Annotated in this window: 57 protein-coding genes (1 of these 57 running past the window's edge); 32 read left to right on the forward strand and 25 right to left on the reverse strand. The window is 39.5% G+C overall.

Translation table 11 applies throughout. The features are described 5' to 3' along the window. Window positions 1-387 precede the first annotated feature (387 nt). A complete protein-coding gene (locus I6E72_RS17425) occupies window positions 388-933 on the forward strand; it encodes a gamma carbonic anhydrase family protein (RefSeq protein ID WP_197113400.1) in 546 nt (181 codons plus the stop codon). Here the strand turns inward: I6E72_RS17425 and I6E72_RS17430 are convergent. Next, window positions 925-1,179: a DUF1488 family protein gene (locus I6E72_RS17430; RefSeq protein WP_007584142.1), complete on the reverse strand. Its 255-nt coding sequence runs from the start codon at window positions 1,177-1,179 to the stop codon at window positions 925-927. The genes I6E72_RS17425 and I6E72_RS17430 overlap by 9 nt on opposite strands. Next, the gene (gene aroE, locus I6E72_RS17435) at window positions 1,176-2,000 is read right to left on the reverse strand and encodes a shikimate dehydrogenase (protein ID WP_197113402.1); all 825 of its coding nucleotides are present in this window, start codon (window positions 1,998-2,000) and stop codon (window positions 1,176-1,178) included. Before aroE ends, I6E72_RS17430 begins: the two co-directional genes overlap by 4 nt. Window positions 2,001-2,053: 53 nt before the next feature. Here aroE and I6E72_RS17440 point away from each other — a divergent pair, with 53 nt between their 5' ends. Beyond that, entirely contained in the window at window positions 2,054-2,491 is a 438-nt protein-coding gene (locus I6E72_RS17440; RefSeq protein ID WP_197113405.1) for a group II truncated hemoglobin, read from the forward strand. A gap of 63 nt (window positions 2,492-2,554) precedes the next feature. Here I6E72_RS17440 and hemF read toward each other — a convergent pair whose 3' ends face one another. From hemF to I6E72_RS17470, 6 genes are all read right to left on the reverse strand, one after another. Then, on the reverse strand, window positions 2,555-3,505 hold the full coding sequence (gene hemF, locus I6E72_RS17445; RefSeq protein WP_007584146.1) for an oxygen-dependent coproporphyrinogen oxidase: 951 nt from the start codon (window positions 3,503-3,505) through the stop codon (window positions 2,555-2,557). Window position 3,506: 1 nt separating this feature from the next. Then, window positions 3,507-4,070 (reverse strand): L-threonylcarbamoyladenylate synthase, encoded by a 564-nt coding sequence (locus tag I6E72_RS17450; protein ID WP_010555163.1) that lies wholly within the window; start codon window positions 4,068-4,070, stop codon window positions 3,507-3,509. Between the two features lie 25 nt (window positions 4,071-4,095). Further along, a complete protein-coding gene (locus I6E72_RS17455; RefSeq protein WP_010555162.1) occupies window positions 4,096-4,671 on the reverse strand; it encodes a DNA topoisomerase family protein in 576 nt (191 codons plus the stop codon). 114 nt (window positions 4,672-4,785) lie between these two features. Next, window positions 4,786-5,259 (reverse strand): DUF494 family protein, encoded by a 474-nt coding sequence (locus I6E72_RS17460; protein ID WP_010555161.1) that lies wholly within the window; start codon window positions 5,257-5,259, stop codon window positions 4,786-4,788. A gap of 1 nt (window position 5,260) precedes the next feature. Next, on the reverse strand, window positions 5,261-6,352 hold the full coding sequence (gene dprA / locus I6E72_RS17465; protein WP_197113427.1) for a DNA-processing protein DprA: 1,092 nt from the start codon (window positions 6,350-6,352) through the stop codon (window positions 5,261-5,263). Window positions 6,353-6,383: 31 nt separating this feature from the next. Further along, the gene (locus I6E72_RS17470; RefSeq protein ID WP_197113430.1) at window positions 6,384-7,502 is read right to left on the reverse strand and encodes a LysM peptidoglycan-binding domain-containing protein; all 1,119 of its coding nucleotides are present in this window, start codon (window positions 7,500-7,502) and stop codon (window positions 6,384-6,386) included. 118 nt (window positions 7,503-7,620) lie between these two features. Here I6E72_RS17470 and def point away from each other — a divergent pair, with 118 nt between their 5' ends. The 4 genes from def (at window position 7,621) to trkA (ending at window position 11,853) form a co-directional block, all read left to right on the forward strand. Beyond that, complete coding sequence (def, locus tag I6E72_RS17475; protein WP_197113433.1) at window positions 7,621-8,124, forward strand: peptide deformylase; 504 nt, start codon at window positions 7,621-7,623, stop codon at window positions 8,122-8,124. A 24-nt stretch (window positions 8,125-8,148) separates the two neighbouring features. Then, window positions 8,149-9,102 carry a methionyl-tRNA formyltransferase gene (gene fmt, locus I6E72_RS17480; RefSeq protein ID WP_007584170.1) on the forward strand — a complete coding sequence of 318 codons (954 nt, stop codon included), beginning with the start codon at window positions 8,149-8,151 and terminating at the stop codon, window positions 9,100-9,102. Then, window positions 9,095-10,390, forward strand: a complete 1,296-nt coding sequence (rsmB, locus tag I6E72_RS17485; RefSeq protein WP_007584175.1) for a 16S rRNA (cytosine(967)-C(5))-methyltransferase RsmB — start codon at window positions 9,095-9,097, stop codon at window positions 10,388-10,390. Before fmt ends, rsmB begins: the two co-directional genes overlap by 8 nt. Before the next feature lie 86 nt (window positions 10,391-10,476). Further along, entirely contained in the window at window positions 10,477-11,853 is a 1,377-nt protein-coding gene (gene trkA / locus I6E72_RS17490) for a Trk system potassium transporter TrkA (RefSeq protein WP_004335170.1), read from the forward strand. An 81-nt stretch (window positions 11,854-11,934) separates the two neighbouring features. On the opposite strand, the gene I6E72_RS17495 is transcribed toward trkA, so the two are convergent. The 8 genes from I6E72_RS17495 to I6E72_RS17530 form a co-directional block, all read right to left on the reverse strand. Then, entirely contained in the window at window positions 11,935-12,150 is a 216-nt protein-coding gene (locus I6E72_RS17495; protein ID WP_007584177.1) for an EF-hand domain-containing protein, read from the reverse strand. Window positions 12,151-12,227: 77 nt separating this feature from the next. Next, window positions 12,228-12,440, reverse strand: a complete 213-nt coding sequence (locus I6E72_RS17500; RefSeq protein ID WP_004335174.1) for a calmodulin — start codon at window positions 12,438-12,440, stop codon at window positions 12,228-12,230. 139 nt (window positions 12,441-12,579) lie between these two features. After that, window positions 12,580-12,792 carry an EF-hand domain-containing protein gene (locus I6E72_RS17505; RefSeq protein WP_004335175.1) on the reverse strand — a complete coding sequence of 71 codons (213 nt, stop codon included), beginning with the start codon at window positions 12,790-12,792 and terminating at the stop codon, window positions 12,580-12,582. 465 nt (window positions 12,793-13,257) lie between these two features. Beyond that, window positions 13,258-13,917 (reverse strand): flagellar brake domain-containing protein, encoded by a 660-nt coding sequence (locus tag I6E72_RS17510; RefSeq protein ID WP_007584185.1) that lies wholly within the window; start codon window positions 13,915-13,917, stop codon window positions 13,258-13,260. A gap of 44 nt (window positions 13,918-13,961) precedes the next feature. Beyond that, window positions 13,962-15,413 carry a TrkH family potassium uptake protein gene (locus I6E72_RS17515; protein WP_121953916.1) on the reverse strand — a complete coding sequence of 484 codons (1,452 nt, stop codon included), beginning with the start codon at window positions 15,411-15,413 and terminating at the stop codon, window positions 13,962-13,964. Between the two features lie 96 nt (window positions 15,414-15,509). Next, the gene (locus I6E72_RS17520; RefSeq protein ID WP_008171987.1) at window positions 15,510-16,124 is read right to left on the reverse strand and encodes a YigZ family protein; all 615 of its coding nucleotides are present in this window, start codon (window positions 16,122-16,124) and stop codon (window positions 15,510-15,512) included. Between the two features lie 88 nt (window positions 16,125-16,212). Continuing rightward, the gene (gene pepQ, locus I6E72_RS17525) at window positions 16,213-17,535 is read right to left on the reverse strand and encodes a Xaa-Pro dipeptidase (protein ID WP_024592280.1); all 1,323 of its coding nucleotides are present in this window, start codon (window positions 17,533-17,535) and stop codon (window positions 16,213-16,215) included. A gap of 159 nt (window positions 17,536-17,694) precedes the next feature. Continuing rightward, a complete protein-coding gene (locus I6E72_RS17530; protein WP_101216557.1) occupies window positions 17,695-19,581 on the reverse strand; it encodes a transglycosylase SLT domain-containing protein in 1,887 nt (628 codons plus the stop codon). A gap of 192 nt (window positions 19,582-19,773) precedes the next feature. Here I6E72_RS17530 and fadB point away from each other — a divergent pair, with 192 nt between their 5' ends. From fadB to tusA, 3 genes are all read left to right on the forward strand, one after another. Continuing rightward, window positions 19,774-21,933, forward strand: coding sequence for a fatty acid oxidation complex subunit alpha FadB (gene fadB / locus I6E72_RS17535; RefSeq protein ID WP_165736325.1), 2,160 nt, complete (start codon window positions 19,774-19,776; stop codon window positions 21,931-21,933). 4 nt (window positions 21,934-21,937) lie between these two features. Beyond that, window positions 21,938-23,107 (forward strand): acetyl-CoA C-acyltransferase FadA, encoded by a 1,170-nt coding sequence (gene fadA, locus I6E72_RS17540; protein WP_007584192.1) that lies wholly within the window; start codon window positions 21,938-21,940, stop codon window positions 23,105-23,107. A 316-nt stretch (window positions 23,108-23,423) separates the two neighbouring features. Then, the gene (gene tusA, locus I6E72_RS17545; protein ID WP_007377644.1) at window positions 23,424-23,663 is read left to right on the forward strand and encodes a sulfurtransferase TusA; all 240 of its coding nucleotides are present in this window, start codon (window positions 23,424-23,426) and stop codon (window positions 23,661-23,663) included. 101 nt (window positions 23,664-23,764) lie between these two features. Here tusA and I6E72_RS17550 read toward each other — a convergent pair whose 3' ends face one another. From I6E72_RS17550 to dnaA, 8 genes are all read right to left on the reverse strand, one after another. After that, window positions 23,765-24,250: an REP-associated tyrosine transposase gene (locus I6E72_RS17550; RefSeq protein WP_101163030.1), complete on the reverse strand. Its 486-nt coding sequence runs from the start codon at window positions 24,248-24,250 to the stop codon at window positions 23,765-23,767. Between the two features lie 301 nt (window positions 24,251-24,551). After that, window positions 24,552-25,001 (reverse strand): hypothetical protein, encoded by a 450-nt coding sequence (locus tag I6E72_RS17555; protein WP_165736326.1) that lies wholly within the window; start codon window positions 24,999-25,001, stop codon window positions 24,552-24,554. Between the two features lie 75 nt (window positions 25,002-25,076). Next, window positions 25,077-27,146, reverse strand: a complete 2,070-nt coding sequence (glyS, locus tag I6E72_RS17560) for a glycine--tRNA ligase subunit beta (protein ID WP_165736327.1) — start codon at window positions 27,144-27,146, stop codon at window positions 25,077-25,079. Between the two features lie 2 nt (window positions 27,147-27,148). Beyond that, entirely contained in the window at window positions 27,149-28,051 is a 903-nt protein-coding gene (gene glyQ, locus I6E72_RS17565; RefSeq protein ID WP_007584197.1) for a glycine--tRNA ligase subunit alpha, read from the reverse strand. Window positions 28,052-28,193: 142 nt separating this feature from the next. Beyond that, entirely contained in the window at window positions 28,194-30,620 is a 2,427-nt protein-coding gene (gyrB, locus tag I6E72_RS17570; RefSeq protein ID WP_008172005.1) for a DNA topoisomerase (ATP-hydrolyzing) subunit B, read from the reverse strand. A 12-nt stretch (window positions 30,621-30,632) separates the two neighbouring features. Then, the gene (gene recF / locus I6E72_RS17575) at window positions 30,633-31,727 is read right to left on the reverse strand and encodes a DNA replication/repair protein RecF (protein WP_008138030.1); all 1,095 of its coding nucleotides are present in this window, start codon (window positions 31,725-31,727) and stop codon (window positions 30,633-30,635) included. Between the two features lie 15 nt (window positions 31,728-31,742). Continuing rightward, on the reverse strand, window positions 31,743-32,846 hold the full coding sequence (dnaN, locus tag I6E72_RS17580) for a DNA polymerase III subunit beta (RefSeq protein ID WP_010555149.1): 1,104 nt from the start codon (window positions 32,844-32,846) through the stop codon (window positions 31,743-31,745). A gap of 13 nt (window positions 32,847-32,859) precedes the next feature. Then, on the reverse strand, window positions 32,860-34,248 hold the full coding sequence (gene dnaA, locus I6E72_RS17585; protein WP_010555148.1) for a chromosomal replication initiator protein DnaA: 1,389 nt from the start codon (window positions 34,246-34,248) through the stop codon (window positions 32,860-32,862). Between the two features lie 518 nt (window positions 34,249-34,766). On the opposite strand from dnaA, the gene rpmH reads away from it, so the two are divergent. From rpmH to glmU, 22 genes are all read left to right on the forward strand, one after another. Further along, window positions 34,767-34,901 carry a 50S ribosomal protein L34 gene (rpmH, locus tag I6E72_RS17590; RefSeq protein ID WP_004335215.1) on the forward strand — a complete coding sequence of 45 codons (135 nt, stop codon included), beginning with the start codon at window positions 34,767-34,769 and terminating at the stop codon, window positions 34,899-34,901. Between the two features lie 7 nt (window positions 34,902-34,908). Next, on the forward strand, window positions 34,909-35,331 hold the full coding sequence (gene rnpA, locus I6E72_RS17595; RefSeq protein WP_007584204.1) for a ribonuclease P protein component: 423 nt from the start codon (window positions 34,909-34,911) through the stop codon (window positions 35,329-35,331). A 129-nt stretch (window positions 35,332-35,460) separates the two neighbouring features. Beyond that, on the forward strand, window positions 35,461-35,736 hold the full coding sequence (gene yidD / locus I6E72_RS17600; RefSeq protein WP_182696213.1) for a membrane protein insertion efficiency factor YidD: 276 nt from the start codon (window positions 35,461-35,463) through the stop codon (window positions 35,734-35,736). Window positions 35,737-35,744: 8 nt separating this feature from the next. Then, window positions 35,745-37,382 (forward strand): membrane protein insertase YidC, encoded by a 1,638-nt coding sequence (yidC, locus tag I6E72_RS17605; RefSeq protein WP_165722847.1) that lies wholly within the window; start codon window positions 35,745-35,747, stop codon window positions 37,380-37,382. Between the two features lie 135 nt (window positions 37,383-37,517). Next, complete coding sequence (gene mnmE, locus I6E72_RS17610) at window positions 37,518-38,882, forward strand: tRNA uridine-5-carboxymethylaminomethyl(34) synthesis GTPase MnmE (protein WP_007584209.1); 1,365 nt, start codon at window positions 37,518-37,520, stop codon at window positions 38,880-38,882. A 245-nt stretch (window positions 38,883-39,127) separates the two neighbouring features. Then, window positions 39,128-39,298, forward strand: a complete 171-nt coding sequence (locus I6E72_RS17615; protein WP_197113436.1) for a hypothetical protein — start codon at window positions 39,128-39,130, stop codon at window positions 39,296-39,298. Window positions 39,299-39,988: 690 nt separating this feature from the next. Next, window positions 39,989-40,438 carry an FMN-binding protein MioC gene (gene mioC, locus I6E72_RS17620; RefSeq protein ID WP_024591277.1) on the forward strand — a complete coding sequence of 150 codons (450 nt, stop codon included), beginning with the start codon at window positions 39,989-39,991 and terminating at the stop codon, window positions 40,436-40,438. Between the two features lie 428 nt (window positions 40,439-40,866). After that, window positions 40,867-42,756 (forward strand): tRNA uridine-5-carboxymethylaminomethyl(34) synthesis enzyme MnmG, encoded by a 1,890-nt coding sequence (gene mnmG, locus I6E72_RS17625; RefSeq protein ID WP_010555145.1) that lies wholly within the window; start codon window positions 40,867-40,869, stop codon window positions 42,754-42,756. 15 nt (window positions 42,757-42,771) lie between these two features. Continuing rightward, window positions 42,772-43,392, forward strand: a complete 621-nt coding sequence (rsmG, locus tag I6E72_RS17630; protein WP_007585988.1) for a 16S rRNA (guanine(527)-N(7))-methyltransferase RsmG — start codon at window positions 42,772-42,774, stop codon at window positions 43,390-43,392. Between the two features lie 14 nt (window positions 43,393-43,406). Continuing rightward, on the forward strand, window positions 43,407-44,192 hold the full coding sequence (locus tag I6E72_RS17635; RefSeq protein WP_004335235.1) for a ParA family protein: 786 nt from the start codon (window positions 43,407-43,409) through the stop codon (window positions 44,190-44,192). Between the two features lie 20 nt (window positions 44,193-44,212). Then, the gene (locus I6E72_RS17640) at window positions 44,213-45,136 is read left to right on the forward strand and encodes a ParB/RepB/Spo0J family partition protein (protein ID WP_197113439.1); all 924 of its coding nucleotides are present in this window, start codon (window positions 44,213-44,215) and stop codon (window positions 45,134-45,136) included. Between the two features lie 142 nt (window positions 45,137-45,278). Beyond that, window positions 45,279-45,659, forward strand: a complete 381-nt coding sequence (locus I6E72_RS17645; protein WP_007585983.1) for an ATP synthase subunit I — start codon at window positions 45,279-45,281, stop codon at window positions 45,657-45,659. Window positions 45,660-45,674: 15 nt separating this feature from the next. Beyond that, complete coding sequence (gene atpB, locus I6E72_RS17650; RefSeq protein ID WP_024592268.1) at window positions 45,675-46,532, forward strand: F0F1 ATP synthase subunit A; 858 nt, start codon at window positions 45,675-45,677, stop codon at window positions 46,530-46,532. A 61-nt stretch (window positions 46,533-46,593) separates the two neighbouring features. Beyond that, on the forward strand, window positions 46,594-46,836 hold the full coding sequence (gene atpE / locus I6E72_RS17655) for a F0F1 ATP synthase subunit C (protein WP_007585980.1): 243 nt from the start codon (window positions 46,594-46,596) through the stop codon (window positions 46,834-46,836). A 41-nt stretch (window positions 46,837-46,877) separates the two neighbouring features. Next, the gene (gene atpF / locus I6E72_RS17660; protein WP_004335264.1) at window positions 46,878-47,348 is read left to right on the forward strand and encodes a F0F1 ATP synthase subunit B; all 471 of its coding nucleotides are present in this window, start codon (window positions 46,878-46,880) and stop codon (window positions 47,346-47,348) included. 16 nt (window positions 47,349-47,364) lie between these two features. Further along, window positions 47,365-47,898 (forward strand): F0F1 ATP synthase subunit delta, encoded by a 534-nt coding sequence (gene atpH / locus I6E72_RS17665; protein WP_007585978.1) that lies wholly within the window; start codon window positions 47,365-47,367, stop codon window positions 47,896-47,898. A 14-nt stretch (window positions 47,899-47,912) separates the two neighbouring features. Continuing rightward, window positions 47,913-49,454 (forward strand): F0F1 ATP synthase subunit alpha, encoded by a 1,542-nt coding sequence (atpA, locus tag I6E72_RS17670; RefSeq protein ID WP_007585976.1) that lies wholly within the window; start codon window positions 47,913-47,915, stop codon window positions 49,452-49,454. A gap of 60 nt (window positions 49,455-49,514) precedes the next feature. After that, on the forward strand, window positions 49,515-50,375 hold the full coding sequence (gene atpG / locus I6E72_RS17675; RefSeq protein WP_197113442.1) for a F0F1 ATP synthase subunit gamma: 861 nt from the start codon (window positions 49,515-49,517) through the stop codon (window positions 50,373-50,375). 33 nt (window positions 50,376-50,408) lie between these two features. Next, window positions 50,409-51,794 (forward strand): F0F1 ATP synthase subunit beta, encoded by a 1,386-nt coding sequence (gene atpD, locus I6E72_RS17680; protein ID WP_007585971.1) that lies wholly within the window; start codon window positions 50,409-50,411, stop codon window positions 51,792-51,794. A 13-nt stretch (window positions 51,795-51,807) separates the two neighbouring features. Then, window positions 51,808-52,230 carry a F0F1 ATP synthase subunit epsilon gene (locus I6E72_RS17685; RefSeq protein WP_007377666.1) on the forward strand — a complete coding sequence of 141 codons (423 nt, stop codon included), beginning with the start codon at window positions 51,808-51,810 and terminating at the stop codon, window positions 52,228-52,230. Window positions 52,231-52,393: 163 nt separating this feature from the next. Further along, window positions 52,394-54,496 carry a winged helix-turn-helix domain-containing protein gene (locus I6E72_RS17690; protein WP_197113445.1) on the forward strand — a complete coding sequence of 701 codons (2,103 nt, stop codon included), beginning with the start codon at window positions 52,394-52,396 and terminating at the stop codon, window positions 54,494-54,496. Window positions 54,497-54,739: 243 nt separating this feature from the next. Continuing rightward, a complete protein-coding gene (glmU, locus tag I6E72_RS17695; protein ID WP_197113447.1) occupies window positions 54,740-56,098 on the forward strand; it encodes a bifunctional UDP-N-acetylglucosamine diphosphorylase/glucosamine-1-phosphate N-acetyltransferase GlmU in 1,359 nt (452 codons plus the stop codon). A 27-nt stretch (window positions 56,099-56,125) separates the two neighbouring features. On the opposite strand, the gene I6E72_RS17700 is transcribed toward glmU, so the two are convergent. Further along, on the reverse strand, window positions 56,126-56,968 hold the full coding sequence (locus I6E72_RS17700) for a LytR/AlgR family response regulator transcription factor (RefSeq protein WP_007585965.1): 843 nt from the start codon (window positions 56,966-56,968) through the stop codon (window positions 56,126-56,128). 144 nt (window positions 56,969-57,112) lie between these two features. Between I6E72_RS17700 and I6E72_RS17705 the strand changes: the two genes are divergently transcribed. Then, window positions 57,113-57,671, forward strand: the beginning of a protein-coding gene (locus I6E72_RS17705; protein ID WP_197113449.1) for an acyltransferase family protein. Its footprint extends 671 nt past the window's final position; only the first 559 of its 1,230 coding nucleotides appear in the window; the start codon lies at window positions 57,113-57,115; the stop codon falls past the right edge of the window.

Genomic DNA, 57,671 nt, shown 5'->3' on the forward strand with positions numbered 1-57,671 from the left:
ATTGCTTTATATTGTTAAAGAACGTTTTGAGTCGCTTTAGCGTCTCAAGGGATGCGAATAATACACCCTTTATTTTTCGAGTCAACACTTAGTTTTAAACTTTCTTTTGGAAGATTTAAAACCGAAGTTTTATTTAACTCTCTGAGTAGTTCGCTCCTCGCTATGCGTTGGCGTTTCCCGTCTCAGTGGGGTCGCATTATAGGGAGATCATATTTTTACGCAAGCACTTTTTTAAAGAAAAAGTAAAAAAAGATACTGTTCGGTTAGTATCTGAACTAAACCCCCTAAAACTGATAGTTTTGTAACCAAACAGTGCACTGTATGGTACAAAAATCACCTTGCTGATACACTCAAAGACTAATAATTATGATCTAAAAGGTACTAACTATGGCAATTCGTTCTTATAAAGGTGTTACTCCTTCATTTAATTCGTCTGTTTATATTGATGAGTCATCGGTTTTGGTTGGTAACATTACTTTAGGTGATAATAGTAGTGTGTGGCCGTTAGTAGCTGCACGTGGTGATGTTAACTATATACGTATTGGTGAGCGTACAAATATACAAGATGGCAGTGTTTTGCATTTATCTCGTGCAACTAAAAGCAATCCTGATGGTTACCCACTTATTATAGGTGACGATGTAACTGTTGGTCATAAGGTAATGTTGCATGGATGCGTACTAGGAGATCGTATACTTGTGGGTATGGGCGCTATCATTATGGATAACGTGGTTGTTGAAGATGATGTAATTATAGGCGGCGGCTCTTTGGTGCCTCCAAACAAGCGTTTAGAGTCTGGTTACTTATATGTAGGAAGTCCAGCTAAGCAAGCCCGCCCTCTTACAGAGCAAGAACTTGCCTTCTTAAAAATATCTGCCGATAACTATGTATCACTTAAAGATGAATACTTAGCTGAAATCGATAACTTAAGTTAATAAGCTTACTTCAATTTGGCCTGCCGAGTTATAGCTCTCTTCTTCGATAAGCTCCTCGGCACGTTCTTCGTAATCAAAACGATACTTTTCAAAATACTCTGTTGCGTGACTTTCGTCTGTTAATTTAAGTGTATTTACTTCTATTATACATTCCACCAGCATGCCACTAACTTGTGCAAAAAAAACTAACTGATGATCGGGCTCTCTAAACTCTAGCCTATCTATAAACTGTATTGCCTGATTCATTTAAGCGTTCCTTGTTTGAGTGCATCAACGACGGGAAGTATTTTTGGCATTTTGTTACGCCATACATAATATGCTTGAGCAGCTTGACCAACTAACATTCCACTGCCATCTAAAAGCTTAGCGTTAATATTATGCTGTGCAACCCAATTCATAAAAATGGTATTTTGCAATGAATAAAACATGTCATAAGCGACTTCACAGTTAGTTATGTGTTTTTCATCAAGAGCTGGAAGCTCATTATTCATACTGCTAGATGTAGAGTTTATAATTAGTGAGTAATCGCTTACTGGTAAATCATCAAAGCCAAAGCCAGATACTGGTCCATATTGAGTAAACAGCTCTGCGAGTTCTTTAGCTTTTTGTGCTGTGCGATTAACTATTATTATTTCCTGAGGGTTATGCTCTAACAAAGGTAAAATAACCCCTCGAGCAGCACCGCCCGCACCTATGATTAAAATGCGTTTATTAGTTATGGCTACTTCATTAGCGACTAAATCATTTACAAAGCCCACACCATCGGTGTTATCACCGAGTAATGTGCCATCATCTCGTTTTTTTAATGTATTAACAGCCCCTACAATTTTAGCTAATGGCGTAAGCTCATCGGCCATTGCATAGGCTTGCTCTTTAAATGGCATTGTAACGTTAGCACCAACACCACCTTGCTCAAAAAAAGACAATACTGTTTTTTCAAAGTTATCGATAGGTGCTAATATTGCGCGATAGTCGATTTGCTCACCCAGTGATACAGCAAATTGTTTATGTATCGCGGGGGATTTTGAATGTTTAATTGGATTTCCAAAAACCGCATATTTGTCCATTTTAAAGCAACCTCTTTGCAGCTATATACTGCCTATTAACGATGATAAGTAATATGATTAAACGACTTTTTTCTAAATCTAAGCCAGCTCCTGAGCAACAGGCTCCTACTCCTGAAAAAACACCGTATGAAATAATAGGTGGAGAAAAAGGGGCGCGTGCTATCTCCAATCGATTCTACGACATAATGGAGTCAGATGAATACGCTAAACCGTTATATGATATGCATCCTCTGCCATTAGATCGAATTCGCCAAGTATTTTTTGAATTTTTATCTGGTTGGTTAGGCGGGCCAAACCTATTTACTGAAAAACATGGCCAGCCAATGCTACGTAAAAGGCATATGCCTTTTACTGTAGATAAAGCATTGCGCGATCAGTGGGTGCACTGCATGAATAAAACGCTGGATATAGAAATAGACAATCCGTTGTTACGTGAAGGCTTAAAACAATCATTCTCTCAACTAGCAACGCATATGATCAATCAGCATTAAATTTGTATTTAGCTACAATGTAAAAAGGCGCTTATTAGCGCCTTTTTGATTACTGTGTAATTGTTATAATTGCCATTCTCTGGCTATCAGCTCACTTGGTTGACTCGTTAGCCACTCTTGCGGGCGTAAGTAATACTGATATAGGTTAGCTTCTGGGCTACTTGGCTCTGGTTTATAGTTATATTCCCAGCGTGCAAGTGGTGGCATAGACATTAATATAGACTCAGTGCGCCCGCCACTTTGCAGTCCAAACAACGTGCCTCTATCCCATACTAAATTAAACTCTACATAACGTCCGCGACGATAAAGCTGAAAATCACGTTGTTGTTCTGTGTATTCGTCATTTTTGCGACGTTCAATAATAGGTAAATAGGCATCTAAAAATCCATTACCCACCGATTGCATAAACGCAAAACTCTTTTCAAAACCAAGTTCGTTTAAATCGTCAAAAAACAAACCGCCTACTCCGCGCGTCTCGTCTCTGTGCTTTAAATAAAAATACTCGTCGCACCATGTTTTATATTTTGGATAAACTTCACTACCAAATGGCGCACAAATGTCGTGAGCAACTTGATGCCAATGCTGTACGTCTTCTAATACTGGATAAAAAGGAGTGAGATCAAATCCGCCACCAAACCACCATATTGGCTCTTCGCCTTCTTTTTCGGCTATAAAAAAGCGCACATTGGCATGACTTGTTGGTACATGAGGGTTTTTAGGGTGAATAACTAACGACACACCACATGCGTGAAAGCTTCGCCCTGCAAGCTCTGGTCTATGTGCTGTTGCAGAACCTGGCATTGAAGCGCCAAATACATGAGAGTAATTTACTCCACCTTGCTCTATTACAGTGCCATTTGTGGTTACACGTGTACGACCACCACCGCCTTCTGCTCGCTGCCAGTTATCCTCTATAAATTTAGCACTGCCATCTGCAGCCTCCAAACCTTTGCAAATAGTGTCTTGCAAAGCCATAAAGTATGCTTTTACTTGATCTAATAATTCGCTTTGCATATTAACCTCTAAATATTTTTCCAGTCATGGCATCTTTTATTGTGCTTGGTTGAGTATTACCACCTAACGCCTCATCAACGTAAAAGCCAACTTGTTCTGCAAATTGCGCTTTAGCTTGCTCAATACTAATTACCGTTTCTTGACCGGTTAAGTTTGCACTGGTTGATACTAGTGGCTTACCAAACTCTTGGCACAAACGTTTTACTGTAGGATGGTTTGTTACTCTTACTGCAATGGTATCAAACTGCCCTGTGAGCCATTTAGGCGTATTTTTAGATGCAGGCATAACCCATGTAATTGCAGCAGGCCAACTCGAAAAAATATCAGCTCGTTTATCCATTGGTATTTTTGCATCATCTACGTATTTTAATAATTGTCCGTAGTTATCAGCAATTAAAATAAGTCCTTTTTCAACCGGGCGCTGCTTAATAGCTAATAGTGCCTCAACGGCTTGTTGATTATCTGGATCACACCCTAAACCATATACAGCTTCTGTTGGGTATAAAATAACTTCGCCTTGCGTTAAGCATGTTATTGCAGTGGGCGTATTTGAAAGGTCTGACAAAGTAGTCTCCAGATATAATTAAACGTTATTCAGTTGGGGTGAGCTTATGCATGCAGCTTTTTTGTGGGCATTGCAATAATGTGCCGTTTGCCATATTTCTCTCTATGACGATAGGCCAGTTACATTCAGGACACGGGTGTTCAACCGGTTTATTATTAAGTGTGTATTTACAACTTGGATAGCAATCACAAGAATAAAATACTTTACCAAATTTATTACTGCGCGCAACTAAATGACCTTTTTTGCATTTAGGGCAACTTGGCAAAGTGTCTTCGCTTTGTTTTTCTTCATTTTCGTTAGCAATGTAATGACACTCTGGATATCCCGTACACCCAATAAACATACCGTAGCGGCCATTTTTAACCACCAGCGGTTTACTGCACTGCGGGCATGCTGAATCTTCAAGAACTTTAATTTCATTACTATCGTGATGTGCCAACGGCCTAATAAAGTCGCATTTGGGATAACTTGCGCATCCTAAAAAAGGGCCTGATTTACTATTGCGGATCACTAACTCTGAACCACACTGTGGGCATATCTCGTATTCTTTTTCGAGGGCGTGCTTGTTCGCCGAGAAAAGCGAATGGTCGATTTTACTCATGGTGATCCTAATAGGTTGGTGAATTTTCGCCTAATATACCCAAACCACTTAAAGATACAAGCAATGCCGTGCTTATCCGTTTAAGTAATTTGAGTACAATTAAGATAATTATCTCTAATGAAGAAGTTCGCTAGGTTCATCAAAAATCAAATCTTCCATTTGCTCATATGCCTCTTCAGAGCCAGGAACATTAAACAAAATCATAAGTACAATCCATTTTAAATCTTCTAGGCTTATGGTTGGTTTATCTAGTGAGGCTAAACAGTCCATTACCATCTCACGAGTTACATTGTTAATTACGCCTATTTGCTCAATAAACATTAAAAAGCCACGACACTCAGCACTGAGCCTTTGGCATTCACTATCGGTAAATATACGCACAGCATCTTTAGGGTTAGTAATAAGATAAGGAGACTCGTCACTGTGTTGTAAATCGGCGAGTTGCTCTAACCAATCGAGTGCTTTAAATATCTCAGGCTTATTAAAGCCCGCCCGCAGTAGCTCATCGGTTAATTCATTTTGCTCTGCAAATATATCCGCTTCGCTATGAATGTAATTTTCAAAAAGATATAAAAGAATATCAAACATATTACCTCCCTGCGCTCAACTTAATATAACCATCTAACACTCGCTCAATCTGATCGTCTAATTCTAAATCGAGCAACCTAGCGAGCACTTTGTCTATTGGCCACTGTGCGCGACGTACAATGTCGTCTACGCTGGTGACTTCAAAGCCAATACTATTTAAAACCTCGCATTGAGAATTTGCCTGAATAGGCTGCTCTTTGTTACATACATTATTGTCGTAAGTAAAACTCACCTCATCAAGAATGTCAGCCACGTTTTCTACCAGCTTAGCACCTTGCTTTATTAAAAAGTGACTTGCCTGCGCTAACGGGTTTTTAATAGAACCCGGTACTGCAAATACCTCTTTATTTTGTTCAAGCGCATAGCGTACTGTAATTAACGAACCACTTTTAATTTCAGCCTCAACAATAAGTACTCCTAACGATAACCCAGAAATAATACGATTACGGCGCGGAAAGTTATGCGCATGAGCAGCTGCCCCTGGTAAAAACTCACTCACCAACAGGCCGCTTTCTAAAACTTGGTCTGTTAATAGTTTATGGCGTTTAGGATAGTAAATATCAACCCCAGTACCAAGCACCGCTATGGTTTTACCCGTACCAGCAAGAGAGCCCTTATGTGCTGCTCCATCTATTCCCCGTGCCATACCTGAGGTAACTGTAATACCCGCTAAAGTTAACTCGTATGCAAATTCTGATGCTATTTCAAGCCCGGTAGGTGTGGCATTACGACTTCCTACAATTGCAATTTGTGGAGTAGATAATAACGAGACATCTCCCCTACAAAATAGTAATAAAGGCGCACTGGCAATCTGTCGGAGATCTTCTGGATAAAGCGCATCAAAAATACAGACAACCGTAATATCGTGCAGCGTAATTAATTGCTCATAATGGCTGACTTGTTGCCAATTGGTGTTGAGTAAATTACTAGCTTGGTTAGCGGTTAATCCAAGCTGTAAAAGCTTGTCATGAGATAAGTCGAATAACGACCCAAGGGAATAGTTTGTAGATAGTGCTAAAAGGGTTTTGATACCCAACCCTTTACACATATAAAAGGCAAGCCAGTGGGCTAGCTTGCCAGATGACTGATCCATGCTCTCTCCTAAAGCACCGACTCGCTACTTCTTAATGAATAACTGCAATATCTCCAATGCGAATTGGGTGCTGGTTTTTAGTTATTAATGCATAACTTATTTTGTCATACACTTTAAAGACAATTAGCTCGCCAACTTTTTCTTTAGGCATAGTCCACGTTGTGCTCTCTTCGTCAGACTCATCACCAAATAATTGGCTCACATCAGATAAAAGCTTCTCGTATTTACTAGAATCTTCGGGGTAACGAGGGCCACGAGGACCATCAATAACCGTTGGCGATTGACGTTCTAGATCTAATACATGACCCGCTTCTATGTTTTGTTCACTGCCTAAGTTTAGCACTACAACATCCATTGTGCTGAATTCTCTAACTTGTCGTGGGGAAGCAATAATATTCCCTGTTACAGGCTCAGAAGGACGGTGAATATTAAAGTACGCAGGAAGCATTTGACCTTCCATTGCCGGCATTAAAAAATCGCCTTGCTGAATTTCTCGTTTAACAGACTCAACACGTAATGACGAAGGCACGCCATTGTGTTCATCACCCGCTCTAAACGCACGTGCGATACCCACGTAAGATGCACGCGTTGCTAACACCTCACCGGTTAAATCGGTGTAAGGGTCACCTTTATGGTAAATGGCATATGCTTTATGTACTTGTAAGTCGCCTTTAACATATAAAATATGGCCTAACGTTTGTGTTTTAGTATTTTCGTTAGCACCTAAAATATAAGGTTTGTCTTTAATATCGTCACTGTTCATTGCTTGCTCGTAACTGATATACGGTTTGATCATTTCAAGCGGCAAAGTAGTAATAGCATTACGCCCTTTTGGTGTAATACGACCCTGAGGAGATAGCTTTCTATATCCTTTATTAATCACTAAACGTGGGTTTCCATCTGCATCGTATATCAGCGCTAATGCATCACCGGGGTAAATTAGGTGCGGGTTGTCAATTTGTGGATTCATTTGCCAAAGTTCAGGCCATAGCCAAGGCTCATCTAAATAGATGCCAGAAATATCCCAAAGTGTATCGCCTTTTTTTACAACATACTGTTTTGGTGCATCTTTTTTTATTTTAAGCACGTCAGCAATTGCGGGAAACGCAGCACTTAACGTAAGCATGATTGCAAGTAATGGAGATTTCATTGAGCTTCCTTGTATTGTTTTTTCATTATTATTGCCCAAAACCTGTTAAAGGTGAACGCGAATGGCTAAAATAAGAGCATACAATACCCTAAATTAAGCACAAGTGAAAAAGGTAACTATGGCTAGGTTAGAAGTTTTAAGATTTCCAGATGAACGTTTACGTACTATAGCAAAAGATGTTGCACAAGTTGACGACACAGTACGCCAAATTGTAAAAGACATGCTAGGGACAATGTACGATGAAAATGGCATTGGACTTGCGGCCACGCAAGTAGATATTCATCAACGAATCGTTGTTATTGATGTATCAGAAGAGCGCGATGAGCCACTGGTATTAATTAATCCACAAATCATTAAAAAAGACGGCTCTACCGTTAGCGAAGAAGGCTGTTTATCAGTACCTAACTCGTATGCAAAAGTAGACCGCGCTGAAACAGTAACAGTCGCTGCACTTAACGAAAACGGTGAAGAGTTTGTACTAGATGCAGATGAATTACTGGCTATTTGTATTCAACACGAACTAGATCACCTTCAAGGTAAGCTGTTTATTGATTACTTATCTCCATTAAAGCGCCAACGTATTCGTAAAAAGCTTGAAAAAGAAGCTAAATTTGCAGATTAGTAATAAGTACCTTAGGAAAACTCAGTGACTCAACCATTACGCATTATATTTGCCGGTACGCCGGACTTTGCAGCACGTCATTTACAAGCGCTGATACAAAGCGAACACCAAATAGTGGGTGTATATAGCCAGCCAGATCGCCCTGCAGGTCGTGGTAAAAAATTAAAAGCCAGTGAAGTGAAAGAGCTAGCGCTTGAGCACAACTTACCTGTTTTTCAGCCACAGTCATTAAAAAATGATGAAGCACTAGCAGAGCTAACAAGCTTAAATGCCGACATTATGATTGTTGTAGCGTATGGCTTAATCTTACCTAAAGCTATATTAGAAGCCCCACGTTTGGGTTGTTTAAATGTGCATGGCTCTATATTACCGCGCTGGCGCGGCGCTGCACCTATTCAACGCGCAATTTGGGCAGGTGATGAGCAAACCGGCGTAACAATAATGCAAATGGATGAAGGGCTAGATACCGGCGATATGTTACATATAAGTCGCTGCCCTATTAGCACGACAGAAACTAGCGCTAGTTTATATACAAAGCTTGCTGAGCTAGGTCCAGACGCGTTAATTGAAACCATTAATAAATTAGCTAATGGCGAGATCACCCCTGAACCTCAAAATGATGAACTTGCTAACTACGCTAAAAAGCTTTCTAAAGAGGAAGCTAATATCGATTGGTCAATGAGTGCACTGCAAATTGAGCGAAACATTCGCTCTTTTAATCCATGGCCAGTGTGCTTTACCCAAATGGGTGGGCAAACAGTAAAGATTTATCAAGCGCAGGTTGTGCTGCAATCAGGTGATCCTGGGCAAATTTTATCAAGCGACAAAAATGGCGTAGTAGTGGCGTGTGGCGAACACGCTTTATGTATTACGCAATTACAGCCGCAAGGTAAAAAACCAATGGCAATTAACGACTTTTTAAATGGTCGTAGTGACTGGGTTACCCCTGGCACAATATTAGGCGAAAACAATGAGTAATGTTCCAAACGTACGAGCGCTGGCCGCTGAAACTTTATATAACGTAGTTGATAAAGGCGCATCGCTTAATCAAGAACTTCCATTTGCAAGCCAAGGCTTGCCGCCTAAAGATAAAGCGTTGCTACAGCAAATTTGTTATGGCGTTTTACGCTACTTACCTAGCCTTGAAAATTACTGCCAACACTTAGTAGAGCAGCCATTAAAAGGTAAACGTAGAATATTTCAGTTTTTATTATACGTAGGTATTTATCAACTGCAGCATATGCGCGTACCACCACATGCTGCAATTTCAGAAACTGTAAACGCACTGGCTCAACTGCGCGCTTTAGGATTAAAAGGGCTGATAAACGCCATTTTACGTAGTTTTCAGCGCCAACAAGCAGAGCTTGAAGAAAAAGCGAAGCTTATTCCGGTATGTTTATACAACCATCCAAATTGGTTTATTAAACAGGTGCAAACAGCCTACCCAGATAGCTGGGAAGCACTACTTGAAGAAAACCAGCAACAAGCACCAATGTGGCTTCGTGTAAATCAAGCACAATTTAGCACGCAAGAGTACAGCGAAATGCTTAGCGCTAACGATATTGAACACACCTTAAACCCTGACTTTATTGATGGGATTAAGCTTGCCAAACCACGTGATGTATTTTCGTTGCCTGAGTTTGATACAGGTGCATGTTCAGTACAAGATGCTGCAGCACAGTTGGCAGCCCGCTTTTTAGAACCTAAAGCAGATGACTATATTTTAGATGCCTGTGCAGCACCTGGCGGAAAAACGTGTCATATATTAGAGCTTGCTGATGCTGATGTACTTGCACTTGATAGCGACTCAACTCGCCTTGAACGCGTTAAGCAAAACTTAACTCGTATTGGCTTAGGTGCAGACCTACAATGTGGCGATGCCTCACAACCACATACTTGGTGGGACGAAAAATTATTTGATCGTATTTTGCTTGATGTGCCTTGTTCAGCCACTGGCGTAATTCGCCGTCACCCTGATATAAAATGGTTACGTCGCGCATCAGATATCGAAGACTTATCTAAGTTACAAAACGATATTCTTGATAGCATTTGGCCACTGTTAAAACCAGGTGGCACATTGGTATATGCTACGTGTTCGGTTCTTCCACAAGAAAACCAACAGCAAGTTGCTAAGTTTTTAGCTAATAACGATGATGTAGAACATATACCTCTACACGAAAATGATACCGTAACAACTCCAGGTTTGCAGTTACTGCCCGGTGAAAGTGATGGATTTTATTACGCTAAGCTAGTTAAAAAAGCCTAATAGCCGTACACTAAATAGTTAGCCATTTATGAAACATTAAATGGCTATTTTTTTAATTAAATTATGATCAATACCACGGGTAAATAATGAAAATAATTATACTCGGTGCCGGGCAAGTTGGTGCTACGCTTGCTGAAAACTTAGTTGGCGAACAAAACGAAATTACCGTTGTTGATATAGACGGTAACCGATTACGTGAACTTCAAGATAAGTACGACTTACAAGGGGTTATGGGCCACAGTGCGCATCCTGATGTATTACGCCGTGCAGGTGCTGAAGATGCCGATATGATTATAGCGGTAACCAGTTCAGATGAAGTGAACATGGTTGCATGCCAAGTGGCGTACAGTATTTTTAAAACGCCCACTAAAATTGCCCGCATTCGCTCAGAGCAATATTTAAAATACCGCGAAAAACTATTTCAAAACGATGATTTACCAATCGATCATTACATTGCTCCCGAAGCACTGGTCACTAAGTATATTCGCCGTCTAATTGACTACCCTGGTGCTCTGCAAGTATTGCAGTTTGCTGATGGCATGCTCTCGTTAGTAGCCGTAAAAGCTTACTATGGGGGTTTATTAGTAGGTTATGCGTTATCTGCACTTAAAGAACATATTCCTAATGTAGAAACTCGTGTTGCCGCTATTTATCGTCAAGGTAAAGCAATCAAACCACTGGGTACCACCGTTATTGAAGCCGATGACGAAGTATTCTTTATTGCCGCTACAAAACATATACGCGCAGTAATGAACGAGCTACAAAAACTTGAGCGTTCGTACAAAAAAATTATGATAGCTGGTGGCGGTAACATTGGGGCAGGCCTTGCCCGCTCACTTGAAAAAAACCACACCGTTAAACTAATTGAACGCAGTAAAGAACGTGCCGAGCAACTCTCAGAAATGCTCGATAACACGGTCGTTTTTTGTGGTGACGCATCTGATCAAGAACTGCTCTCAGAAGAGCATATTGAACAAGTCGATGTATTTATTGCCGTAACCAACGACGATGAAGCAAACATTATGTCGGCCATGCTTGCAAAACGTATGGGCGCACAAAAAACCATGGTACTTATTCAACGTGGAGCTTACGTTGATTTGGTACAAGGCGGCGAAATAGATATTGCCATATCGCCACAACAAGCAACTATATCAGCGTTATTAACGCACGTACGCCGTGGTGATATTGTTAACGTGTATTCACTGCGTAAAGGCGCAGCAGAAGCCATTGAAGCGGTTGCTCATGGTGATGAAAACACATCTAAAGTGGTTGGGCGTGCGATTGCCGACATAAAACTTCCTGCAGGTACAACCATTGGGGCAATAGTACGTAATGACGATGTGTTGATAGCTCACGATGATACAATTATTATGTCGGGCGATCATGTCATCATGTTTTTAATCGACAAAAAACACATTACCGTTGTAGAAAAACTATTCCAAGTAAGTGCTATATTCCTTTAACTAGTTACTCTAATTAGTTAATTTAATACACAAAAAAGCCGCTGACTAAGGCGGCTTTAATGGAGTATGCTTAAATATTGATTACTGTACTTTTGAAAACTCTTCTTTAGAGATTTCACCATTACCATCAGTATCCAAATCATCAAAAATCTTTACAAGCTGAGGGTTAACCTTTGCTTCTTCCATTGTAATAGCACCGTTACCATCTGCATCAAAAGAGGCAAAATCTACTGCGGCATATGCTGCTGATGAAGATGCTAAAACGATAACTGCAAGTGTTGTATTTAATGTTTTCATAATAATATTCCTAGTAATATGGGAAGTCCTTTTCAAAGATCCCTGACTGTGAAAAATGTTTAATCTGAAAAGATTAATTAGTAATTAGCGAATTCTTCTTTAGAAAGCTCGCCGCTACCGTCGGTATCTAGCTCAATAAATTCAGCCATTAAATCTGTATCGACTGCCGCTTCGCTTGGGCTAATTGTGCCGCTACCATCGATATCAAGGCTGTCAAAATCTGATGCTGCAAATGCAGCGGAAGAAGATGCTAGTACTATAAGTGCTAATGCTTTATTTAAATGTTTCATAACTTAATCCTTCAATGTTCTATCAAAAAAATTGCTTCGTTTAACTTAAAACGTAATTTTCCACTTCCTTGTTATCCTCTTTCGTAAGCTCCCTTGCCTACTTAGGTGTCTTTGGCAACTCAGGATAAATACTTTTTAATTAAGCTTCTGAAAATTCTTCTTTTGATAACTCACCATTTTGGTCAGTATCAAGCTCAGAAAACATGCTCATTAGCTTTGCATCTACTGATGCTTCTGCTTGGCTAATTGTGCCACTGCCGTCTACATCCAGTGTGTCAAAATCTGTTGCAGCAAAAGCGGCTGAAGAAGATGCAATAGCGATAAGTGCTAAAGTTTTATTAATACTTTTCATAATATGTATCCTTCAAATTTATGTGTGTGCGATTAAGTATTTCACTTTGAATCACGATTTCGTTCAGTACACTTAGACTATTACAACTTAGATGCCAACATTTAAAAGCTATTAATTTTCAATAAGTTAAATATAAAACGTACAACAAGAAGGCGTTTTTAGAATAGTTATTGTTGCCCTTTAGCAACACGTTTTAAAGAGATGATATTAAAGTCATTAAAAACATATAGTTATGTTTATATAAAAAGATACATTTTTAAATGTACGGTTTTAAAAGGAGGGATTTAAAATAATAATTGAGATAAATTTTAACGAGGTAGCTTTAATAACAAAAAACAAGCTGTAAAAAACAAAACGTAATCAATTGTTTTATTTAAATAATAATTTTAATTATGAAAGAGAGAAAAAACATTTTATAAATACTGACATAAAATGCCTTTTTGTTGCAAATAAGCGAAAACCTATTTATTCAACGGTAGGCTCAAGCGCAGAAGGGTCTATAAAATGCTCTTTCATAAAGGCTTTCATTTCATCCTCGCTTGCTAGTAGCTTAATTCCACAGTGCACACCGGCGGCATGCTCTTTAACACTGCAAATTTCACCTTCAAAATCTTTATCACTGCTATTAAGTACGACAGTGCATTGCATATCTTTAATACTTTCAACTTGCTGATCGCCTCTAATATCAAACATTACACCAGTGAGTGAAATGTCTTTAATAAGGCCTTCAAGTACCCTATCGTCACTTAGCTTTAGCTTTGCAGGTAATAAGGTAGGTATGCGTGTTTGTGAGCGTAGCGCAAATAACTGCACTTGCTTTGGAAAGTTTATAAACACGAGTTTAGCGGGATGAGAGGCTACCGACATAATTTGCTGGCGAAACGCAATAACTTGCCCACCACTACCTTCAATAAGCGCTCTTACAACAACCATTACGCCATCACGTAAATAGTCACTCGCCGCAGGTAAACGCTTTGCATTGGGATAATTTAAAATAATAAACTGTTTATCGAGTAAACCAACTAATTCAGTTTTAACACGCTTACTGCTTGTAGGTGTTAATATTTCTAGGTCGACTAAGCTGCCTACACTTATATGCTTTAGCTTTTCTAAATTTGTTGGCATATCCCTTTCCCAATAGTTCGTAATTTAAAACTTAAGCCGCTCGTTTATCCACGCCAAAAAGTAGGCGTAAATAGCACTAATAAAGTAAATATTTCTAAACGACCAAACACCATTGCAATGGTAAGCAACCATTTAGCACCATCGGTTATAGCGCCATAATGCGATGCTACATCACCCAGACCTGGACCTAAGTTATTTAAACAAGCCGCAGTGGCTGAGAACGCAGTTATGTTATCCATACCCGTGCCCATAAGCGCTAACATAATAATAATAAACACCAATGCATACGCAGAGAAAAATCCCCACACGGCTTCTACTACTTTGTCTGGCAACGCCTTTCGACCCAGCTTGATTGAATATATAGCCCGAGGGTGCACCAAACGATTAAGCTCACGCACACCCTGCAAGTAAAGTAAGAACACGCGCACTACTTTCATACCACCACCGGTAGAGCCTGCACAACCACCAATAAAGCTCGAAAATATAAGTAAAATAGGTAAAAACAAAGGCCATGTTGAAAAGTTATCAGTAGCAAAGCCTGCTGTTGTACTCATAGAAACAGCTTGAAATAATGCCTGATCGAGGGTTTCATCGCCATTAGCAAATATTTCATTAGAGGAAAGTACGGTAAAGCAAATAACCACCAGCGCTAATTGAATACACAAAAACACCTTAAACTCAGGGTCTCGAATATAAACTTGTACGTTTCGACTCGCCACTGCAGCGTAGTGCAGGGAGAAGTTAACAGCGGCAATAATTAAAAAGAACACACAAATAAAGTTAATTACAGGGCTGTCAAAGTGCCCCATGGAAGCATCGTAAGTAGAAAAACCACCTATCGCGACCGTTGAGAATGCATGACATATCGCATCAAACCACTCCATCCCTGCTGCCCAATAAGCCAGCATACAAGCAATAGTCAGCGACACATAAATATACCAAAGGTGCTTTGCTGTATCGGCAATTCGCGGGGTCATTTTGGAATCTTTTACAGGCCCAGGTATTTCAGCGCGATATAACTGCATACCACCAACACCTAGCATGGGGAGTATAGCGACAGCGAGTACGATTATACCCATACCGCCAAACCACTGGAGTTGCTGGCGATAAAACAATACCGACTTAGGTAAGTACTCAATACCGGTAAGTACTGTAGCGCCGGTGGTTGTTAAGCCAGAGAATGCTTCAAACACCGCATCGGCGAGCGATAAATTAGGTTCTTGTAAAAATATAAGCGGCAAGGACGCAAACGCCCCAAGTACCAGCCAAAACAAAACAACAATTAAAAAGCCTTCACGTGCTTTTAAGTCACCGTTTTCATGGCGGTTTGGGTAATAAGCCATCATGCCAATAACAACACTAAAGATAAATGCTAAAACAAAAGGAACACCACCACCGTCTTTATATATTAAAGACACCAGTGCCGGAGGCACCATGGTAATACTAAACAGCGCAACAAGTTGGCCAAGAATTTTTATGATGGTACGAAATTGCATTTAGCTTGTCGCTTTTATTATTAGTAAATTCAGGCTGAGTAGTATCAACCAAATTAAATAGGGTCAGTATGCATTACATGCAATTTGTGTAGGTTATTACTCTTTAATAGTTAACTCAACTGCGCCGTGACTTAAATCAAAAATATCTTTGATTGCTTGCTGAGCTTCGCGGCTATCTATTGTAATCACCCATTCAATATTAGCAGTAAATTGCTTATCAATATTAAGCACTTGATACTTTGTTTTTAATAACTGCTCAATCGCACCTTGCATGCTGTACTCACTACTCCCTGTAATTTCAACACTGGGAACTTTAAGTACCGTTTGCAATTTTACTAGTGCATTATTTAATGAGCCACCATAAGCACGTACTAACCCGCCCGTGCCTAATTTTATGCCGCCAAAGTAACGTGTAACAACAGCTGTGATTTCGCCAAGGCCTGAACCCACCAGCACATTTAACATAGGTTTTCCTGCAGTGCCATTTGGTTCACCATCGTCCGAAAAACCATAAACATGGCTGCCACCGGGGTTGCCTGCCACATGTGCCCAGCAGTTATGACGCGCATCGCTATACTTTTCTTCAATGCTTTTAATAAATGCTTTAGCTGAATTTAAATCGGGGGTATGTGCAATGTGAACTATAAACGTACTTTTTTTAATTTCTTCTTGATGAAAAACGTCAGTAGCGGGATATTTATATTCAGACATATTTTAAACTTGTAAAAAGGGGGCCAAAAGGCCCCTTTAAATAATGTACGTATTTTAACGTGTATAAACTAATTAGTGTTAACTAGAATTAATCGAGCGCTAAATCTCGTGTCATATTCTCTAAGCTATCTTCGTGAACAATAATGTTATCTTCAATACGAATACCGCCAAATGGTTTAAATGACTCAACCTTTTCCCAATTAATAAATTGCTTATTATCGGTTTGCGCTAAATCACCAAGCAGTGAATCAATAAAATATAAGCCTGGCTCAATGGTAAACACTTGGTTTTTTTCAATCAGGCGAGTACAACGCAAAAATGGATGACCTTCAGGCGATGGTTGATGTGCGCCCTTTTCGTCACTCATAAAACCGCCCATATCATGCACTTGTAAACCAAGATGATGCCCTAGCCCATGTGGGAAGAAAGTAGAGGTAATTTTACGCTCAACAATTTCCTCAGCGGGTAGGTTAACAATTTTAAAGTCACTGAGTATTTGTGCGATACGGTTATGACATTCAACATGTAAATCACCATAAAGCATACCCGGCTTTAAACCTTTACCTAGTTCTATTTGTTGAACTGTCATAGCTTGTACAAGCTCAGCAAACTCACCCTGCTTTTTAAAATCATACGTACGAGTAATATCAGCAGCATAACCATTAAAGTTTGCACCAGCATCAATTAAAAATGAGTTATGAGTGTGTGGCGCTTTTGGATCAAAGTGCGTGTAGTGCAAAATAGCGCAGTTTTCGTTAAGCGCAACAATGTTGCCGTACGGCATTTCATTTTCGCTTTGACGTGTTGCCATTAAGTACGCTTGCTGAATATCGAACTCGCTACCACCATTAAAGAATGTGTCGCGTGCAGCTTTATGCCCATCTACTGCAATGCGGTTAGCGTTGCGTAAACATTCAAGTTCGTACTGCGTTTTATAAGCGCGGTGGTAATGAAAATAGTTAAGTACAGGCTCAGGGTTCATAATACTAAAACCAAGAGCTTGCGCTACTTCAATGTATTCGCCCATGTAAGCGTATTTAGCTTTATCGTATGGTAATAACTTTTCAACTTGATCAGGTTGTAGCAATAGCTCTATATCAAAGTACTCAGCCCAAAAGTCGCGAGGCTCGTCTGGTACCTTATGCCAAAAATCTACCGGGCGATAAAATATTAGTTTTGGTTTGTCGCTGCCATTTACCACAATCCAGCAATGAGGATTATCAATAACCGGTAACCACGCTTTAAACTGTGGATTAACTTTAAATGGATAATACATATCATCTAAAAACTGGCGCTTAGCTTGGCCTGAATGAATTACTAATCCTTCTAACCCTTCGCTATTACAAATTGTACGAGTACGCTGTTGCAGTGTTGCAATATGTTCGGCGTATAAAACGGCTAATTTATCCATTGTTAATCCATCTGTTAAATTTAACTTGCTCTGAGTCTACCACTTAAACACTAAGCGCTCAAAAAAGGGGGATATTTAACATGTAAACATCCCCCTTATTAATACCTATCGTGTTAAGTTATTGGTCGATTGGTCGATTGGTCGATTGGTATCATATATTCAACCGCCCATTTTCATTTCGAGTAGCGGCGCTAATACATTACCTTCTCGGCCCATTCTTGTATGGTAAACCTGCCTGTACGCAAATACATTTTTTACGTAATCGCGGGTTTCGCGATACGGAATAAGCTCTACCCATAACTCAGCCGGAATAGCGTCATCAGGTAACCAACGCTTTATACGGTGATAACCCGCATTATAAGAAGCTGTTGCCAGCACCTCATTGCCATGGTTTTTCTTTTTTAAGTACTGTAAGTAACTCGTACCCAACCTAATATTTGTTTTAGGTTGATATAAACGACTACTTGTCACACTGCCTTTATTTACATACTCAGCAGTACTAGGTAATAACTGCATTAAACCACGTGCATTAGCATGCGAGCGTGCATCTGGCGCAAAAGAGCTTTCGCGCCTTGCAATAGCAATACTCCAGGCAACATCTATCTTGCTACGTTTACTGTAGCGCTCAAAAACATCTTGAAACGCAAACGGAAAACGTTGCTCTACGTTATCCCACGCTTTAATTTTTGCTAAAGTAAAAATAGTACTGTCGTGCCAACCTAAATCGGTAGATAGTTGTGATGCTGCTAGCTTTTCTTCATTGCTAGACGTATCCGTTAAATAATTCCACTCACGGCGCGCCGACGTAAAGCGCTCAATATCATAAAGTGCTTTTGCACGCTTAAAGCCAGGTGCATTACTTACTTTATCTACAAGCACCTTATCGACTGCTAAAGGTTGATTATTTAAATCAACGGGCAAACCTAAACGTGCTGCTGCTAAAAAGCCGTAATAATCACGATTAGCCGCTACTTTTTTCCAAATATCGTCTGCTTTTTGTTGCTCGCCACGTTTAGCATAGCTATAAGCTAACCAATATTGCTGGCCAAGGCTTAAATCCTCTTTACCCGTAAAAAATGCAGCAATCCCTTCCCAATCTTGGGTTTTGAGCATATTGCCCAGTTGCCATTGAATAAGCTTGCTGTCTAATCGCTCTTTCGGCACTTTATTTAGCCAAAAGCTCGCTTGCTTATGCCCGCTTGAAGCAAGTGACAACGCAAAGGTGTAATACACGTCAGCTTTATCTTCATCACTATACTTAAATATTTTTTCTAGTTTTTCCCATGCTTTTAAAGCAAGCTCTTTATCACGCCAAACCAAACGTTTAACACCATAAATTGCTATTTGGCCTTCTTTAGCCGACTTATTTTTATATCGATATAATCCAGCTGCCGTGCTTGGATCTTTTCGCACTTTTAAGTATAAATCAGCTAAGTAACGCTCCTTACTTGGCAGTAAAGTTTTTAAGTAAGGCAATAAGCTTTGCGTCCCGCCTTGTGCAGCAAGTGTTACACGCTTCCAAACCGTTTCTTCTTTCATGTAGCCTTTTTTACGCCACGTAGAAAACAAACTATCACAGCCATTAGGTTGCGATTTACCAACGGCCCATAAGTCGGTCACCTGATTTAGAATCGCCTTTTCAGGCGCGCCCAAGTCGAGCTGAAAATCTAAATAAGTACAGGTAAGCCCAGTATTAGAAGTTTCACGGTAGTTGCGTATATACGCCGCTTTTTCATTGTTCTCTTTTAAATACTCCAACCACGCTTTGCGCACAGGCCACTCAAGCGGTGTATGCTGATATATATTTAAATAGTCTTCTATCTCTGCCTGATGCTTAATACTCGGGTGACGTTGCCAATATGTTTTTTCAACATACGGTTTTAACGGATGATTTAGGTTACTAACCGCTTGTTTAAAGTCTTGGTAACTTCCGTACCTTACTTTTTTTTCGGCATCTAAAAAGGCATCGTTATCGATACTTGCCTCGGCAGAGTGAAGAGGGAAAATGAATGCAGCTGCCGCAACACTTAGTAAATATTTTTTCATAATGTCCTTTAATAAAAATTAAAGTAGTGAATAAAAACTTTTCAACCACCTTAGCACCAAACCAGCTATATTTTAACCAGTCGATTGTAACCGAGTTAAATTTTTCGTTGCATTTTTAATTTAAAGCAAGCACACTGATTGAAATGCAAACTCATCGTACCAGTCTTAGTTCGTCAACTAGGGAGAATAATAATGTTATATAAAAGCGATTCCTTTGAAGTTAGCTTCCTAAAGGAAAACATCGCCGAGTTTAAGTTTTGTGTTGCAGGTTCTGTAAACACATTATCTCAAAAAACTCTTTCAGATTGCGCAGCAGCATTAAAAGAATTAGCTGCCAATACTGATGTCAAAGGCATGATTTTTACCAGTGATAAAGACCACTTTATTATTGGTGCCGATATCTTCGAATTTTTACCTACATTTACTAAACCTGAAGAAGAATTAGTAGTGTGGATCAAAAACGCAACCGACGTTTTTGATGCAATCGAAGATTTGCCATTCCCAACTCTAAGCGCTATAAACGGTATGGCACTTGGCGGTGGTTGTGAGTGGGCACTTGCTACCGATTATCGTGTGGCAAGCGAAACAGCTAAAATGGGCCTACCAGAAGTTAAACTTGGCATAATGCCTGGTTTTGGTGGCACAGTGCGCTTACCACGTATCATTGGCGCCGATAACGCGATGATGTGGATTACCTCAGGCGCAGAAAACCGCGCAGAAGATGCCCTTAAAGTAGGTGCGTTTGACGCGGTAGTTAGTGCTGACAAACTTTTAGAGTCAAGTGTGTCAACACTTGAGCTAGCGATTTCTGGCAAGCTAGATTGGCAAGCAAAACGTAACGTAAAACTACAGCCACTTAAATTAAACCGTGTTGAGCAAGGCATGAGCTTTGCTATGGCAGAAGGTATGGTAATGGGTAAAACCAAAGGCCACTATCCTGCACCGGTTATGGCTGTACGTACTATTAAAGCAGCGGCAAACTGTACTCGCGATGAAGCAATGGCAATCGAAAATGCTAACTTTGCTAAATTAGCACGTACACCAGAAGCAGCTGCACAGACAGGTATATTCCTAGCTGACCAATACATTAAAGGTAAAGCACGTAAATTTGCTAAACAAAGCGATGTAGAAATTAAACAAGCCGCTGTATTAGGGGCTGGTATTATGGGTGGCGGTATTGCATATCAGTCTGCTTATAAAGGCACACCTATTATAATGAAAGACATCCAACAAGATGCGCTTGATTTAGGTATGGGTGAAGCGTCTAAGTTATTAGGTGCAAAAGTTAAGCGTGGCCACATGCCAATGGAAAAAATGTTGGCAACACTTAGCAAAATTAAGCCAACACTTAACGCGTCAGACCTACAAAGTGCCAACATTATTGTTGAAGCCGTTGTAGAAAACCCTAAAGTTAAGCAAGCAGTACTCGCTGATCTTGAAAAGACCATGCCAGAAGGTACGGTACTTACTTCAAACACATCAACTATTTGTATTGATTTACTAGCACAAGCGCTAGATAAGCCAGAAAACTTCTGTGGTATGCACTTTTTCAACCCTGTGCCAAAAATGCCATTAGTAGAAATTATCCGTGGCGCAAAAACCTCAGATAAAACAATTAATGCAGTAGTTGATTACGCACTTAAATTAGGTAAATCGCCAATTGTTGTTAACGATTGCCCAGGCTTTTTTGTAAACCGTGTTTTATTCCCTTACTTTGCAGGTTTTAGCAAATTAGTGGTTGAAGGCGCTAACTTTGCAAAAGTAGATAAAGTAATGGAAAACGTATTTGGCTGGCCTATGGGTCCGGCTTACTTACTTGATGTTGTAGGTATTGATACAGCATTCCATTGTACTGGCGTAATGGCTGACGGTTTCCCTGAGCGTATGGCGCGTGCTGATAAAGACCCAGTGACTATTTTTGCCAACGAAAAACGTTTTGGTCAAAAGAACAAAGCCGGTTTTTACAAATACGAAACAGATCGTCGCGGTCGTCTTAAAAAGTCTCATGACGAGACAGCAGTTGAGCTACTAAGCCCAATTACAGACGCACCAAAAGAATTTGATAAACAAGAAATCATCGACCGTTGTATGATTCCAATGATTAACGAAGTGCTACTGTGTTTGCAAGAAGGCATAGTTGCCTCGCCGCAAGAAGCAGATATGGCATTAGTTTACGGTGTTGGTTTCCCTCCATTTAGAGGCGGCGCGTTCCGTTACTTAGATCAAACTGGTTTAGCTAACTTTGTTGCAGCAGCAGACAAATACGCTCACCTAGGTGCGATTTACCAAGTATCTGAGCAAACTCGCAAGTGGGCCGAAGAAGGTCGTGTTTTCTATAAGGTGGAAGGTTAATATCATGAATAATCCAGTAATTGTAGATTGTATCCGCACACCAATGGGTCGCTCTAAAAGTGGTGTATTCAAACATAAACGTGCTGAAGACTTAAGCGCACATTTAATGAAAGGCTTACTTGATCGCAACCCAGCAGTTGATCCAGCATCAATTGACGATATTTATTGGGGTTGTGTACAGCAAACATTAGAGCAAGGCTTTAACGTAGCACGTAACGCAGCATTACTTGCCGGTATCCCACACAGCGTACCTGCTGTAACGGTTAACCGTTTATGTGGATCGTCAATGCAAGCATTGCATGACGCTGCACGCGCAATAATGACAGGCGCTGGCGACACTTACCTAATTGGTGGTGTTGAGCACATGGGTCACGTACCTATGACTCACGGCAACGACTTTCACCCAGGCCTTGCAACAACGATTGCACAAGCATCGGGCTCAATGGGTTTAACAGCAGAATACCTTGCTACGCTTCATGGCATTAGCCGTGAGCAACAAGATGAATTTGCTTACCGCTCACATCAACGTGCACAAGCGGCAACTGTTGAAGGCCGTTTCCGTCGCGAAATTTTAGCAATGGAAGGTCACGCAGCAGATGGTTCGCTTATATTAGTTGAAGACGACGAAGTAATTCGCCCAGAAACAACAGTAGAAGGCCTATCAAAGCTTCGCCCTGTATTTAATCCTGCATCGGGTACGGTAACAGCCGGTACTTCTTCTGCACTTTCTGACGGCGCATCTGCAATGTTAGTAATGAGCGAAGAGAAAGCAAAAGAACTTGGCTTACCAATTCGTGCACGCATTAAAGCAATGGCAGTCGCTGGTTGCGATCCATCAATCATGGGTTACGGCCCAGTACCAGCAAGTAAAAAAGCACTTGCTCAAGCCGGTATTACAATTGATGACTTAGGCGTAGTAGAGCTTAACGAAGCCTTTGCAGCACAATCATTACCTGTAATGAAAGATTTAGGGTTAATGGATGTTGTTGACGAAAAAGTGAATTTAAATGGCGGCGCAATCGCACTTGGTCACCCACTGGGTTGTTCGGGTTCGCGTATTAGCACATCGCTTATTCACTTAATGGAAGACAAAAATGTACGATACGGTTTAGCAACTATGTGTATTGGTTTAGGCCAAGGCATTGCCACTGTATTTGAACGTGTTCAAGACTAATTAGTTTTAAACATGTAAAACCATCTTGGTGATTAAAAAGGCGGACTGATTTTATTCAGTTCGCCTTTTTTATTAGCTTTAATTAAGTGAAAACGACCCTTTATCAAACAAGCATGTAACAGCGTAATTATGTGATCGGGCGTATTATTAAATAAAGTCTTTTGCAGCAATAAAGTTTCAAATAATATGGGCATATTAAGATAAGTAAAATAGTTAAATTACACTTAAAATTGCGTTAAACTCCCAAACTTATTAATTGCTATACCTAAGCACTCGCGTACACAGCAATCACTTTAATTAAACAGGCCAATTTATTATGAGCTTTGATAATCCCGATCACCAATTAGATGCCATAGGCCTTCGCTGCCCAGAGCCAGTAATGATGGTACGTGCTGCTATTCGTAAAATGAGTGATGGTGAAACGTTATTAATAACTGCTGATGACCCGTCAACAACTCGCGACATTCCGAGTTTTTGTACGTTTATGGATCACACGCTGGTGGCTAAAGATGCAGAAGAAGCACCGTATAGATATGTGGTTAAGAAAGGGCTTTAAAATAACGTAGGTTGGGTTGAGTTTTACGAAACCCAACGTATCTTATAATAATCGAAATAATTTCACTCATCGTATATATCGTTTAACTTATTATCACTCCCTCAGTTACTCGGTAATTTTGAATCTTTGACATATCGATGAAAACTCGAAAAAGGCCAATTACTGACTTTAGAAACATATTTATGTTTCACAGGGTTGTAGTGGATATAATTAATATGGTTATTTAAGTCTTCTTCATCTCTAATTTTATGCTCCCAATAACGGCGCTGCCAAATTCCACGCTCTCCCTTCGCTATTCGACTTTTATTACAAAATTCTGTTGCTGGAAGCTCTCGAGAAAAGCCTGATTTTATAAGCCGCCAACGCATTGCATAATTATTATCGCCTTTTGGTAATTGCCAAATAACATGAAGGTGATCGGGCATGATAACGATTGCAATCGTCTTTATTGGATGCTTTTTTGCCACCTTTGAATACACACGACGTAATAACTCTATATTTTCCACGAGCAAATGCTGAGATCTATCTTCTAAATTTACCGTAAAAAAATAACATGCGCCCGCCTCTAACATACGCTTATAACGCATATTTTTACCTATAGAATAAACAGATAAATAAGAGTATAGATTAGTTTTGTTAATTATAATCAAGACAATTTTAAGTCAAACTTATCCATGATATTGTTACACGCTTATAGCAACCACATAAACTTGTGTCTGGCGTAGGTTGTTTAATAACCACCAAAATAGTTTTATTCGCCACACATGTTGGGTTTCGTTTCACTCTACCCAACCTACGAAACCCCCTTGGTGTTAATGCTGAATAAACACTACAACGTCCTTGTCACAAATCCATTAATTCACTCGGGCTGCTTTAAAAATACAGCTATCACTTCTTCGTTATCGTCACTTGTGGCTTGTCGTAGTCACTGTAATCAATACTTACTATGTATATGCCTTTTATTGCTGGTGTGAAACTAAAGTAGTTATAAATAGTATTACAGTCTGCGATAGCTGGTTGGCCGAGTGTTAGGCTTTGCCCTGCTGGTTGTGCGTCGCTGTAACCACAGTTGTAACCTTCACTAAAATCGACATCGGCTATTTTAAATTCGTACACTTTACCAGGCGTCGAAAATTTCACTTCTGCTTGATAAAGCGCAGGGCCAACTGGTGCAAACTGATACTGGGGTTCTGCATCCCACAGTGTAAAGTCGCCACGTAAGTAAATTGTGCGGTCAAGCTCTTGCTGTGGTAATACATCATTAATCGAAATTTGGCTTGTACAGGCAGTAAGTAAAGCAGCAATTGCTAAGGTTAAAATTCGTTTCATAGAAATCATCAATGGGGTTTCCTTTGCATACAGTGAAAACTAAAAAGCCAGCAAAACGCTGGCTTTTAAAATTGCTAATCGGTGTTATTTTTGTAAAACAGAAATATCTGCAATACCTAAAAACAATCCGCTTAACTGGCTTAGCAGCGCAAGACGATTTTGCTTAACAGCTTCATCGTCGGCCATAACCATTACGTTGTCAAAAAAGTTATCAACACTTTCGCGAATACCTGCCAATTGGCTTAATGCTTCTTGGTAGTTTCCATCTGCGTAAAGTGGTGCAAGGTCAGTGGCAAATTTTGCTACTTGTGATGCTAATACTTTTTCAGCGTCGTCGCTTAATAAGCTCTCATCAACACTACCTTGGCTGGTAATGTCGTTTTTAGCCAGAATATTACCTACACGCTTATTAGCTGCTGCAAGCGCTTCTGCTGCGTCTAATGTACGGAAGTGGCTTACGGCTTTAACACGGCGATCAAAATCAACAGGTTTAGTCGGACGACGTGCAAGCACTGCTTGAATTACGTCTACTTCAATACCTTCGTCTTGATACCAAGCACGGAAGCGCCCTAGCATAAATTCAAATACGTCAGTTGATACATTTAAGTTAGTTAACTTGTCGCCAAACAATGTTTGCGATTTAGCTACTAGGTCTAAAATATCAAGTGGTAGTTCTTTTTCTACCATAATGCGAAGTGCACCAATAGCAGCACGACGAAGAGCAAATGGGTCTTTGTCACCTTTAGGTGCTTGGCCTATACCAAAAATACCCACCAGCGTATCAAACTTATCAGCAATCGCTACTGCGCAGCTAATTAAATTTGTAGGTAAGTTGTCGCCTGCAAAGCGTGGCATGTACTGCTCGTTTTGCGCTACGGCTACATCTTCGGCTTCACCATCGTGGCGAGCGTAATGCATTCCCATTACACCTTGCACGTCGGTAAATTCCATTACCATTTCAGTCATTAGGTCAGTTTTACTTAATAAGCCTGCACGCTGCGCTAACACTTTATCAGCACCTAATTGCTCAGCAATATAACCTGCAAGCTCACTAATGCGCTCAGACTTATCTTTAAGCGTACCAAGTTGCTTTTGGAACAATACGCTATCAAGCGATTCTAATCGGCTTTCTAGAGTTTTCTTTTTATCTGTTTCAAAGAAGAACTGTGCATCGGCTAAACGCGGGCGCACTACTTTTTCGTTACCAGAAATAACCACACTTGGATCTTTACTTTCTATGTTAGATACAAACAAAAATTTATTTAAAAGTTTGCCGTTTTGATCTAATAACGGAAAGTATTTTTGATCGTCTTTCATGGTGTAAATTAACGCTTCGGCTGGTACATCTAAAAATGCTTCTTCAAATGTTGCCGTTAAAGTAACTGGCCACTCTACAAGTGATGTTACTTCTTCTAGTAAATCTTCATCCATTGCAACAACAGCATTAACTGCTTTTGCAGCCTCTTCTATTTGCGTACGAATTTGTGCTTTACGTTGTTCGTAATCGGCAATAACGTAAGCAGATTTAAGTACGTCAAAAACGTCATCTGCATGGTTTATGCTAATTTTTTCTGGGTGGTGAAAGCGATGACCCTGAAGCTGGTTAGTTATTTTCTTACCAAGGATCTCACCTTCAAGTAACTCATCACCAAACAAAATAGTTACCGTATGCACAGGACGAATAAATTGTGTTTTATTCGCGCCCCAACGCATTGGTTTAGGAATTGGTAATTTAGCCAACGCTTTAGTAATTGCACCTGTCATTAGCGTTTTAGTTTCTTGCCCTGCTACTTTAGCAATGTGCAATAACCATGCGCCTTTGTCTGTTTCGAGTGTTTGTGCGTCTTTTACTTCAATACCACAACCACGTGCCCAACCCATTGCTGCTTTTGTTGGGTTACCGTCACCGTCAAATGCAGCTTTAGTTGCTGGACCGCGTTTTTCAACTTCTTTGTCTTGTTGCTTAGCTTCAAGCGCTTTTACTTGTAAACCTAAACGACGAGGCGATGCATACCAGCTTACGCCTTGATGTGCTAACTCTAGTGTTTCAAGCTCTGCAGTTAAGTTTGCAGCAAAAGCTTCTGCTAATTTACGCAGCGCTTTTGGTGGCAACTCTTCTGTGCCAATTTCTACTAATAAATTTTGTGCTGACATACTTACTTATCCTTACACAGCGGGAAACCAAGCGCTTCGCGTTTGTCATAGTAACTTTGTGCACACGCTTTTGATAACGCACGAACGCGTAAAATATAACGTTGACGTTCAGTTACCGAAATTGCGTGGCGTGCGTCTAGTAAGTTAAATGCGTGCGATGCTTTCATTACTTGCTCGTAAGCCGGTAGTGGTAAGTTTGCTTCAATTAACTTTTGGCTCTCTGCTTCACATTTATCAAACTGAGCAAATAAGTCTTCTACGTTTGCGTGTTCAAAATTGTAAGTAGACTGCTCTACTTCATTTTGATGGAACACGTCGCCGTAGGTTACGCGCCCTAGTGGACCGTCTGCCCATACTAAGTCGTAAATACTATCTACGCCTTGAATGTACATTGCTAAACGCTCTAGGCCGTAAGTGATCTCACCCGTTACTGGTGAACACTCAATACCACCAACTTGTTGGAAGTAGGTAAACTGCGTTACTTCCATGCCGTTTAACCAAATTTCCCAACCTAGGCCCCACGCACCTAACGTAGGTGATTCCCAGTTGTCTTCTACAAAGCGAACTTCGTGAGTTAGTGTATCGATACCCATAGCCGCTAAAGAGCCTAAATAAAGCTCTTGGATGTTATCTGGCGATGGCTTTAAAACTACCTGAAATTGGTAGTAGTGTTGTAAGCGATTTGGATTTTCACCGTAGCGACCATCGGTAGGACGACGACACGGTTGCACGTATGCACTCGCCATTGGCTCTGGACCAATAGACTTTAAAAAAGTTTGCGGGTGAAATGTCCCTGCGCCCACTTCCATATCAAGTGGTTGAATAATGACACAGCCTTGCTGCGCCCAATAATCCTGTAAAGCCAGGATCAAACCTTGAAAGGTTTTTACGTCATATTTTTGCATATTTGGCTTTTTACTATCTAAGAAGTAGCGTGAAAATTACCCTTAGTATACCGTGTGTACACTCAGGTTTTAAGCAGTTTGTGTAATTGAAGAAAATAAAAAAGGAGCCATTAGGCTCCTTTTTCTATGTAAGCAATATTTTTTACACGTCTAAGTTAACTACACGTAGTGCGTTCTTTTCAATAAACTCACGACGAGGCTCTACTTGGTCACCCATTAAGGTCGCAAATAATTGATCCGCGCCAACAGCATCTTCGATCGTTACTTGTAACATACGGCGAGCACTAGGATCCATTGTGGTCTCCCAAAGCTGGCTTGGGTTCATTTCGCCCAGTCCTTTATAGCGTTGAATATAGATCCCGCGTTTCGATTCTGTGATCAACCATTCCAAAGCATCCACAAAGTTATCAACAGGTTTTGTTTTCTCACCACGTTGAATATATGCACCTTCGCTAAGGATGTTTGCGATGTTAGTACCAGTCACAGCAATGCGTTGGTAGTCACGTGACGCAATAAAGTCATAATGAAGTACGTGTGCTTTATCTACACCGTGCTGACGAATATTCACAACCGGGTAATACATATTACGCTCAGCATCATGCTCTGTACCAGCATGGAAAATAGTCGCATCTTCATCACGTGCAATCAGGTCGTCAACCAACACTTTAGTCCAAGCAATTACTTTAGCTTCATCTGAAAGGTCATCAGTTTTCAATTCTGTTTGATAAATTAAGCGTTCCATTACCGTGTTAGGGTATTTACGCTTTAAACGCTCAATTACTTTAACTGTGTTTTGATAATCGTGAACGATTTCTTCTAGTGCCTCACCTTCAAGAGCTGGTGCATCTGTACTTGCATACAACGCTGCACCATTAAGAGCAAGCGATGTTAGGTATTCAACTAATGCAGGGTCATCTTTAATATAACGCTCCTGCTTACCTTTTTTCACTTTATAAAGTGGTGGTTGAGCAATGTAAATATAGCCGCGTTCTACAATTTCAGGCATTTGGCGATAGAAGAATGTTAATAGTAACGTACGAATGTGAGAACCATCCACGTCCGCATCGGTCATGATGATGATACGGTGGTAACGTAATTTCTCAGGGTTATATTCGTCACGACCAATACCACACCCTAATGCAGTAATTAGTGTTGCTACTTCTTGTGAAGATAACATTTTATCAAAACGTGCTTTTTCTACGTTTAAGATTTTACCTTTAAGCGGAAGAATAGCTTGGTTTTTACGGTTACGTCCCTGCTTGGCTGATCCGCCAGCAGAGTCCCCTTCCACTATATATAGTTCAGATTGGGCAGGATCTTTTTCTTGGCAATCAGCTAGCTTACCAGGTAAGCCTGCTAAGTCCATTGCACCTTTACGACGTGTCATTTCACGGGCTTTACGCGCCGCTTCACGAGCACGTGAGGCATCAATAATCTTACCTACAACAATTTTGGCATCAGTTGGGTTTTCTAATAAAAACTCAGTGAATTTTTCAGCCATTGCTTGTTCAACTGCAGACTTAACTTCACTTGAAACAAGCTTGTCTTTAGTTTGCGATGAGAACTTAGGATCAGGAACTTTAACACTAACAACAGCCGTTAAGCCTTCACGGGCATCATCACCGGTAGCATTGCTGGTTGTTTTAGCTTTTTTGTTAAAGCCTTCTTTTTCCATGTAGTTATTAAGTGTACGTGTTAGCGCTGATCTAAAACCGGCTAAGTGAGTACCACCATCACGTTGTGGAATATTATTTGTGAAACAGTAAATATTTTCTTGGTATGCATCATTCCACTGCATTGATACTTCAACGCTAATACCATCTTCTTCACGTTCGTGAGTAAAATGGAATACACCTTTATGTATAGGTGTTTTATTACGGTTTAAGTATTCAACGAAAGCTTGAATACCGCCTTCGTATTTAAAGTGGTCAGATTTATTTTCTTCACGTTCATCATTTAAAATGATGCTCACACCTGAATTTAGGAATGAAAGCTCGCGTAAACGCTTAGCTAAAATTTCGTAATGAAAATCTAAGTTTGTGAATGTTTCACCACTTGGCCAAAAACGCAGTTCTGTACCAGTCGTGTCTGATTCGCCAATAACAGCTAAAGGTGCATCTGGAACACCCATAGTGTAAAACTGCTCATGAAGTTTACCTTCACGGCGAACTGTAAGTTTTAGCTTTTCTGAAAGTGCATTTACAACAGAAACACCAACACCGTGTAAGCCACCTGATACTTTATAAGAGTTATCATCAAACTTACCACCGGCATGAAGTACCGTCATAATAACTTCGGCTGCTGATACGCCTTCTTCTTCATGGATAGAAGTTGGAATACCACGACCGTTATCTCGTACTGAGACAGAACCGTCTAAGTGAATCGTTACATAAATATCATCACAATGACCTGCTAAGGCTTCATCGATCGAGTTATCAACGACCTCAAACACCATGTGGTGTAAGCCTGTGCCATCATCGGTGTCCCCAATATACATTCCAGGACGCTTTCTTACTGCGTCTAATCCTTTAAGTACTTTAATACTCGACGAGTCATAATTCTCAGACATGGTTAATCCCACTTATCTTGTTATTAGGTTGCCATGTTTCACGTGGAACATTTGTAGTTCTCGTTGCATGGGTTCCACCACAGCAGAAATACTTTCAGACAAAATTGAAGAGATAAAAATTTGAGAACTGCAGTGAGCAAGTAATTGTCCCACTTTCTCTTTTGTATCTTCGCCTAACTCTGAAGGTAGATCATCTATTAGCAATATAGATTGCTTATCTGTCTCTGACTCAATTAAGCTATTTTGCGTAACTTTTAACGCATATAATAGTAACTTCAATTGACCGCGTGAGAATGTATTCTCCACGCTGTTGCCAGCGACACTAAAACTAAAATCGGCCTTATGAGGGCCTTTACTTGTAAACCCTTGGCGAGCATCTCGCTCAAAGTTTTGCTCTAACGCATCTGCAAGAGATTCGGTCTCTTTCCAGCCAGCGTTAAAGGTCATTTCTAAATCACGTACAAGCGTTAATTCTGCACACATTTTATCAAAAAACTGCTGCTTAAACCTACTTATATACGCCAATCTTAATTTATTTATTTCTTCAGCCAGTCTAACAAATTCTTTGTCCCAAAACTTAATTTGGTCAAAATAATTCTTGGGCTTAGTTTTTAACAATGCATTACGTTGTTTAAGTACTTTATTAAACGATTGCCATAAAAAAAAGAACTCATGTTCCACGTGGAACAAACCTAAATCTAAAAACTTTCTGCGCTCTTTAGGCCCACCAAAAAACAAAGAATAGCTCTCTGGTGTAATAATTTGCACTGGCATGAGTTGAGCTAGTTCGGATATTTTACGGCTCGCCTTACCTTGAATTTTTAAATTAGTTTCACCCGTTTGGGTTTTACTAATACCAATTGGAATAGATAAGTCGTGTATTGTTTTGCGCCCGTGAATTACAAACTGCTCTTGCTGATGCGCGATAATACTTTTGTGTTTTGGAGTACGAAAAGATTTGCCGTGAGAAAGGTAATAGATAGCCTCTAAAAGGCTGGTTTTTCCGCTGCCATTTTCACCATATATTATATTAACGCCGTTAACTGGTTCTAGCGTCAGCGCCTCAATATTACGAAAATATTTGAGGCTCAAATGACTTAAGCTCATTATGTATTTATAGTCTTATAAACGCATAGGCATAACAACGTACATTGCTTCTTCATCGCCTGCACCTTCAATTAATGCACTGCTGTTTGAGTCGGCTAATGTAAATAGTACGTCTTCTGTTTTTAATGTGTTTAGTACGTCTAATACGTAAGACACGTTAAACCCTATTTCTAGGTCGGCACCTTCGTAACTTACTTCAACAACTTCTTCAGCTTGTTCTTGCTCTGGGTTGTTGGCCGTAATTTTTAATAAACCATTTGATAAGTTTAAGCGTACGCCACGAAACTTTTCATTAGATAAAATAGACACTCGTTGGAACGCATTACGTAACCATTCTCGGTTAGCTGTAATTACTTTGTCGCCACCACGTGGTAATACACGACGGTAATCTGGAAAACGCCCATCAACCAGTTTACTTGTAAATGTAAACTCAATATCAATAATACGGATATGGTTAGCACCAAACTGAATTGTTACCAATTCATCGTCAGCTACCATAAGGCGCATAATTTCTTGCACACCTTTGCGAGGTATAATTAATTGACGTTGTGTATTAAGCGATTGCGTTAATTGCTTTTGCGCTATAGCTAAACGGTGACCATCTGTTGCTACTGTTTTTATATCGGTATTATCTACTTCAAACGACATACCATTTAAGTAATAACGTACGTCTTGATTTGCCATCGAAAAATGCGTGCTTTCGAGTAACTTACGAAGCTCTAAACGAGTTAGTTGAAATTCAACCTCTCCGTCCCACTCTTCTAAATTAGGAAAATCATCAGCAGATAAAGTCGTCAATGAAAAACGGCTTTTACCACTGGTTAAAAGTAATTGATGCTCTTGCAAGCTTAAAGTAATGTCTGAACCATCTGGTAGACTTTTACAAATATCGAGTAACTTTTTAGCGGGTAACGTTAGTTTTGTATCGGCAATATCATCACCTACAAATACGCCAGAAACTAGTTCAATTTCAAGGTCAGTACCCGTCATTGAAAGTTGTCCGTTTTCTACCACTAACAAAACGTTAGATAAAATTGGCAACGTGTGTTTGCGCTCTATTGCGCCCGACACTTGCACCAATGGCTTTAAAAATTGTTGTCTTGATATTGTTATTTGCATAATAAAGTCAGCCCTAAGATGACAATGTTCTTATTAAGTTTTGGTAATCTTCTTTAATTTCGTGGCTTTCGTCACGTAGTGATTTTATCTTACGACATGCATGTAATACGGTCGTATGATCGCGCCCACCAAATGCGTCACCAATCTCAGGTAAGCTGTGATTAGTTAATTCTTTAGACAATGCCATAGCTACCTGGCGTGGCCTCGCTATAGAGCGGCTGCGGCGCTTAGATAACAGGTCTGATATACGAATTCGATAGTACTCAGCAACAGTGCGCTGAATATTGTCTATGGTAACCAGTTTATCTTGCAAGGCAAGTAAATCGCGTAGCGCTTCTTTTACAAAATCAATTGAAATTGGACGACCAGTAAAGTTCGCATTAGCGATTACACGGTTAAGTGCACCCTCTAGTTCACGAACATTTGAACGTAATTTTTTGGCAATAAAAAAAGCAACTTCGTGTGGTAAGTTAATCTTACTTTGCTGGGCTTTTTTCATTAAAATAGCAACGCGTGTTTCAAGCTCTGGTGGCTCAATCGCAATTGTTAATCCCCAACCAAAACGTGATTTTAGCCTGTCTTCAACACCTTCAATCTCTTTAGGGTAACGGTCAGAGGTTAAAATAATTTGTTGGTTGCCTTCAAGCAATGCATTAAAGGTATGAAAAAATTCTTCTTGTGAACGCTCTTTGTTAGCAAAAAATTGAATATCATCAATCATTAATGCATCAACACTACGGTAATAACGCTTAAATTCTTCTATCGCATTATTTTGAAGTGCCTTTACCATGTCTTGAACAAAGCGTTCTGAATGCATGTAAACAATTTTAGCATCTGGCTTATTTGCCATAATGCCATTACCTACTGCATGTAATAAGTGAGTTTTACCTAAACCAGTGCCACCGTATATAAATACAGGGTTAAAAGCAGAGCCAGGATTGTCGGCAACCTGTGTGGCCGCAGCTTTTGCTAGTTGGTTTGATTTACCTTCAACAAAGCTATCAAAAGTATAGTTTTCTTTAATGTTAGATTTGTAACCTGACTTAGGTGCAGGTTCAACAACTGGCTTTTGCTCGCGAGGCTGTTGTTTTGCTGAAGCGTGTGCACTTGGTGCCGATTGAGTTTCTATAACCGGTGCAGCTTGTGCATTTAATAAAGGTTTACTACCTACATCAAAACGTAGTTTTGGTGCTTCAACACCACAAATCTCTACTAGTAATTCGTTAATTCTATTTAGGTACTTTTCTCTCACCCAATCAAGCACAAAGCGATTAGGTGCATAAATCGTCAAGGTATCTTCGGTACTTTCTGCTTGTAGCGGTCTTACCCACATACTGAATTGCTGCGAAGGCAGCTCATCTTGCAATACATATAAACAACTTTGCCAAACCGACAGATACACAGTTAAACTCCCAGAGATATAATTTTTATTCCCGCACATCATTAATGATTATAAATCATACATTTATTGCGTTCAAATGGTCCAATAAGCGACCCAAGACCGCGTATTATGAAGACACTTTATCCACAAGTAAAAGATTGATTTTTATAAAATTGTTGATATCGATGTATAAAATCATTAACAAGCTGATTTAAAACAGTTTTTATTTTAGATCCTGAGAGGAGATCATAACAAAATAACACCAAGATCGCGAACCAAATTTACGATCCAATTTACTTTTCCCCCGCTTTTATTCACTTTTTATACAGGGGCTGTGGAAAACTTCTTATTTATGATGATCCTAACAGATCGCCTTATATGATCTCTTATATAGTAGTAGGTGGGTTATATACCCTTAACGTAATTATGATTGACTTTACATTACTTACTCTATAATATCTCGCGCTCGCAATGGCACCTATGCCAGGATCGCGACCTGTATAGGATGTTTTAACTTTAACCGATCGGATGAGATTGTTATGAAAAGAACTTTTCAACCTAGCGTTTTAAAACGCAAACGTGCACACGGCTTCCGTGCTCGCATGGCAACTGTAAATGGCCGTAAAGTATTAGCACGTCGCCGCGCTAAAGGCCGCAAAGTTCTTTCTGCTTAATTTATAAGTGGAAGACTTTAGCTTTGGCAGGGAGTTACGTCTGTTAACTCCCTCGCATTACTCTCGCATATTTAATGAACCCGCTCGGGCTGCAACTCCTTTCTTTACTCTATTAGCTAAACCAAATGACCAAGAAAAACCTCGGTTAGGTCTTACTGTTGCTAAAAAACGTGTAAAAAAGGCATGCCAACGAAACCGTATTAAACGTCTCGCTCGCGAAAGTTTTCGTTTAAATCAACACAGCATCGATAATATTGATATTGTGCTTATGGTTAAAAATGGTATTGATGAGCAGTCTAATGAAGAAATAACCAAACAACTTACTAAATTATGGCGAAAAATTAACGAACGCTGTAAACCAGGTGCACCTAAACCGCCACCTTTTAAGAAACGCCCAAACAAATCAGCTAAATCTAATAAACAAACCTAATTGCAATAGAATTGCAGGGTTAATTAATGTATCTTTAGCTCACCTTTTAATCATGCATTTAAATTTTCTAATTGAGTCTTTAAATACATGATATCTATCTCACTAAACTTAAGTAGGGGCATAAACATCATGAGGTTAATTAAACCACTTGTTGCTTTTCCTAAGATTTGTTTAGTGTTATTTATCCGCGGTTATCAAAAGTGGATTAGCCCGCTGTTAGGTCCGCATTGTCGTTTTAATCCAAGCTGCTCACATTATGCAATTCAAGCAATTAATTTGCATGGATTTATAAAAGGTAGTTGGTTAGCTTTAAAACGCATATTAAAATGCCATCCTTTACATTCAGGCGGAAACGACCCCGTTCCTGAAAAATTAACCCATATTAACCACCAACACGAGAAATAAGAGCTGTTATGGAATCGCAACGCACGTTTTTATTAATTGGCCTAATGCTAGTGTCGTTTTTATTGTTCCAAGAATGGGATAATGATTACAACAAGCCTAAAGTCGATCCAAGTGCCACAACACAAACACTACAAGCAAATTCACCAGAGTCGGATGATTATATTCCTTCATCGTCAGATTCAGAGTTACCTGCTTCAGCAACTTTAGCTAAGCGTTCAGTTATTGAAATTACAACTGACGTTTTTAAAGTTAAAATTGACACCAAAGGCGGTGACATTGTTGAAACAGACCTTCTTCAATACGAAGAGACAAAAGGCAGTGAAACGCCTTATATGCTTCTTGGTCAGCTTGATGGTGGCAAACAATACTTTTCACAAAGTGGCTTAATTGGCTTAAATGGCCCTGACGCATCAGCTAACGGTCGCCCTACTTACAATACCGAACAAAAGTCATATACCTTAACGGGTGATGAGCTTCGCGTTCCACTTCAGTTTACTGATAGTAATGGTGTTAGTTTTACTAAAACGTATGTATTCAAAAAAGGTCAGTATGACGTAGGCTTAGAATACAAAATTAACAACACTACCAGCGCACCTCTTCAAGTACAGCTATACACGCAAATTAAGCGTACCGTACAAGAAAAAGGTAGCATGGTTGATCAAAACTATTTAGGTGCTGCATACGGTACTGATGAAGAAAAATACGAAAAGTATAGTTTTTCAGATATGGCTGATAAAAACCTAAATAAAAGCACACAAGGTGGTTACGTTGCCTTTATTCAACATTACTTTGTAAGTGCTTGGGTTCCAATGCAGGACCAATCAAATACACTTTATAGCTTAATCACAAAAAGTAATGCCGCTATTATTGGTGCTAAAGATCCCGCTGTAAATATTCAAGCTGGTAGTGAGCAAATACTAACTGCTACTTATTATATGGGCCCGAAAGAGTCAGATATTCTTGAAGCGATTCACCCAGACCTAGACCTAACCGTAGATTACGGTTGGTTATTTTTTATCTCGCAACCTTTATTTGTATTGCTAAAATGGCTACACAGCATTTTAGGTAACTGGGGTGTAGCAATTATTGCCATCACTATTATCGTTAAATCGTTAATGTACCCACTTACTAAAGCGCAATACACTTCAATGGCAAAAATGCGTGCCCTACAGCCTAAAATGGCAGCCCTTAAAGAAAAGTTTGGTGATGACCGTCAAAAGTTCGGCCAAGCAACTATGGAAATGTACAAAAAAGAAAAAGTTAACCCAATGGGTGGCTGTTTCCCTATTTTGCTACAAATGCCAATTTTCTTAGCCTTGTTCTACGTATTCTTAGAGTCTACTGAACTTCGCCATGCTGAATTCATTTTTTGGTTAACTGACCTTTCTGCGAAAGACCCGTACTACGTATTGCCAATATTATTTGGTGCGAGTATGTTTGTGACGCAAAAGCTACAACCTATGACGGTTACTGATCCAATGCAGCAAAAAATGATGACCTTTATGCCGGTTATCTTCTCTGTATTCTTCTTATGGTTCCCATCTGGTTTAGTTCTTTACTGGTTAGTGTCTAACCTTATTTCTATTGTCCAGATGTTAATCATCTACCGTGGCATGGAAAAGAAAGGAATTAAAGTAAGAGGCTAACTAAGCTCCTACTTATATAAAGGCGACTTCGGTCGCCTTTTTTATTGCCTGTTTTTCACCACAGCTATTCGCTACAAATAAATCGATAGGTTACAATACGGGCATAAAGTTACTCATCGTTGGCAAATTAATAGCATGATCAATCAAGATACAATTGCAGCACAAGCAACAGCACCAGGGCGTGGTGGTGTTGGTATTATTCGCGTTTCAGGTAGCCTTGCTAAAAGTGTCGCCGAAAAAGTAGTAGGTAAAATACCTAAAGTTCGCTACGCCGATTATGTGCCATTTAAAAGCCTTGCTGGCGAGCAACTTGATCAAGGTATTGCCATTTACTTTGCAGGTCCTAACTCATTTACTGGTGAAGACGTACTTGAATTACAAGGCCACGGCGGTCCTGTAGTACTGGATATGTTACTTAAAGAAATTAGTAAAATAGAGGGCGTTCGTTTAGCAAAGCCTGGTGAGTTTTCTGAGCGCGCATTTATGAATGACAAGCTTGATTTAACACAAGCAGAAGCCATCGCCGACTTAATTAATGCCACTAGCGAGCAAGCCGCTAAAAGCGCCCTACAGTCTCTCCAAGGTGAGTTTTCTAAGCACATAGAAACACTCGTAGAAAAAGTAATTCACTTACGCATGTATGTAGAAGCGGCAATAGATTTTCCTGATGAAGAAATTGATTTTTTATCAGATGGTAAAGTGTCAGGCGACTTAGACGCGATTATTACTCAGCTTAACACTGTAACCAACCAAGCCAAGCAAGGCAGTATCATGCGCGAAGGTATGCGTGTTGTTATTGCAGGTCGCCCTAATGCGGGTAAATCAAGCCTGCTTAACGCTCTAGCCGGTCGTGAAGCCGCAATCGTAACAGAAATAGCCGGTACCACTCGCGACGTACTACGAGAGCATATACATATAGATGGTATGCCACTGCATATTATAGATACCGCAGGCCTTCGTGAAAGCCCAGACAGAGTAGAACAAATAGGTATTGAGCGTGCATGGGATGAAATAAACCAAGCCGACCGCGTTTTATTTATGCTTGATGGCACTGATACTATAGATACTGACCCGCACAAAATTTGGCCTGAATTTATGGCAAAATTACCAGAAGGTATGGGGGTTACGGTCATCAGAAATAAAGCTGATTTATCGGGCGACATAGTGGGCATGGAGCAAGAACAACAATACCCGGTTATCAGCTTAAGTGCTAAAAACGCTGACGGCATTGAACTTGTACGCGAGCATTTAAAAGCCTGTATAGGCTTTCAAGGTGCAACAGAAGGTGGCTTTATGGCGCGCCGTCGTCATTTGGATGCACTAGAAAGTGCTGCGTATCATTTAGAAACGGGTAAAACACAATTAGAAATGCACATTGCTGGTGAAATACTCGCTGAAGAACTGCGTTTAACACAGCAGTATTTGAATGAAATAACCGGTGAATTTACCTCAGACGACCTACTTGGCAAAATATTTAGCTCGTTTTGTATTGGTAAATAAACACCCTATTACAGATATATTTTTATTATAAGAGCACTTAGGTGCTCTTTTTTTATGTAAAATATTCTGCTGTAAAATATGTATTTATACACCTGATGCCTGCAAATTACTGCCAATAAAATCATATCCAAAACTACCTTTGTTACGTGCTAAGAGAGGTCAGATTATATAGAGTAGGCAATACTGAGAGTGCTTATTGGGGGAATTAATAGCACAAATTACACCTATTATTAAGGCTAAAACCGATGCCTTTTCAAACAACCGCACGCTTTAATAGCGTTATATGTCATACAAAAAGTAGTTATAAATGGCTTCCTTATACTTACTTTAGCTCACAAAAATGCACTAAAAAACACCTCATACACGCAAAAGATGATGCTATTCGCTCAATTAAAGAGCTAAAAAACACTGATTAGTACTCTAAAAAGCTTACTTTTGACAACATATAATTTGATGATCACTGTGATTTTTAAATAAAATAACTCAACTGCTAAGTATTCAAAACTTTTGATCTGCTTACTCCACCAGCAAAATTAATAAAAATAGCAGCTCTAAATTCGCATAAAATTAAAAATACCGAGATCACTTATCCACAATACCTAATTTTCAGCTCAAATAAATACCAAAACTAGGTAAATCAGCTGCAAAAACCTCATGATCAATTGTAATTTATCTATTTATGAACTTATTTTTAATTAATTTCATTAGATCTGCTTTATTAGATCATTTTTAAAAATTATTTTCGATCCAAATTTAAGGTTATCAACAGGCTTTATATCCACATTATGATCAACATGTATTTTTAATTGAGATATTTACAATTTAATTCTTTACTGACAAGTAATATCAATAACTTAGCGAATATAAAACAACCTAAAAAAACAGTTTAAGCAGAGCTTTCCCCACTGTTATCAACAACTTGATCAGAAGATTACATTTAAAGATAATTTGTTAAACACTATATTATCAACAACTTAAAGACAAAATTTTGAATGAGTGTAAAATTACCGCAAAAATAGTTATACAAAAAAGCACTCTTAACTTTACTGTTATCCTCACTCAGTTATCATAGGCGGCAATTAAAACCAATGTGATCACTAATATTCATGAGTTCAGTAAATCTTATTGTCGGCAGCCAAATGGGATCAGCCGAGTATGTTGCAGAGCAATTAAGCGACGCGCTTAATAACCTTGGTATTACTACGCAACTACATGATCAACCTGAATTTAGCGATATTGATCAGCAAAATACCATTTGGTTAATCTGCACATCAACTTATGGTGCAGGTGATTACCCTGAAAATCTTATTAGTTTTGTTGAAGATGTAACTCAAGCAGATGATTTATCTGAATTAAAATATTCAGTAATCGCTTTAGGCGACACTAGTTATGACACTTATAACCTAGCAGGACGTAATATAGATGCCTTATTAACTCAAAAAGGCGCTATAAAAGTAGCAGAACGTTTAGAGCTTAATATTCTCGATGAAGCACTACCAGAAGACACTGCATTAACATGGTTAGACTCTTGGATAGCTCAAACAGGCATAAAATAGATAGATCAAGTAAAAAGTTATATATAAAGTTACCCACAATTTACTAATAATTTAATAGGTTTTGTGGATAAAGATTGAATAAACTGCGTTTTAAAGCATGCTTATCCATTGGATAAGATCCAACTGATTCAACCCTGTGCATAAAGTGCCTTTTTGATCAGAGCTTATTTGCTGGATGATCCGATCATATTAACACCTTTAGATCTGATCTAATTTCATGTTTTAAATGAAGATCTAAACCTTATCAACAGAAAAGTCGATCAGTAGTAGTAATAGTAATAAAAGATCTCTTTAAAAGATCCTTTATATTATTAGAGATCACATACTTAGATCTTGCCCTTTGTTTAATCATTTATCTTCTGCCAATTTCTAGGTAGAATACGCTCCCTTTTGAAGTTTACCGGTTTGATTTAAGTAGGATCCCATTAATGATTTTTCACGAAAATTTTGACGTTATCGTAGTAGGTGGTGGACATGCTGGCACTGAAGCCGCATTAGCAGCTGCCCGTATGGGGATGAATACCCTGCTACTGACTCACAATATGGATACCCTTGGTCAAATGTCTTGCAATCCAGCAATTGGTGGGATTGGCAAAGGTCATTTGGTAAAAGAAATCGACGCGCTTGGTGGTGCAATGGCACAGGCCATTGATAAAGGCGGGATCCAATTTCGTACACTAAATTCTTCAAAAGGACCTGCTGTTCGCGCTACTCGAGCACAAGCAGATCGTGCTTTGTACAAAGCGGCTATTCAAACAACATTACAAAACCAAGATAACCTTAAGATTTTTCAACAATCATGTGATGATCTTATTGTTGAAAACGATCGTGTTACTGGCGTAGTAACTCAAATGGGTTTACGTTTTAGTGCACCAAGTGTTGTTTTAACCGTGGGTACTTTTTTAGGCGGCTTAATTCATATTGGTTTAGAAAATTATAAAGGCGGTCGTGCAGGCGATCCTCCTTCAATCGCTTTAGCTGATCGCTTACGTGAACATCCATTTAGAGTTGATCGTTTAAAAACAGGTACACCTCCACGTATTGATGCACGTACTGTTGATTTTACAAAAATGGAAGCACAGCCAGGTGATACACCAACTCCTGTGTTTTCGTTTATGGGTAAACAATCAGATCACCCACAACAGATACCGTGTTACATAACTTACACAAACGAAAAAACACATGATGTTATTCGTAAAAACTTACATCGCTCACCTATGTACTCAGGTGTTATTGAAGGTATTGGTCCACGATACTGCCCTTCAATTGAAGATAAAATTGTTCGTTTTGCAGATAAAGATAAACATCAAATATTTGTTGAGCCTGAAGGTTTAACATCATACGAATTATACCCAAATGGTATTTCGACTAGTTTACCGTTTGATGTACAACTTGAAATTGTGCAATCGATTACAGGTTTTGAAAATGCACATATTTGTCGACCTGGTTACGCAATTGAATATGATTACTTTGATCCACGTGATTTAAAACAATCTTTAGAAACTAAATTTATTGAAGGTTTATTTTTTGCGGGTCAAATTAACGGTACTACCGGCTATGAAGAAGCGGGTGCACAAGGCTTAATTGCAGGTATGAATGCTGCACTAAAAGTACAAGGCAAAGATTCTTGGACACCACGTCGTGATGAAGCTTACGTTGGTGTATTAATCGACGACTTAGCAACACTGGGTACAAAAGAACCATACCGCATGTTTACCAGTCGTGCCGAATACCGTTTATTACTTCGTGAAGATAATGCTGATATTCGTTTAACTGAAAAAGGCCGTGAACTAGGTTTAGTTAATGACGAACGCTGGCAGGCATTTAACGAAAAAATGGAAGTAATCGAAAAAGAGAAGCAACGCATTAAAGATACGTGGATTCATAAAGATCACGCCGTTGTAGAACAAGTAAATGCATTACTGAAAACACCGCTTACACGTGAAGCAAGTTTAGAAGAATTACTTCGCCGCCCAGAGATCCGTTATAACGATCTTATGGCTATAGAAGGGTTAGGATCTGAATTTACAAACAAAGCGGCACTTGAACAAGTTGAGATCCATACTAAGTACGCAGGTTATATTGCGCGTCAACAAGATGAGATCAACAAACAGCTTCGTCATGAGCAAACAATTTTACCAAAAGAGTTTGATTATAAAACCGTATCTGGTTTGTCAAATGAGGTAGTTGCCAAGCTTATTGAGTCGCGTCCTGACACTATTGGTCAAGCATCGCGTATTTCTGGTATCACCCCAGCGGCGATTTCGCTATTATTAGTGTATCTGAAGAAGCAAGGCTTATTACGCAAATCCGCGTAACGGTAAGGGTACATAGTGTTACAGCAACAATTAACTACATTGTTAGCGCAAACTGATATTGCGCTAACAGAAAAACAACAGCAACAGCTAGTTCGTTACGTCGAGTTATTGAATAAGTGGAATAAGGCTTATAACTTAACCTCAGTACGCTTACCTGAAGAAATGATGATTAAGCATATAATGGATAGCTTAGTTGTTGCGCCTCACTTACCCGGTCATCATTATATTGATGTTGGAACGGGTCCTGGATTACCGGGTATCGTATTAGCAATTGCATTACCTAATACACATTTTGTGTTATTAGATAGCTTAGGTAAACGTGTACGATTTTTAATGCATGTTAAACATGAGCTTGGTCTTGATAATGTAACCCCGGTTCAGTCAAGAGTTGAAGAATATCAACCAAGTGTTAAATTAGACGGCGTACTAAGTCGTGCTTTTGCTTCATTACAAGATATGGTTGACTGGTGTTCGCACTTAATCGATCATTCGGGTAAATTTATAGCACTTAAAGGCGTGTTCCCTAGCGAAGAGCTAGAGTCACTACCTGCAGGCGTTAAGTTTGAGCAAAAAATTGCATTAGAAGTACCTAATTTAGATGCACAACGACATTTAATTATTCTTTCTAAAGACTAGGGATCAGAGACACAGTGGCAAAAGTCATCGCATTAGCAAATCAAAAAGGTGGAGTGGGTAAAACTACAACCGCTGTTAACCTCGCTGCGTCTATGGCTGCAACGAAACGTAAAGTGCTGTTAATTGATCTCGATCCGCAAGGTAATGCGACTATGGGTAGTGGCGTAGATAAGTATGGCGACGTGCCAACTATTTACGACCTACTTATTGAAGATAAACCTATAGAAGACGTTATCATTAAAGAAACGTCTGGCGAATACCATATGATTGCTGCAAACGGTGATGTAACCGCTGCAGAAGTTAAATTGATGGAATTATTTGCCCGTGAAGTGCGTTTACGTAATGCACTTGAAAAAATTCAGGACCAGTACGAATTTATTTTTATCGACTGTCCACCCTCTCTAAATATGTTAACTGTTAATGCAATGGCCGCAGCTGATTCTATTTTAGTGCCAATGCAGTGTGAGTATTATGCACTTGAAGGGTTAACCGCATTAATGGATACGATTACGCAACTTGCTAAGTTAGTGAATCCTAGCTTACAAATTGAAGGCATACTTCGTACTATGTACGACCCGCGTAACCGTTTGGCAAATGATGTATCAGAACAATTAAAACAACATTTTGGCGATAAAGTATACCGTACGGTGATCCCGCGTAATGTTCGTTTAGCTGAAGCACCTAGTTTTGGTACTCCTGCTATGTACTATGACCGGGCATCAAGTGGCGCTAAAGCATATTTAGCACTCGCTGGTGAAATGTTACGCAGAAAAGAAAAAACAGCGTCCGTTGTCGCCTAACTTTGAGGTAAAAAAATAACATGTCTGCTAAAAAACGAGGTTTAGGCCGAGGACTCGATGCACTTTTAAGTTCGTCAAAGCCTGCACCAAGCCCAAGCAAGGAACAAGACACATCAAATGTTTCTGAGGCTGTGCAAAATGCCGCGGCTAATAATAGTGAATTACAAAAACTCCCAATAGAGTTTTTACACTCTGGTAAATACCAACCTCGTAAAGACATGTCTGAAGAGGCGCTAGAAGAGCTTGCTAGTTCTATTCGCTCACAAGGTATTATTCAACCCATTGTTGTGCGCCCTATTGCACATAATAGCTTTGAAATTATAGCGGGTGAGCGTCGTTGGCGCGCAGCGCAAATAGCTAAGCTTGAAACAGTACCTTGTATTATTAAAGATGTACCTGATGAAGCAGCTGTTGCGATTGCACTGATAGAAAATATTCAGCGTGAAGATTTAAATGCCATGGAAGAAGCAGTTGCACTTAATCGTTTGCTAATAGAATTTGAATTAACACATCAGCAAGTAGCAGATGCGGTGGGTAAATCACGTACGACTGTAACTAACCTACTTCGTTTAAATAACTTAAATAGTGATGTAAAAATTCTGTTAGAACATGGCGATATTGAAATGGGCCATGCTCGTTGCCTGTTAGCCCTTGAAGGTGAAGCGCAGTCAGATGCTGCTCGTTTAGCTGTAGCTAAAGCATTAACAGTTCGAGAAACTGAAAAGCTCGTACGCTCAATTTTAGAACCTTTACCTGCTAAAGAAATAACCGAAAAAGATCCAGATGTTAAGCAGTTAGAACAACAACTCGCTGAAAATATAGGTGCTAAAGTAGAGATTAACTACAATAAAAAAGGCAAAGGTAAACTGGTTATTTCGTATACTAACCTAGATGAACTTGACGGCATTTTAAATCGTATCAATCACGACAATACCCACCATTAGTTTTCTACATGTCTAAAAAGGGACATTTGTAGCTATTTCGTGTTACAAAGCATCTACTCAAGTTGCAAAACTGGCAGGATTAAGTATAATTTCGCCAGTTTTCACACCCTAACAATTAGAACGCAATAAAGGTTAACTAAACGTGACTGATAAGTTAGCGAGTCCATATCGACTTGCCGTATTAAAGTTAATTTGCCTTCAGGGTGTTGTAGCATTAGTTGCTGCTGTAATTATTTTTTTTAGTTCGGGAGTCAATGCCTCGCTTTCATCACTCGCTGGTGGAGCTGTAGCAGTACTTCCGCACTTTGTATTTGCACTTTATGCATTCAGATATATGGGTGCAAGTCGAGCAAATCAAGCGTATGCCTCGTTGAAACGCGGCAACGGATTAAAGTTTATGCTAACAATTGTATTGTTTGCGCTAGTACTGAAGCATTTTCCGGTAATTTTATTACCCTTTTTTAGTACTTATATACTGGCGCTCTTTACTGGATTGTTCGCACCCGTTTTTTTTAAACATTAACTTTTGGGATATAACATGGCAGCAGAAGAAGTTACTCTATCTGGCCATATCCAGCACCATTTGACCAATGCTAAGATGTGTTCGACCGATACAGGTCTCGCCTTCAATAAAGCATGTACGGACAGTGGATTCTGGACATGGCATATAGATACCCTTGCATGGTCTATCGGTTTAGGTCTTATATTTTTATGGATCTTTCGTAGTGCCGCTAAAAAATCAACACTAGGTGTACCTGGGAAATTTCAGTGTTTTATTGAAATAATCGTAGAATTCGTTGGTGACAACGTACGCGATACTTTCCATGGTAAAAGCAAGCTTATTGCACCATTAGCCTTAACGATTTTCGTTTGGGTGTTCTTAATGAACTTAATGGATTTAATACCAGTTGATTTCCTTCCAGCATTTGCAGGTTTCGTTGGTGAGACTGCATTTGGTATGGATTCACACGATGTGTACATGAAAATTGTACCAACGACTGACATTAATATGACTTCAGCGCTAGCGCTGGGTGTATTTATACTAATGGTTGGCTTTTCAATCAAAATAAAAGGTATTGGCGGGTTTATTAAAGAGTTAACGCTTCATCCGTTCAACTCAAATAACGTGTTCGTTCAAATTATTTTGATACCATTTAACCTATTACTTGAACTGATTGCACTCGTTTCTAAACCGTTTTCATTAGCACTACGTTTGTTTGGTAACTTATATGCTGGTGAGTTGATTTTCATCTTGATCGGCGCTATCGGTTTTATGCAACTACCGTTGCACTTTGTTTGGGCTGTATTCCACATTCTAGTTATTACATTGCAAGCATTCTTATTCATGATGCTTACGATTGTATACCTAAGCATGGCAAGTTCAGATAATCACTAATTTTTAGATTTACAATTTTACTTTTACTTTTAACTTTACAATTGAAACTTTGGAGAAATAAATGGAAGCTTTAGAATTATTAACAGGCTTAAAATACATTGCAGTAGCTTTACTAATCGGTTTTGGTGCAATCGGCACAGCAATCGGTTTTGGTAACATGGGCGGTAAATTCCTTGAAGCATGTGCGCGTCAACCTGAGCTTGCACCTTCGCTACAAGTTAAGATGTTTATTCTTGCTGGTCTAATCGATGCTGTAGCAATGATTGGTGTTGGTATCGCTATGGTATTGTTGTTCGTACTTTAATTTTATTCTTTGAACAGCTTACTATTTAAGGAGGAGCGGTTGTGAATTTAAACGCCACTCTTATCGGTGAATTGATTGCGTTTACGGTGTTCGTATTATTTTGTATGAAATACGTATGGCCACCACTAAACGGTGCAATTGAAGCTCGCCAGAAAAAAATCGAAGATGGTTTAGCTGCCTCTGATAGAGCCGAAAAAGACTTAGAACTTGCGCAAAAGAAAGCTGCTGAACAGCTTAAAGATGCAAAAGCTCAAGCGGCTGATATCATTGATCAAGCTAAAAAGCGTGCAGTGCTAATTGTTGACGAAGAAACACTTCGTGGTCAACAAGAGCGTGAAAGTATCATTGCTCAAGGGCACTCTGAAGTTGAGTCTGAACGTAATCGCATAACAGAAGAACTACGTAAGCAAGTAGCAACTCTGGCAGTGATTGGCGCAGAACGTATTTTAGAGCGTGAAATTAATCAAGCCGCACATAGTGACATCGTTGAAAAACTTGTCGCTGAGCTGTAATTAGGAGGGTATGAGCATGTCTAATTTGACTACTATCGCTCGCCCATACGCTAAAGCGGCTTTTGAACTTGCCGTTGAGAAAGGCACTCTAGAAAGCTGGAATGATATGTTGTTCTTTGCAGGCCATGTAGCCAGCAATGAGCAAGCATCGTCTGTTTTAGCGAGTATGCCTACAGCTACTGCACAAGCTGAATTATTTATTCAACTTTGTGCTGAGCAGCTCAACGAACAAGGTCAGAACCTAGTTAAGGTGATGGCTGAAAATGGACGTTTGACAGCTCTACCTGAAGTTGCACAGTTATTTGCTGAATTTAAAGCAGAATACGATAAAGAAATCGAAGTAGATGTGATTTCTGCAACTCCTCTTGTTGCTGCGCAACAAGAGTCATTGGTAGCGGCACTTGAAAAACGTTTCGCACGCAAAGTTAAGCTGAATTGTAGTGAAGACGCGTCAGTGGTTGGTGGACTTATTATTAGGTCTGGCGACACTGTAATCGACGGTACTATTCGCGGTAAATTAAACCGCTTAGCTACAACACTACAATCGTAATTGGGAAAAAGAGCATGCAACTTAATTCCACTGAAATTTCAGATCTGATCAAACAACGTATTGAGAAGTTCGAAGTTGTAAGTGAAGCTCGTAACGAAGGTACTATTGTATCTGTTACTGACGGTATCATCCGCATCCACGGTCTTGCTGACTGTATGCAAGGTGAAATGATTGAGCTTCCTGGCAGCCGTTATGCTATCGCACTAAACCTTGAGCGCGACTCAATTGGTGCAGTAGTAATGGGTCCGTACGCTGACCTTACTGAAGGCGTAAAAGTATATACAACTGGTCGTATTTTAGAAGTTCCTGTTGGTCCTGGTTTACTTGGTCGTGTTGTAAACACACTAGGTGCTCCAATCGATGGTAAAGGCGCTCTAGATAACGACGGGTTTGAACCTGTAGAAAAAATTGCACCAGGTGTAATCGAGCGTAAATCTGTAGATGAGCCAGTTCAAACTGGTTATAAATCTATTGATGCGATGATTCCAGTTGGTCGTGGTCAACGTGAACTTATCATCGGTGACCGCCAAACAGGTAAAACTGCACTAGCAATCGATGCAATCATCAATCAAAAAGACACAGGCGTTAAGTGTGTGTACGTTGCGATTGGTCAAAAAGCATCTACTATTGCAAACGTAGTTCGTAAATTAGAAGAGCATGGTGCACTAGCAAATACTATCGTAGTTGTTGCATCTGCTTCTGAATCTGCGGCACTTCAGTACTTAGCACCGTTCGCGGGCTGTACTATGGGTGAATACTTCCGTGACCGTGGTGAAAACGCATTAATCGTATATGATGATTTGTCTAAGCAAGCAGTTGCTTACCGTCAAATTTCATTACTACTTAAGCGTCCACCAGGGCGTGAAGCATACCCAGGTGACGTATTCTACCTTCACTCTCGTCTTTTAGAGCGTGCATCGCGTGTAAACGCAGATTACGTTGAAAAGTTCACTAATGGTGAAGTGAAAGGTAAAACTGGTTCATTGACGGCATTGCCAATCATTGAAACTCAAGGCGGCGACGTTTCTGCGTTCGTACCGACTAACGTTATCTCTATCACCGATGGTCAGATCTTCTTAGAAACTGACTTATTCAACTCAGGTATCCGTCCGGCAGTAAATGCTGGTATCTCGGTATCGCGTGTTGGTGGTGCTGCACAAACTAAAATCGTTAAGAAACTAGGTGGCGGTATTCGTCTAGCCCTAGCTCAGTACCGTGAATTAGCTGCGTTTTCGCAGTTCGCGTCTGACCTTGATGATGCAACTCGTGCTCAACTTGAGCATGGTGAGCGTGTAACAGAGCTAATGAAGCAGAAACAGTACGCGCCAATGTCTGTTGCTGATATGTCTTTGTCGTTATTTGCTGCTGAAAAAGGCTTCCTTCAAGACATCGAAATCGCGAAAATCGGTGACTTTGAAGCAGCTTTACTTTCGTATGCAAATAGCACATACGCAGAGCTTGTGGCTCAAATCAATGAAACTGGTAACTTGAATGCCGAGATCGAAGCGCAGCTTAAAGAACTTCTAACGAAGTTCAAGTCTACGCAAACTTGGTAATTTAGTTATTAATGGTGCGCTTTAGGAAACTAAAGCACACCTTGATTCGGAGAGAGAGTCATGGCCAGCGGAAAAGAGATTAAAAGCAAGATCGGGAGTATTAAAAATACTCAAAAGATCACTAGCGCAATGGAAATGGTTGCTGCGTCTAAAATGAAAAGGGCGCAAGAACGCGTTGCTTCAAGCCGTCCATACGCTGAAAAATTACGTGAAGTAATTGGTCGTGTTGCTCAAGCAAATCTTGATTTTACTCACCCGTTCTTAAAAGATCGTGAAGTGAAACGAGTTGGTTATATTGTTATCTCTACAGACCGTGGTCTGTGTGGCGGTCTAAACTCAAACGAGTTTAAGAAAGTTGCACTTGATGTTAAAGCGTGGAAAGAAAAAGGTGTTGATGCTGAATTTGCTACTTTAGGTAGTAAAGCAGCTGGCTTCTTTCAACGTTTTGGTGGTCAACTACTCGCTAAAAAAGCGGGCCTAGGAGATAAACCTTCAGTACAAGACGTTATTGGTCCTGTAAAAGTTATGCTTGATGCATTTTCTGAAGGCAAAATAGACCGTTTATTCTTGGTATATAACAAATTCGTTAATACCATGAGGCAAGAGCCAATTATAGATCAGTTACTCCCTTTGCCAAAAGCTGAAGAAGAAGTATCTGCTCACACATGGGATTACTTATACGAGCCAAATCCAGAGGCTATTTTAGAGTCTTTGTTAGTACGCTTTATTGAGTCTCAAGCATACCAAGGTGTGGTAGAAAATGCTGCCTCTGAACAGGCTGCTCGTATGGTTGCAATGAAAGCTGCAACTGATAACGCAGGTGACCTTATGGACGAGCTACAGCTTGTTTATAACAAGGCTCGCCAAGCAGCAATCACACAAGAAATTAGTGAGATTTGTTCTGGCTCAGCAGCAGTTTAATGCTTCGGGTAAAGATTAACGAGAGGAATAGACATGAGTTTAGGTAAGGTCGTCCAAATTATCGGCGCCGTTGTGGATATTGAATTTCCACAAGATAGCGTGCCAGCGGTATACCACGCACTAAGAGTAACAGATGGCGATTTAGCTGGTTTGACTCTAGAAGTTCAACAACAGCTAGGTGGCGGTGTAGTGCGTACTATCGCTATGGGTACTACTGATGGTTTACGTCGTAGTGCTTTAGTTATGAATACAGGTGAATCGATTCAAGTTCCAGTTGGTAAAGCAACACTTGGTCGTATCATGAACGTACTTGGTGAGCCAATCGATGAAGCGGGTCCAATCGGCGAAGAAGACCGTATGTCTATTCACCGTGCAGCACCTTCATACGAAGAGCAATCAAGTTCAGTTGAACTTTTAGAAACTGGTATCAAGGTTATCGACCTTGTATGTCCGTTTGCTAAAGGTGGTAAAGTTGGTTTATTCGGTGGTGCCGGTGTTGGTAAAACTGTAAACATGATGGAACTTATCCGTAACATCGCAATCGAGCACAGCGGCTACTCAGTATTCGCAGGTGTTGGTGAGCGTACACGTGAGGGTAACGATTTCTACCATGAGATGAACGATTCAAACGTACTTGATAAAGTATCGCTTGTATACGGTCAGATGAACGAGCCTCCAGGTAACCGTTTACGCGTAGCGTTAACAGGTCTTACTATGGCTGAAAAGTTCCGTGATGAAGGTCGCGATGTACTTTTCTTCGTAGATAACATCTACCGTTATACTCTTGCTGGTACAGAAGTATCTGCACTACTTGGTCGTATGCCATCAGCGGTAGGTTACCAGCCTACACTTGCTGAAGAAATGGGTGTGCTTCAAGAGCGTATCGCTTCTACTAAGACGGGTTCAATTACATCAATCCAAGCGGTATACGTACCTGCGGATGATTTAACGGATCCATCTCCAGCAACTACCTTTGCTCACTTAGACGCAACAGTAGTACTTTCACGTGATATCGCATCACTTGGTATCTACCCAGCGGTAGACCCACTTGATTCATCTTCACGTCAACTTGACCCACAAGTAATTGGTCAAGAGCACTACGATACAGCACGTGGCGTTCAAACAGTTCTTCAGCGTTATAAAGAACTTAAAGACATCATTGCAATCCTAGGTATGGACGAGCTTTCTGACGAAGATAAGCAACTTGTATCTCGTGCACGTAAAATCCAACGTTTCCTATCTCAGCCATTCTTCGTGGCAGAGGTGTTTACAGGCGCGTCTGGTAAATACGTATCACTAAAAGATACAATTTCTGGCTTTAAAGGCATCTTAAACGGTGAATTTGATGATATGCCAGAGCAAGCGTTCTACATGGTTGGCTCTATCGAAGAAGCTCAAGAAAAAGCCAAAGGCATGTAACTAGGAGGGTAGTATGACAGCTATGACTGTACATCTTGACGTAGTAAGCGCAGAGCAGAGTTTGTTCTCTGGTCTTGTTGAATCGATTCAAGTATCTGGTAGTGAAGGCGAGCTGGGTGTAAACCTAGGCCATGCTCCACTACTAACTGCCCTTAAACCTGGTATGGTACGTTTAGTTAAGCAATTTGGTCACGAAGATGTGATATATGTTGCTGGCGGTACATTAGAAGTTCAACCAAATCACATCACGATTCTTGCAGATACTGCGGTTCGTGGTGAAGATTTAGATGAAGATTCTGTACAAAAAGCTAAACGTGAAGCTGAAGAACATATGGCGAATTCGTCAGCTGTTGAGTTTGATTATCAGCAAGCGGCTACGCGACTGGCAGAAGCAGTTGCTCAGTTACGCGTAATTCAGCAATTACGTCACAAGTAAGCCTATCCGGTTTGTAAAAAGCCCACTTTAAGTGGGCTTTTTTGTGCCTGAGAGATGACACTGAAACACTAAACTGTTAACCTTCAGTTAATGGAGTGTGGCGGTTTATTGTGAAAATCAAGCAACGAATAGACTGCTATAAGGATATAAAGTAAGTGAAAAAATGAAACAAGCAGAGTTTTCTGATTCAGTAGTAGAAGTCAAATTTGGTGCTTGGTGTTTAAATATAAAGCGGCAAATAATTAGTGATGGCACTGTAGAAAAAGAGTTAGAGCCACTACTGTACAAAATTTTAAGTTACCTTATCTTAAATCAAAACATGATTATTACCCGCGAAAATCTAATTGAAGATGTTTGGTGTCAGACTTATGTTGACGATAACGCCATTAATCGAGCTATTTCAGAACTTCGCAAAATATTAAAATCGCCGCAACAAAGCGAGCTAGTAGTAAAAACCCATTATCGTAAAGGATATAGTTTTGTTCCTAGCGTTGAATTTATTGAAAGCGAATACCAAAACCTCCCCATAGATAACCTTAATAAACCAGATGTAATAAAAAAAGCAAAACCTGTAATAAATAAAACTCGCTTAAGGGCGTTCCTACTACTTTTATTAGTTAGTATCCTGTTAATTTCTTTTATTTGGCCAGTCAAAAATCGTGAAGTAAAAACAACTTACAAAGACTACCAAGAAGAGGTTCTATCAATGAAAGATGGAACCCATAGTTTTCTTGTACTTTCACCTAATGAAAAGAACTTAGCGTTTATTGTTTCAAAAAATGAAGGGCTAGAGTCTTATTTAATCAATAAAGATCTTATTACAGGCAGAGAAAAGGTATTATTTAAAATAGGATATGAATTAACTCCAGTTGGTTGGTCATATAATAATAGTGATATTATTTATAGACAGAATAGTGGCAAGAAAGACTGCCAAGTGTTTATTATTGATAGTAATTTTATAGGTGAAGCAAAACATTTGTTTGATTGTAATAATTTACCTTTTTTTGGTGAAGGGGTTAATAATACGAATTTTGTATATTCTAAACTTGGTTACCGTAATCGGGATGAGCTTGCTGTATTGATGAATCGTAACCTCATAACGGGTGAAGAGTATCAAATAAGCTCTCCCAATTTAAATTCTTACGGTGATAAATTTCTGGCTCATATAGAAGATAAAAATAAGGTGGTTTTCGAGCGCCATCAATTTGGTTTTAGTGAATTGTACATTGCAGATACTGAAGGCGGAGCTCAAACTCACCTTTATACGACCAAAAATCGTATCTGGTCATTAAACTACGATCAAAAATCGAACTCATTACTTTGGTACGATAATGTTGATAATATTCTTTATCAGTACTCCCTCGTTAGTCAAAAATTACTTCAAAAAGTATCTATGCAGGGAGTTTCAGGTTATTCAACTACGTTACCTTTGAGCCCAAGTGAAATGCTAGCGACACAATACCCGTACACCCGCCACATTTATCAACTCAGTTTAGATGCCCTTAATTTAGAAGATATTGCACCGGAAAATATAAATACATTCAACGCTCAGAACACTAATAATGGATATATTTATTATTTACTTAATGATGCACAAATAAAAAGGTTAGCTGTTTTAGATACTGCTACGGGTACTGTGAGTATTAAATCAAACATTATTGATTTTTCAATAATGAAAGTTTCAAGTGATGGGGAAGAGCTATTAGCATTAAAGAGCAATGTAATTGATATCCTCGACACTGCAGAGTTAAGTTTAAAAGATACTATTACAGTTGATGGTAATATTGTAAATGTAGAGTATTTGAATAACAAAAATATAGGCTACATTTTGCGGGGTGATACAGCTACCAGTAACACGGCTTACCTATATGATAGGGCTACCAAAAAAAGTATGTTGCTACCAATTAGCAATCCAGTTTGGTTTGAGCAACTTTCAACCTCAAAGTTTATATTCCTTTCTGCGCAAAATAAGTTACAGATTTTTGATAGTTGGAATAATTTGATAACCCATGAATTTGAATTAAACTCTGTTCTATACAAGCATTCATTTGCACTTAATGATAATAAACTTTTTCATTCTGATGGCTCTAATATCTATTTATATGATTTGAATTTAGGCTTTAAAGCGAATGCTGAGCTTATTTACACATTAAAGGTTGGTTTGATAACACAGCTAAGCTATGCAAAAGAGCTTGGTACTCTAGCCTTTACCACTATTACTATTAACAATAATAAGCTAGTAAAAGCTATAGAAGTGCCTAAGTAAGCTTTATTGAGTTTTTTACTTTTTAATTTAATAAGAATGAAAGCACTATAACGATAATTTTCACTTATATCCTTCACCAATCCTCGCTACAATAACGTCATCCAATTAAGTGTGTTTTTTCAGTCAAGATTCAGTACTAATAAACTAACCTACTGAGTATTTGCACAAGAAGTGATTTACGTAATCTTCTGATCGAACATAAGACTTATTTAGCTAAAACAACGAAAAAAGGAAATTGTTTTAATGGCTCTAACAACTATTATTCTTGCTGCGGGTAAAGGTACTCGTATGCGCTCTGCTTTACCTAAAGTTTTGCACAAAGTTGCAGGTAAACCAATGGTGCAGCACGTTATTGATAATGCGATGGCATTAGGTGCAACGACTACAAACCTAGTTTACGGACACGGCGGCGAACTATTACAACAACAACTTGCCGATAACAATGTAAATTGGGTACTTCAAGCTGAACAACTTGGTACTGGCCACGCAGTAGCGCAAGCCAACTCTCATGTTAATGATGAAGACACGGTATTAATTTTATACGGTGATGTACCACTAACAAAGCAATCAACACTAGAGCGTTTATTAGCCGCAACACCTAAAAATGGTTTAGCTGTATTAACGGTAAATTTGGTAAACCCAAATGGCTATGGTCGAATGCTTCGTGCCGGTGGTAAGTTAGTTGGTATTGTTGAGCAAAAAGATTCAAGCCCAGAGCAGTTACTTATTAACGAAGTAAATACAGGCATTATGGCTGTTAACGGTAAGCTATTAAAAACATGGTTAGGTAACTTATCTAACAATAATGCACAAGGCGAGTACTACTTAACAGATATCGTTGCAATGGCTCACAGTGAAGGCATAGAAATTACTTCAGCTCAGCCAGATCATGCAATGGAAGTTGAGGGCGCAAATAACCGCGTACAACTTGCAGGCTTAGAGCGCGCTTACCAAGCATGGCAAGCAGAAGAGTTAATGTTAAATGGCGCAACACTTGCTGACCCTGCGCGTATTGATGTGCGAGGAACAGTTACCACCGGTGAAGATGTACTTATCGACGTAAACGTTATTTTTGAAGGCACGGTCACGCTTGGTAATAATGTACAAATAGGTCCTAACTGTGTCCTTAAAAATTGTAGTATTGGTGATAACGTTATTATTAAAGCTAATACACTGATTGAAGATGCCACAGTTGCAGATAAGTGTACGCTTGGTCCTTATGCTCGCCTTCGCCCAGGCGCTGTAATGGAAGAAGACTCACACATTGGTAACTTTGTTGAGATGAAAAAAACCCGACTAGGTAAAGGCTCTAAAGCCAACCACTTAAGTTATTTAGGTGATGCTGAAATTGGCGAAAAAGTGAATATTGGCGCTGGCACTATTACCTGTAACTACGATGGTGTTAACAAAGCAAAAACTATTATTGGCGATAATGCCTTTATTGGTTCTAATTCATCACTCGTTGCCCCAGTAAATATAGGCGCAACTGCAACAATTGGTGCAGGCTCTGTGATCACCAGTACCGTTGAAGATGACCAATTAGCAATAGCACGCTCTAAACAGCGTAATTTAACGGGTTGGAAACGCCCAGTTAAAAAATAACAATAGAGGCTACTTAGGTAGCCTTTTTTATTTTAGTTGAAGTTTAAATTGCTCTTTATAGCGTCTAGACAAGTTAAGTACTTTACCTGTAGTTAATTTTATTTCACTGTCGCCACTGGGTAGTGGTGTAATAGACTCCACTTTATCGAGTTTTACGCCATGGCTGCGGTGAATTCTACAAAACCCCTGCACTTCAAGTTGTTTACTTAATGCTGTAAGCGTTGCCCTTAACGGATATATACGTGAGCCTATATGTAGGTTTACATAATTACCCGATGATTCAAGCCAATCAACATCCTCTATTTTTATAATGAATTCTTTTCCGAGCTTTTTAACTAATAGGCGGTTTATGGTCGATGTTGTTTGCTGCTCACTTTCTTCAATTGAAGAGGCTTCACCTAGTAACTGCTGCACCACATATTGATATACTTTGATAAGTACGATGAAAAACACAAAGCTTATAGCGTCTTTCTGGTATTCATAAATAAGCTCAAACCAGCTAAGTCCAAAGTTGTAAGACCCATCATTCAACAAATATATGAATTTACGAACCCCTACCATAATACCAACGTGTAACACGCTAAATATAATAGAGGCACCAAAGTACATACCTAATGAAGCCGTAATATTTTGCCAATTAAAAGATAAGTGTCTTAAAAACCAAATTAAAATAGGGAATATAAGCAAAGTACTCAAGGCACTTGAATACTCCCAAACAAATGGCTCCCACATTAAAAAAGTTAAAGCCCCTTCTCTTTGGGCTTCCATTATTTGGGTTGTAGCGTTTACTGTATTATTAATTAATACGTAAGCACACAGTAATACTGATGCGTAAATGCTTTGAAAACGTTGAAAGTGCTGTAGGTTCATAAATGTATGCTTATTGCTGACGTGGCACGCTTATCCCTGTATACCACCTTTTATCACTATTGCTTGTAATATAAGCACTTATAGATAGTTTTAGCGAGAGCTTTAGGTATGAATAACGCATAACATACATAAAGTAGTAAAAGCATGAGCACTCAAGTACAACAACCTTCATTAGTTAATTCGCGTAAACATTATCTTGATTGGCTTAGGGTAATCGCATTTGCGTCGCTAATTTTTTATCACATTGGCATGTTGTATAGCGAAAACTGGGGATTTCATTTTAAAAGTAATTATACATCACAGTATGTTGAATATTTAATGTTGGTGTTTTCACCTTGGCGCATGTTGCTCATTTGGTTTATATCGGGCGTAGCACTGCGTTTTATGATTGATAAAGTACGCAGCTTTAAGTCTTGGTTACATTTCACCTTATACCGCTCTATTTTTTTACTATTACCCTTGCTGGTGGGGTTATGGTTAATAGTGCCTTTACAGCTGTTTGCAGAAATGTCACAGCAAGGTGTTATTGATATTAGCTATTGGCAATTTTATTTAGCTTTTATAGAGACGAACAATACGCTTTTTATTAATTATCAGTCTGGAGTGTGGCCGAATGTGGATGTAAATCACTTATGGTATTTGCGTTCGTTGTGGCAATTTATGCTGATCATTATTGTTTTAACTCTTTTTGCACGCTTGCCCT

The sequence above is a fragment of the Pseudoalteromonas sp. NSLLW24 genome, assembly GCF_015864725.1.
Lineage (GTDB): Bacteria > Pseudomonadota > Gammaproteobacteria > Enterobacterales > Alteromonadaceae > Pseudoalteromonas > Pseudoalteromonas arctica.

What these genes read in the sequence shown, in the direction of transcription:
- I6E72_RS17425 (WP_197113400.1), top strand. Translation starts at nt 388, where the DNA reads ATGGCAATTCGTTCTTATAAAGGTGTTACTCCTTCATTTAATTCGTCT.
- I6E72_RS17430 (WP_007584142.1), bottom strand. Translation starts at nt 1,179, where the DNA reads ATGAATCAGGCAATACAGTTTATAGATAGGCTAGAGTTTAGAGAGCCC.
- aroE (WP_197113402.1), bottom strand. Translation starts at nt 2,000, where the DNA reads ATGGACAAATATGCGGTTTTTGGAAATCCAATTAAACATTCAAAATCC.
- I6E72_RS17440 (WP_197113405.1), top strand. Translation starts at nt 2,054, where the DNA reads ATGATTAAACGACTTTTTTCTAAATCTAAGCCAGCTCCTGAGCAACAG.
- hemF (WP_007584146.1), bottom strand. Translation starts at nt 3,505, where the DNA reads ATGCAAAGCGAATTATTAGATCAAGTAAAAGCATACTTTATGGCTTTG.
- I6E72_RS17455 (WP_010555162.1), bottom strand. Translation starts at nt 4,671, where the DNA reads ATGAGTAAAATCGACCATTCGCTTTTCTCGGCGAACAAGCACGCCCTC.
- I6E72_RS17460 (WP_010555161.1), bottom strand. Translation starts at nt 5,259, where the DNA reads ATGTTTGATATTCTTTTATATCTTTTTGAAAATTACATTCATAGCGAA.
- dprA (WP_197113427.1), bottom strand. Translation starts at nt 6,352, where the DNA reads ATGGATCAGTCATCTGGCAAGCTAGCCCACTGGCTTGCCTTTTATATG.
- I6E72_RS17470 (WP_197113430.1), bottom strand. Translation starts at nt 7,502, where the DNA reads ATGAAATCTCCATTACTTGCAATCATGCTTACGTTAAGTGCTGCGTTT.
- def (WP_197113433.1), top strand. Translation starts at nt 7,621, where the DNA reads ATGGCTAGGTTAGAAGTTTTAAGATTTCCAGATGAACGTTTACGTACT.
- rsmB (WP_007584175.1), top strand. Translation starts at nt 9,095, where the DNA reads ATGAGTAATGTTCCAAACGTACGAGCGCTGGCCGCTGAAACTTTATAT.
- trkA (WP_004335170.1), top strand. Translation starts at nt 10,477, where the DNA reads ATGAAAATAATTATACTCGGTGCCGGGCAAGTTGGTGCTACGCTTGCT.
- I6E72_RS17495 (WP_007584177.1), bottom strand. Translation starts at nt 12,150, where the DNA reads ATGAAAACATTAAATACAACACTTGCAGTTATCGTTTTAGCATCTTCA.
- I6E72_RS17500 (WP_004335174.1), bottom strand. Translation starts at nt 12,440, where the DNA reads ATGAAACATTTAAATAAAGCATTAGCACTTATAGTACTAGCATCTTCT.
- I6E72_RS17505 (WP_004335175.1), bottom strand. Translation starts at nt 12,792, where the DNA reads ATGAAAAGTATTAATAAAACTTTAGCACTTATCGCTATTGCATCTTCT.
- I6E72_RS17510 (WP_007584185.1), bottom strand. Translation starts at nt 13,917, where the DNA reads ATGCCAACAAATTTAGAAAAGCTAAAGCATATAAGTGTAGGCAGCTTA.
- I6E72_RS17515 (WP_121953916.1), bottom strand. Translation starts at nt 15,413, where the DNA reads ATGCAATTTCGTACCATCATAAAAATTCTTGGCCAACTTGTTGCGCTG.
- I6E72_RS17520 (WP_008171987.1), bottom strand. Translation starts at nt 16,124, where the DNA reads ATGTCTGAATATAAATATCCCGCTACTGACGTTTTTCATCAAGAAGAA.
- pepQ (WP_024592280.1), bottom strand. Translation starts at nt 17,535, where the DNA reads ATGGATAAATTAGCCGTTTTATACGCCGAACATATTGCAACACTGCAA.
- I6E72_RS17530 (WP_101216557.1), bottom strand. Translation starts at nt 19,581, where the DNA reads ATGAAAAAATATTTACTAAGTGTTGCGGCAGCTGCATTCATTTTCCCT.
- fadB (WP_165736325.1), top strand. Translation starts at nt 19,774, where the DNA reads ATGTTATATAAAAGCGATTCCTTTGAAGTTAGCTTCCTAAAGGAAAAC.
- fadA (WP_007584192.1), top strand. Translation starts at nt 21,938, where the DNA reads ATGAATAATCCAGTAATTGTAGATTGTATCCGCACACCAATGGGTCGC.
- tusA (WP_007377644.1), top strand. Translation starts at nt 23,424, where the DNA reads ATGAGCTTTGATAATCCCGATCACCAATTAGATGCCATAGGCCTTCGC.
- I6E72_RS17550 (WP_101163030.1), bottom strand. Translation starts at nt 24,250, where the DNA reads ATGCGTTATAAGCGTATGTTAGAGGCGGGCGCATGTTATTTTTTTACG.
- I6E72_RS17555 (WP_165736326.1), bottom strand. Translation starts at nt 25,001, where the DNA reads ATGATTTCTATGAAACGAATTTTAACCTTAGCAATTGCTGCTTTACTT.
- glyS (WP_165736327.1), bottom strand. Translation starts at nt 27,146, where the DNA reads ATGTCAGCACAAAATTTATTAGTAGAAATTGGCACAGAAGAGTTGCCA.
- glyQ (WP_007584197.1), bottom strand. Translation starts at nt 28,051, where the DNA reads ATGCAAAAATATGACGTAAAAACCTTTCAAGGTTTGATCCTGGCTTTA.
- gyrB (WP_008172005.1), bottom strand. Translation starts at nt 30,620, where the DNA reads ATGTCTGAGAATTATGACTCGTCGAGTATTAAAGTACTTAAAGGATTA.
- recF (WP_008138030.1), bottom strand. Translation starts at nt 31,727, where the DNA reads ATGAGCTTAAGTCATTTGAGCCTCAAATATTTTCGTAATATTGAGGCG.
- dnaN (WP_010555149.1), bottom strand. Translation starts at nt 32,846, where the DNA reads ATGCAAATAACAATATCAAGACAACAATTTTTAAAGCCATTGGTGCAA.
- rpmH (WP_004335215.1), top strand. Translation starts at nt 34,767, where the DNA reads ATGAAAAGAACTTTTCAACCTAGCGTTTTAAAACGCAAACGTGCACAC.
- yidD (WP_182696213.1), top strand. Translation starts at nt 35,461, where the DNA reads ATGAGGTTAATTAAACCACTTGTTGCTTTTCCTAAGATTTGTTTAGTG.
- yidC (WP_165722847.1), top strand. Translation starts at nt 35,745, where the DNA reads ATGGAATCGCAACGCACGTTTTTATTAATTGGCCTAATGCTAGTGTCG.
- mnmE (WP_007584209.1), top strand. Translation starts at nt 37,518, where the DNA reads ATGATCAATCAAGATACAATTGCAGCACAAGCAACAGCACCAGGGCGT.
- I6E72_RS17615 (WP_197113436.1), top strand. Translation starts at nt 39,128, where the DNA reads ATGCCTTTTCAAACAACCGCACGCTTTAATAGCGTTATATGTCATACA.
- mioC (WP_024591277.1), top strand. Translation starts at nt 39,989, where the DNA reads ATGAGTTCAGTAAATCTTATTGTCGGCAGCCAAATGGGATCAGCCGAG.
- mnmG (WP_010555145.1), top strand. Translation starts at nt 40,867, where the DNA reads ATGATTTTTCACGAAAATTTTGACGTTATCGTAGTAGGTGGTGGACAT.
- I6E72_RS17640 (WP_197113439.1), top strand. Translation starts at nt 44,213, where the DNA reads ATGTCTGCTAAAAAACGAGGTTTAGGCCGAGGACTCGATGCACTTTTA.
- atpB (WP_024592268.1), top strand. Translation starts at nt 45,675, where the DNA reads ATGGCAGCAGAAGAAGTTACTCTATCTGGCCATATCCAGCACCATTTG.
- atpE (WP_007585980.1), top strand. Translation starts at nt 46,594, where the DNA reads ATGGAAGCTTTAGAATTATTAACAGGCTTAAAATACATTGCAGTAGCT.
- atpH (WP_007585978.1), top strand. Translation starts at nt 47,365, where the DNA reads ATGTCTAATTTGACTACTATCGCTCGCCCATACGCTAAAGCGGCTTTT.
- atpA (WP_007585976.1), top strand. Translation starts at nt 47,913, where the DNA reads ATGCAACTTAATTCCACTGAAATTTCAGATCTGATCAAACAACGTATT.
- atpG (WP_197113442.1), top strand. Translation starts at nt 49,515, where the DNA reads ATGGCCAGCGGAAAAGAGATTAAAAGCAAGATCGGGAGTATTAAAAAT.
- atpD (WP_007585971.1), top strand. Translation starts at nt 50,409, where the DNA reads ATGAGTTTAGGTAAGGTCGTCCAAATTATCGGCGCCGTTGTGGATATT.
- I6E72_RS17685 (WP_007377666.1), top strand. Translation starts at nt 51,808, where the DNA reads ATGACAGCTATGACTGTACATCTTGACGTAGTAAGCGCAGAGCAGAGT.
- I6E72_RS17690 (WP_197113445.1), top strand. Translation starts at nt 52,394, where the DNA reads ATGAAACAAGCAGAGTTTTCTGATTCAGTAGTAGAAGTCAAATTTGGT.
- glmU (WP_197113447.1), top strand. Translation starts at nt 54,740, where the DNA reads ATGGCTCTAACAACTATTATTCTTGCTGCGGGTAAAGGTACTCGTATG.
- I6E72_RS17700 (WP_007585965.1), bottom strand. Translation starts at nt 56,968, where the DNA reads ATGAACCTACAGCACTTTCAACGTTTTCAAAGCATTTACGCATCAGTA.